This is a genomic window from Paenibacillus roseus, from assembly GCF_016424485.1.
GTDB lineage: Bacteria > Bacillota > Bacilli > Paenibacillales > Paenibacillaceae > Paenibacillus_D > Paenibacillus_D roseus.
Map to the genome: position 1 here is coordinate 1 of NZ_JAELUP010000014.1, position 55,998 is coordinate 55,998.

General features: G+C 49.2%; 65 protein-coding genes, 6 tRNA genes and 1 other RNA gene (1 of these 72 only partly in view). 65 read left to right on the forward strand and 7 right to left on the reverse strand.

Features of this window, described 5'->3' with window-relative positions; translation table 11 throughout:
• The first annotated feature begins 128 nt into the window (after positions 1-128).
• The 27 genes from JFN88_RS05540 to JFN88_RS05670 all read left to right on the forward strand — a co-directional run bounded on the left by JFN88_RS05540 (position 129) and on the right by JFN88_RS05670 (position 22,743).
• Positions 129-205, forward strand: a tRNA-Met gene (locus tag JFN88_RS05540).
• Positions 206-214: 9 nt separating this feature from the next.
• Positions 215-290 (forward strand) — tRNA-Val (locus JFN88_RS05545).
• Positions 291-327: 37 nt separating this feature from the next.
• Positions 328-404, forward strand: a tRNA-Asp gene (locus JFN88_RS05550).
• Between the two features lie 6 nt (positions 405-410).
• A tRNA-Phe gene (locus tag JFN88_RS05555) sits at positions 411-486 on the forward strand.
• 13 nt (positions 487-499) lie between these two features.
• Positions 500-575, forward strand: a tRNA-Lys gene (locus JFN88_RS05560).
• A 487-nt stretch (positions 576-1,062) separates the two neighbouring features.
• Positions 1,063-2,178, forward strand: a complete 1,116-nt coding sequence (locus tag JFN88_RS05565; RefSeq protein ID WP_199018339.1) for a PucR family transcriptional regulator — start codon at positions 1,063-1,065, stop codon at positions 2,176-2,178.
• A gap of 89 nt (positions 2,179-2,267) precedes the next feature.
• Positions 2,268-3,392: an ABC transporter ATP-binding protein gene (locus JFN88_RS05570; protein WP_199018340.1), complete on the forward strand. Its 1,125-nt coding sequence runs from the start codon at positions 2,268-2,270 to the stop codon at positions 3,390-3,392.
• 295 nt (positions 3,393-3,687) lie between these two features.
• A complete protein-coding gene (hprK, locus tag JFN88_RS05575) occupies positions 3,688-4,626 on the forward strand; it encodes an HPr(Ser) kinase/phosphatase (RefSeq protein ID WP_332908438.1) in 939 nt (312 codons plus the stop codon).
• A 25-nt stretch (positions 4,627-4,651) separates the two neighbouring features.
• Positions 4,652-5,716: a prolipoprotein diacylglyceryl transferase gene (gene lgt / locus JFN88_RS05580; protein ID WP_199018341.1), complete on the forward strand. Its 1,065-nt coding sequence runs from the start codon at positions 4,652-4,654 to the stop codon at positions 5,714-5,716.
• A 24-nt stretch (positions 5,717-5,740) separates the two neighbouring features.
• Entirely contained in the window at positions 5,741-6,412 is a 672-nt protein-coding gene (locus tag JFN88_RS05585; protein WP_199018342.1) for an HAD-IA family hydrolase, read from the forward strand.
• Positions 6,399-6,905: an acyltransferase gene (locus JFN88_RS05590; RefSeq protein WP_199018343.1), complete on the forward strand. Its 507-nt coding sequence runs from the start codon at positions 6,399-6,401 to the stop codon at positions 6,903-6,905. Before JFN88_RS05585 ends, JFN88_RS05590 begins: the two co-directional genes overlap by 14 nt.
• A gap of 348 nt (positions 6,906-7,253) precedes the next feature.
• Complete coding sequence (locus JFN88_RS05595; protein WP_199018344.1) at positions 7,254-8,477, forward strand: ATP phosphoribosyltransferase regulatory subunit; 1,224 nt, start codon at positions 7,254-7,256, stop codon at positions 8,475-8,477.
• Entirely contained in the window at positions 8,477-9,124 is a 648-nt protein-coding gene (gene hisG, locus JFN88_RS05600; RefSeq protein ID WP_199018345.1) for an ATP phosphoribosyltransferase, read from the forward strand. The genes JFN88_RS05595 and hisG overlap by 1 nt, the downstream gene beginning before the upstream one ends.
• Before the next feature lie 69 nt (positions 9,125-9,193).
• The gene (hisD, locus tag JFN88_RS05605) at positions 9,194-10,483 is read left to right on the forward strand and encodes a histidinol dehydrogenase (RefSeq protein WP_199018346.1); all 1,290 of its coding nucleotides are present in this window, start codon (positions 9,194-9,196) and stop codon (positions 10,481-10,483) included.
• 55 nt (positions 10,484-10,538) lie between these two features.
• Complete coding sequence (gene hisB / locus JFN88_RS05610) at positions 10,539-11,138, forward strand: imidazoleglycerol-phosphate dehydratase HisB (RefSeq protein WP_199018347.1); 600 nt, start codon at positions 10,539-10,541, stop codon at positions 11,136-11,138.
• Position 11,139: 1 nt separating this feature from the next.
• Positions 11,140-11,781 (forward strand): imidazole glycerol phosphate synthase subunit HisH, encoded by a 642-nt coding sequence (gene hisH, locus JFN88_RS05615; RefSeq protein ID WP_199018348.1) that lies wholly within the window; start codon positions 11,140-11,142, stop codon positions 11,779-11,781.
• A 22-nt stretch (positions 11,782-11,803) separates the two neighbouring features.
• Positions 11,804-12,562: an imidazole glycerol phosphate synthase subunit HisF gene (gene hisF / locus JFN88_RS05620; protein ID WP_199018349.1), complete on the forward strand. Its 759-nt coding sequence runs from the start codon at positions 11,804-11,806 to the stop codon at positions 12,560-12,562.
• The gene (gene hisIE, locus JFN88_RS05625) at positions 12,559-13,233 is read left to right on the forward strand and encodes a bifunctional phosphoribosyl-AMP cyclohydrolase/phosphoribosyl-ATP diphosphatase HisIE (protein ID WP_199018350.1); all 675 of its coding nucleotides are present in this window, start codon (positions 12,559-12,561) and stop codon (positions 13,231-13,233) included. The genes hisF and hisIE overlap by 4 nt, the downstream gene beginning before the upstream one ends.
• Before the next feature lie 12 nt (positions 13,234-13,245).
• On the forward strand, positions 13,246-14,052 hold the full coding sequence (hisJ, locus tag JFN88_RS05630) for a histidinol-phosphatase HisJ (protein ID WP_199018351.1): 807 nt from the start codon (positions 13,246-13,248) through the stop codon (positions 14,050-14,052).
• 198 nt (positions 14,053-14,250) lie between these two features.
• Entirely contained in the window at positions 14,251-15,201 is a 951-nt protein-coding gene (locus JFN88_RS05635) for a ribose-phosphate diphosphokinase (protein ID WP_199018352.1), read from the forward strand.
• A 158-nt stretch (positions 15,202-15,359) separates the two neighbouring features.
• A complete protein-coding gene (locus JFN88_RS05640) occupies positions 15,360-17,105 on the forward strand; it encodes a HEAT repeat domain-containing protein (RefSeq protein WP_199018353.1) in 1,746 nt (581 codons plus the stop codon).
• A gap of 45 nt (positions 17,106-17,150) precedes the next feature.
• Entirely contained in the window at positions 17,151-18,098 is a 948-nt protein-coding gene (trxB, locus tag JFN88_RS05645) for a thioredoxin-disulfide reductase (protein ID WP_199018354.1), read from the forward strand.
• Positions 18,099-18,416: 318 nt separating this feature from the next.
• Positions 18,417-19,367: an ROK family glucokinase gene (locus tag JFN88_RS05650; protein ID WP_199018355.1), complete on the forward strand. Its 951-nt coding sequence runs from the start codon at positions 18,417-18,419 to the stop codon at positions 19,365-19,367.
• A gap of 63 nt (positions 19,368-19,430) precedes the next feature.
• Entirely contained in the window at positions 19,431-20,321 is an 891-nt protein-coding gene (gene rapZ, locus JFN88_RS05655) for an RNase adapter RapZ (RefSeq protein WP_379166106.1), read from the forward strand.
• A 12-nt stretch (positions 20,322-20,333) separates the two neighbouring features.
• Positions 20,334-21,317, forward strand: a complete 984-nt coding sequence (gene mgfK, locus JFN88_RS05660; protein WP_199018357.1) for a gluconeogenesis morphogenetic factor MgfK — start codon at positions 20,334-20,336, stop codon at positions 21,315-21,317.
• 5 nt (positions 21,318-21,322) lie between these two features.
• On the forward strand, positions 21,323-22,252 hold the full coding sequence (gene whiA, locus JFN88_RS05665) for a DNA-binding protein WhiA (RefSeq protein ID WP_199018358.1): 930 nt from the start codon (positions 21,323-21,325) through the stop codon (positions 22,250-22,252).
• Between the two features lie 221 nt (positions 22,253-22,473).
• Complete coding sequence (locus JFN88_RS05670; RefSeq protein ID WP_028560934.1) at positions 22,474-22,743, forward strand: HPr family phosphocarrier protein; 270 nt, start codon at positions 22,474-22,476, stop codon at positions 22,741-22,743.
• Positions 22,744-22,979: 236 nt separating this feature from the next.
• On the opposite strand, the gene JFN88_RS05675 is transcribed toward JFN88_RS05670, so the two are convergent.
• The 3 genes from JFN88_RS05675 to JFN88_RS05685 all read right to left on the reverse strand — a co-directional run bounded on the left by JFN88_RS05675 (position 22,980) and on the right by JFN88_RS05685 (position 24,338).
• Positions 22,980-23,288 (reverse strand): sporulation histidine kinase inhibitor Sda, encoded by a 309-nt coding sequence (locus JFN88_RS05675; protein WP_199018359.1) that lies wholly within the window; start codon positions 23,286-23,288, stop codon positions 22,980-22,982.
• Positions 23,289-23,545: 257 nt separating this feature from the next.
• Complete coding sequence (clpP, locus tag JFN88_RS05680; RefSeq protein WP_199018479.1) at positions 23,546-24,127, reverse strand: ATP-dependent Clp endopeptidase proteolytic subunit ClpP; 582 nt, start codon at positions 24,125-24,127, stop codon at positions 23,546-23,548.
• Positions 24,128-24,263: 136 nt separating this feature from the next.
• Positions 24,264-24,338: transfer RNA gene (locus JFN88_RS05685), tRNA-Arg, on the reverse strand.
• Positions 24,339-24,896: 558 nt separating this feature from the next.
• On the opposite strand from JFN88_RS05685, the gene JFN88_RS05690 reads away from it, so the two are divergent.
• The 11 genes from JFN88_RS05690 (at position 24,897) to ssrA (ending at position 38,169) form a co-directional block, all read left to right on the forward strand.
• Positions 24,897-25,925: a sugar-binding transcriptional regulator gene (locus JFN88_RS05690; protein ID WP_199018360.1), complete on the forward strand. Its 1,029-nt coding sequence runs from the start codon at positions 24,897-24,899 to the stop codon at positions 25,923-25,925.
• 107 nt (positions 25,926-26,032) lie between these two features.
• Entirely contained in the window at positions 26,033-27,037 is a 1,005-nt protein-coding gene (gene gap / locus JFN88_RS05695; protein WP_199018361.1) for a type I glyceraldehyde-3-phosphate dehydrogenase, read from the forward strand.
• A 145-nt stretch (positions 27,038-27,182) separates the two neighbouring features.
• Positions 27,183-28,364 carry a phosphoglycerate kinase gene (locus JFN88_RS05700; protein ID WP_199018362.1) on the forward strand — a complete coding sequence of 394 codons (1,182 nt, stop codon included), beginning with the start codon at positions 27,183-27,185 and terminating at the stop codon, positions 28,362-28,364.
• Between the two features lie 194 nt (positions 28,365-28,558).
• The gene (gene tpiA, locus JFN88_RS05705; RefSeq protein WP_199018363.1) at positions 28,559-29,311 is read left to right on the forward strand and encodes a triose-phosphate isomerase; all 753 of its coding nucleotides are present in this window, start codon (positions 28,559-28,561) and stop codon (positions 29,309-29,311) included.
• Position 29,312: 1 nt separating this feature from the next.
• The gene (gpmI, locus tag JFN88_RS05710) at positions 29,313-30,851 is read left to right on the forward strand and encodes a 2,3-bisphosphoglycerate-independent phosphoglycerate mutase (RefSeq protein ID WP_199018364.1); all 1,539 of its coding nucleotides are present in this window, start codon (positions 29,313-29,315) and stop codon (positions 30,849-30,851) included.
• 42 nt (positions 30,852-30,893) lie between these two features.
• A complete protein-coding gene (gene eno / locus JFN88_RS05715) occupies positions 30,894-32,189 on the forward strand; it encodes a phosphopyruvate hydratase (RefSeq protein WP_199018365.1) in 1,296 nt (431 codons plus the stop codon).
• Between the two features lie 248 nt (positions 32,190-32,437).
• The gene (locus tag JFN88_RS05720; RefSeq protein WP_199018366.1) at positions 32,438-33,199 is read left to right on the forward strand and encodes a sugar phosphate isomerase/epimerase family protein; all 762 of its coding nucleotides are present in this window, start codon (positions 32,438-32,440) and stop codon (positions 33,197-33,199) included.
• A gap of 133 nt (positions 33,200-33,332) precedes the next feature.
• Complete coding sequence (gene secG, locus JFN88_RS05725) at positions 33,333-33,569, forward strand: preprotein translocase subunit SecG (RefSeq protein WP_332908439.1); 237 nt, start codon at positions 33,333-33,335, stop codon at positions 33,567-33,569.
• Between the two features lie 278 nt (positions 33,570-33,847).
• Positions 33,848-36,865, forward strand: coding sequence for a ribonuclease R (gene rnr / locus JFN88_RS05730; RefSeq protein WP_199018368.1), 3,018 nt, complete (start codon positions 33,848-33,850; stop codon positions 36,863-36,865).
• 178 nt (positions 36,866-37,043) lie between these two features.
• Positions 37,044-37,523 (forward strand): SsrA-binding protein SmpB, encoded by a 480-nt coding sequence (smpB, locus tag JFN88_RS05735; protein ID WP_199018369.1) that lies wholly within the window; start codon positions 37,044-37,046, stop codon positions 37,521-37,523.
• A gap of 282 nt (positions 37,524-37,805) precedes the next feature.
• Positions 37,806-38,169, forward strand: a transfer-messenger RNA (tmRNA) gene (gene ssrA, locus JFN88_RS05740).
• Positions 38,170-38,190: 21 nt separating this feature from the next.
• On the opposite strand, the gene JFN88_RS05745 is transcribed toward ssrA, so the two are convergent.
• From JFN88_RS05745 to JFN88_RS05760, 4 genes are all read right to left on the reverse strand, one after another.
• On the reverse strand, positions 38,191-39,090 hold the full coding sequence (locus JFN88_RS05745; protein ID WP_199018370.1) for a recombinase family protein: 900 nt from the start codon (positions 39,088-39,090) through the stop codon (positions 38,191-38,193).
• Positions 39,090-39,602, reverse strand: coding sequence for a recombinase family protein (locus JFN88_RS05750; RefSeq protein ID WP_199018371.1), 513 nt, complete (start codon positions 39,600-39,602; stop codon positions 39,090-39,092). The genes JFN88_RS05745 and JFN88_RS05750 overlap by 1 nt, the downstream gene beginning before the upstream one ends.
• An 86-nt stretch (positions 39,603-39,688) precedes the next feature.
• The gene (locus JFN88_RS05755; protein WP_199018372.1) at positions 39,689-40,150 is read right to left on the reverse strand and encodes an ImmA/IrrE family metallo-endopeptidase; all 462 of its coding nucleotides are present in this window, start codon (positions 40,148-40,150) and stop codon (positions 39,689-39,691) included.
• Positions 40,151-40,163: 13 nt separating this feature from the next.
• Positions 40,164-40,595 carry a helix-turn-helix domain-containing protein gene (locus JFN88_RS05760; RefSeq protein WP_199018373.1) on the reverse strand — a complete coding sequence of 144 codons (432 nt, stop codon included), beginning with the start codon at positions 40,593-40,595 and terminating at the stop codon, positions 40,164-40,166.
• 186 nt (positions 40,596-40,781) lie between these two features.
• Between JFN88_RS05760 and JFN88_RS05765 the strand changes: the two genes are divergently transcribed.
• The 27 genes from JFN88_RS05765 to JFN88_RS05885 all read left to right on the forward strand — a co-directional run.
• Positions 40,782-41,021: a helix-turn-helix domain-containing protein gene (locus tag JFN88_RS05765; protein WP_199018374.1), complete on the forward strand. Its 240-nt coding sequence runs from the start codon at positions 40,782-40,784 to the stop codon at positions 41,019-41,021.
• A 335-nt stretch (positions 41,022-41,356) separates the two neighbouring features.
• Positions 41,357-41,626 carry a hypothetical protein gene (locus JFN88_RS05770; protein ID WP_199018484.1) on the forward strand — a complete coding sequence of 90 codons (270 nt, stop codon included), beginning with the start codon at positions 41,357-41,359 and terminating at the stop codon, positions 41,624-41,626.
• Entirely contained in the window at positions 41,616-41,750 is a 135-nt protein-coding gene (locus JFN88_RS24790; protein ID WP_269846518.1) for a hypothetical protein, read from the forward strand. Before JFN88_RS05770 ends, JFN88_RS24790 begins: the two co-directional genes overlap by 11 nt.
• Entirely contained in the window at positions 41,726-41,938 is a 213-nt protein-coding gene (locus JFN88_RS05775; RefSeq protein WP_199018375.1) for a hypothetical protein, read from the forward strand. The genes JFN88_RS24790 and JFN88_RS05775 overlap by 25 nt, the downstream gene beginning before the upstream one ends.
• A 67-nt stretch (positions 41,939-42,005) precedes the next feature.
• A complete protein-coding gene (locus tag JFN88_RS05780) occupies positions 42,006-43,079 on the forward strand; it encodes a DUF932 domain-containing protein (RefSeq protein WP_199018376.1) in 1,074 nt (357 codons plus the stop codon).
• A complete protein-coding gene (locus tag JFN88_RS05785) occupies positions 43,079-43,330 on the forward strand; it encodes an AbrB/MazE/SpoVT family DNA-binding domain-containing protein (protein WP_199018377.1) in 252 nt (83 codons plus the stop codon). The genes JFN88_RS05780 and JFN88_RS05785 overlap by 1 nt, the downstream gene beginning before the upstream one ends.
• A gap of 305 nt (positions 43,331-43,635) precedes the next feature.
• Complete coding sequence (locus JFN88_RS05790) at positions 43,636-43,827, forward strand: hypothetical protein (protein WP_199018378.1); 192 nt, start codon at positions 43,636-43,638, stop codon at positions 43,825-43,827.
• 96 nt (positions 43,828-43,923) lie between these two features.
• On the forward strand, positions 43,924-44,253 hold the full coding sequence (locus tag JFN88_RS05795; RefSeq protein ID WP_199018379.1) for a hypothetical protein: 330 nt from the start codon (positions 43,924-43,926) through the stop codon (positions 44,251-44,253).
• Positions 44,250-46,262, forward strand: coding sequence for an AAA family ATPase (locus tag JFN88_RS05800; protein ID WP_199018380.1), 2,013 nt, complete (start codon positions 44,250-44,252; stop codon positions 46,260-46,262). The genes JFN88_RS05795 and JFN88_RS05800 overlap by 4 nt, the downstream gene beginning before the upstream one ends.
• On the forward strand, positions 46,259-46,516 hold the full coding sequence (locus JFN88_RS05805; RefSeq protein ID WP_199018381.1) for a hypothetical protein: 258 nt from the start codon (positions 46,259-46,261) through the stop codon (positions 46,514-46,516). The genes JFN88_RS05800 and JFN88_RS05805 overlap by 4 nt, the downstream gene beginning before the upstream one ends.
• Positions 46,517-46,562: 46 nt before the next feature.
• The gene (locus JFN88_RS05810; RefSeq protein ID WP_199018382.1) at positions 46,563-47,474 is read left to right on the forward strand and encodes a recombinase RecT; all 912 of its coding nucleotides are present in this window, start codon (positions 46,563-46,565) and stop codon (positions 47,472-47,474) included.
• Positions 47,474-48,181 (forward strand): MBL fold metallo-hydrolase, encoded by a 708-nt coding sequence (locus JFN88_RS05815; protein WP_199018383.1) that lies wholly within the window; start codon positions 47,474-47,476, stop codon positions 48,179-48,181. Before JFN88_RS05810 ends, JFN88_RS05815 begins: the two co-directional genes overlap by 1 nt.
• A complete protein-coding gene (locus tag JFN88_RS05820) occupies positions 48,178-48,390 on the forward strand; it encodes a hypothetical protein (protein ID WP_199018384.1) in 213 nt (70 codons plus the stop codon). The genes JFN88_RS05815 and JFN88_RS05820 overlap by 4 nt, the downstream gene beginning before the upstream one ends.
• A complete protein-coding gene (locus tag JFN88_RS05825) occupies positions 48,387-48,608 on the forward strand; it encodes a hypothetical protein (RefSeq protein WP_199018485.1) in 222 nt (73 codons plus the stop codon). The genes JFN88_RS05820 and JFN88_RS05825 overlap by 4 nt, the downstream gene beginning before the upstream one ends.
• Entirely contained in the window at positions 48,572-48,877 is a 306-nt protein-coding gene (locus JFN88_RS05830) for a hypothetical protein (RefSeq protein WP_199018385.1), read from the forward strand. The genes JFN88_RS05825 and JFN88_RS05830 overlap by 37 nt, the downstream gene beginning before the upstream one ends.
• On the forward strand, positions 48,874-49,026 hold the full coding sequence (locus JFN88_RS05835) for a DUF6906 family protein (RefSeq protein WP_199018386.1): 153 nt from the start codon (positions 48,874-48,876) through the stop codon (positions 49,024-49,026). The genes JFN88_RS05830 and JFN88_RS05835 overlap by 4 nt, the downstream gene beginning before the upstream one ends.
• 14 nt (positions 49,027-49,040) lie before the next feature.
• On the forward strand, positions 49,041-50,030 hold the full coding sequence (locus tag JFN88_RS05840; RefSeq protein ID WP_199018387.1) for a replication protein: 990 nt from the start codon (positions 49,041-49,043) through the stop codon (positions 50,028-50,030).
• The gene (locus tag JFN88_RS05845; RefSeq protein WP_199018388.1) at positions 50,017-50,361 is read left to right on the forward strand and encodes a replicative helicase loader/inhibitor; all 345 of its coding nucleotides are present in this window, start codon (positions 50,017-50,019) and stop codon (positions 50,359-50,361) included. Before JFN88_RS05840 ends, JFN88_RS05845 begins: the two co-directional genes overlap by 14 nt.
• Positions 50,358-51,788: a replicative DNA helicase gene (gene dnaB / locus JFN88_RS05850; protein WP_199018389.1), complete on the forward strand. Its 1,431-nt coding sequence runs from the start codon at positions 50,358-50,360 to the stop codon at positions 51,786-51,788. Before JFN88_RS05845 ends, dnaB begins: the two co-directional genes overlap by 4 nt.
• Positions 51,785-51,913, forward strand: a complete 129-nt coding sequence (locus JFN88_RS24795) for a hypothetical protein (protein ID WP_269846519.1) — start codon at positions 51,785-51,787, stop codon at positions 51,911-51,913. The genes dnaB and JFN88_RS24795 overlap by 4 nt, the downstream gene beginning before the upstream one ends.
• Complete coding sequence (locus JFN88_RS05855) at positions 51,910-52,329, forward strand: RusA family crossover junction endodeoxyribonuclease (protein ID WP_199018390.1); 420 nt, start codon at positions 51,910-51,912, stop codon at positions 52,327-52,329. Before JFN88_RS24795 ends, JFN88_RS05855 begins: the two co-directional genes overlap by 4 nt.
• Before the next feature lie 5 nt (positions 52,330-52,334).
• The gene (locus JFN88_RS05860; RefSeq protein ID WP_199018391.1) at positions 52,335-53,345 is read left to right on the forward strand and encodes a hypothetical protein; all 1,011 of its coding nucleotides are present in this window, start codon (positions 52,335-52,337) and stop codon (positions 53,343-53,345) included.
• 57 nt (positions 53,346-53,402) lie between these two features.
• Positions 53,403-54,617, forward strand: coding sequence for a hypothetical protein (locus JFN88_RS05865; RefSeq protein WP_199018392.1), 1,215 nt, complete (start codon positions 53,403-53,405; stop codon positions 54,615-54,617).
• Positions 54,617-54,838 carry a hypothetical protein gene (locus JFN88_RS05870; RefSeq protein WP_199018393.1) on the forward strand — a complete coding sequence of 74 codons (222 nt, stop codon included), beginning with the start codon at positions 54,617-54,619 and terminating at the stop codon, positions 54,836-54,838. The genes JFN88_RS05865 and JFN88_RS05870 overlap by 1 nt, the downstream gene beginning before the upstream one ends.
• Positions 54,835-55,386 (forward strand): HNH endonuclease signature motif containing protein, encoded by a 552-nt coding sequence (locus tag JFN88_RS05875; RefSeq protein ID WP_233167428.1) that lies wholly within the window; start codon positions 54,835-54,837, stop codon positions 55,384-55,386. Before JFN88_RS05870 ends, JFN88_RS05875 begins: the two co-directional genes overlap by 4 nt.
• Entirely contained in the window at positions 55,383-55,781 is a 399-nt protein-coding gene (locus tag JFN88_RS05880; protein ID WP_199018395.1) for a zinc-finger-containing protein, read from the forward strand. Before JFN88_RS05875 ends, JFN88_RS05880 begins: the two co-directional genes overlap by 4 nt.
• Before the next feature lie 127 nt (positions 55,782-55,908).
• Positions 55,909-55,998: the 5' portion of an ECF-type sigma factor gene (locus tag JFN88_RS05885; RefSeq protein WP_199018396.1), read on the forward strand. 465 nt of this gene lie beyond the right edge of the window; 90 of the gene's 555 nt are visible here — the first part of the coding sequence; it begins with the start codon at positions 55,909-55,911; the stop codon falls past the right edge of the window.

Sequence of the window (55,998 nt, forward strand, 5' to 3'; positions counted from 1 at the left end):
GACCAGTACTAATCGGTCGAGGGCTTATCCTATAGACTTTAGCTAAAGCAAATGATTCATACACTTTCGCATCCAGTTTTCAAGGTGTAAATTGCTTGGTTCCATTTTGATTGGACAAGCCTAAATGTGGCGGCATAGCTCAGCTGGCTAGAGCGTACGGTTCATACCCGTGAGGTCGGGGGTTCGATCCCCTCTGCCGCTACCAATTTCATAAGGACGCTTAGCTCAGCTGGGAGAGCATCTGCCTTACAAGCAGAGGGTCGGCGGTTCGATCCCGTCAGCGTCCACCATCTATATTTTTTTGTCTTTTTTGGGCAAAATCATTGCGGAGCTGTGGTGTAGAGGCCTAACATGCCTGCCTGTCACGCAGGAGACCGCGGGTTCGAATCCCGTCAGCTCCGCCATTTTAAGGCTCGGTAGCTCAGTTGGTAGAGCAGAGGACTGAAAATCCTCGTGTCGGCGGTTCGATTCCGTCCCGAGCCACCATGTCTTTCAGCAAGAGCCATTAGCTCAGTTGGTAGAGCACCTGACTTTTAATCAGGGTGTCGAAGGTTCGAGTCCTTCATGGCTCACCAGTTTACAATCAGAACCCGCGATTTTATCGTGGGTTTTTTTGTTGTTTAGGAAATTATGCAACACTAAAGCGTTATACCCCTCATACAATTGATAATACTCTTCTCCCAACAGTAGGAGGAGGAAACTATCTGTTCGTGTCTATTGCTAGAGGCTGGTGGGGCACCACAAGCCCTTGGAGTTAATTAAAGCTTTTAGCTATTTATTTTAAAGGTGTGTATTAAGTTGATTTTTTAGACTTGATACCCACCTTTTTCCTGCTAATGATTCGTTTTTCAACTTATGAAGACGTTAGTGGAAATCTTCTAATCAGAGCTCAATAATTTCAGTAAAGCCCTTGCGACCCATTAGTCTGCGGGGCGATTTTTTTGTTCTTGTCTTTGATTGAATACATAGATGTCTCGACGATGCCAGGAAAGTGTAAGCTGAGGCTCCATTATGTTACAATACATAAAAAGCTTTCAACATTCGGATAGGGGCTATGACGAAATGAGCAAAATGGAGTGGAAGGATCAGCTAGAGAAAATACTCGGCTGCACGACACGCTTGTTTCAGATCAAGACAAGCGAGTGGGAGGATCAGGTGGGTTCTTTGTCAGCTGATCCAGCTATATCACCAAGGCCGGGAAATTCGGCTGTAGTTAATAATAAACTGTGGATTGTAGTGTTTTCAGAGCGACGGAATCTGCAAGTGCTGGAAATTCCCCGTGAACAGATAACAGAAAGGGAAGAGGCACTGCTTGGTTGGACAATTGTACATTTGAAGCAGACCAGGCAGGAAGTTAACAAAGGCAATGAAGCGGGCGCACAGCTTGCCGAGTTGGGAGAATGGATTCAATTTGAATTCGATAGCGGTTCCAAAGGCGCTATTGTGCCGGATCATTTGACTATCGGGGGAAAGCTGTTCTCCGAAATGGTGCCGTTTCTCCTTGTGAGCGAGCATGTTCCGCCAAGCAACACATATTCAGAGCTTGAAAAGCTGTTAAATTCTTTTTTCGAAGAGGATGTGCTGCTGATTCCGCTCAAAACACAGGAATGGCTTATACTGGCGCCCGTATCTCTATTGAGTGAGGGGGATAATGAGGAGCGGGAAGGTGAAGAAGAGACAGTAGAGGAGATGTTGTTCTCCATCTGTTCCGGGCTTCATGGCATGCTGGCAAGCGAATGGATTGGTGAATGCCACCTTGCGGTCTCTCATCCTGTAATTCCCGCTACTTCTATTATAGAGACGTTATCTTTGCTGCAAGAAACGGTGTACTTAGGGCGAAAGTTCCATATCGGGGAAAATATTCATCTGTCGTGGCTGCTGCACTTGGAGAGACTGCTCAACAGCATCCCGGAAGCCCAGCGCGCATTGTATATGGAACAAATGCTGAACCGTTCCGACGTGATTATTGAACCGGAGATTCTGATGACGCTGGAGACCTTCTTTGGACTGGACTGCAATGTTAGCGAAACAGCCAAAAAGCTATATATCCACCGCAATACACTGTTGTACCGACTGGATAAGCTGAAGCAGGAAACAGGCCTGGATGTACGTGTATTCAGTGACGCTGTACTTGTAAAAATTATTTTACTATTGTACAAAGTGACGAAAAGGAGATAGTTTTTTTGTAAAGTATGTGCATAGTCATTCGCACAGGTCTGAGATAAGATAGGAATATAATAAAACCAATTGTTTAGGGGGAAATATAAATGGCAGGCGTACGTTTAGAACATGTCTACAAAAAATATCCCGGTTCCGATAAGGCTTCTGTTACTGATGTTAATTTGGACATTAAAGACAAGGAGTTTCTTGTTTTGGTTGGACCGTCCGGTTGCGGGAAATCGACTACACTTCGGATGATTGCAGGTCTGGAAGAAATCTCTGAAGGTAAACTGTTCATTGGCGAGCGTCTTGTTAACGATGTTGCTCCTAAAGATCGTGATATTGCAATGGTATTCCAATCCTATGCTTTGTACCCGCACATGAACGTGTACCAAAACATGGCGTTTGGTTTGAAATTGCGTAAATTCAAAAAAGCAGACATCGACAAGCGTGTTCGTGAAGCTGCTAAAATTTTGGACATCGAGCATTTGCTTGATCGTAAACCAAAGGCACTTTCCGGTGGTCAGCGTCAACGGGTTGCCTTGGGCCGTGCGATCGTTCGTGAGCCGCAAGTATTCTTGATGGATGAGCCGCTCTCTAACTTGGATGCCAAGCTGCGTGGACAGATGCGTGCTGAGATTACTAAACTCGCTAAGCGTCTTGAGACAACTGTTATCTACGTAACGCATGACCAGGTTGAGGCGATGACGATGGGTGACCGTATCGTTGTTATGAAAGACGGTTTCATTCAACAATCTGCTTCCCCTGAAGAGCTGTATAACCATCCGGTTAACATTTTCGTAGCTGGCTTTATCGGTTCCCCGTCCATGAACTTCATCAGAGGTACACTGACGGAAAAGGGTGGTTCCGTTAACTTTAAAACAACTGGAATCGACGTTGCGTTCCCAGAAGGCAGAGCAAAAATCATCCGTGAGAAAGGTTATGTGGGCAAAGAAGTAATCATTGGCATCCGTCCTGAAGACCTGCATGATGAGCCTGTATTTCTGGAAGCTTCTCCAGCAACAATCGTAACTGCTTTGGCAGAGGTTGTTGAGAACCTGGGTTACGAGAAAAACATTTACCTGAACGGTTTGGGCAATGACACTGTAATCGGCCGTGTTGATGGACGTTCTACAATTAAAGAAGGCTCCAACATCAAGCTTGCTATCGACATGAACAAAGTTCATCTGTTCGATACTGAGAATGAGTTGAGTATTCTCCTGCACAACTAATTTTTCTTGTGCAAGCAGGTTCTTTCATCAAGAGAGTCCTCAAACTAATAGAGTTTTTGTTCAATACAAACCCAGTACCGCATAGGTGCTGGGTTTGTCGCATACGAAGAGAAAAGGTAATCTGGTTGAGTTTTTATCGAGGCAGACGACTGAACTGCAATTTCAATAACAAAAAAGCGTTGCAAGAACGGCAGACATTGCTTTCAGCGCTTTTTTCCTTTACGATGGATACATTGGGAAAAGACGAAAATTGAGTCCCTGGCATCATTGCATGGGCGTGAGGGAGGCCATAATAGTGCCCAAAAAGGTGAAGGTATCTGAACTGGTACAACAGTTCCAATTGGAAATATTAGCGGGAGAGGATGGACTGAGGCGGGGAATTACGGTAGATGATCTGTATCGCCCGGGACTTGAGGTTGCTGGGTATTTCAACCATCATCCGATCGAGCGGGTTCAAATTTTGGGGAAGACTGAGCTAGCTTTTCTGGATACGCTGGATAGCGCCGAGCGCAGAGGGCGCATGGAAAAGCTTTGTGATGATGCAACCCCTTGTATCATTATTACCCGCGGCCAGGAAGTTCCGCAGGAGCTTCTGGATGAGTCGGACCGCAAGCAGCTGCCGCTGCTGCGCAGTCAAATCGCAACGACACATCTGATCAGCCGGATTACAAATTTTCTGGAGAATCGTCTTGCCCCTACTGCTACTATCCATGGTGTCCTGGTCGATATATATGGCATTGGAATGCTGATAACAGGCAGCAGCGGTATCGGTAAAAGTGAAACCGCTCTGGAACTGGTCAAACGCGGACATCGCCTTATAGCCGATGATGCGGTAGAGATCCGCCAGATGTCCGACGGGCAGCTTGTCGGTTCTGCTCCTGAGCTGATCCGGCATCTGCTTGAAATTCGCGGCCTTGGCATTATTAACGCCATGACGTTGTTTGGCGCCGGCGCAGTCCGAACAGCCAAACGAATCAGTGTAGTCATCAAGCTTGAGAATTGGCAGCAGGAAAAGCAATATGATCGTCTTGGACTTGATGAAGAGACTACGCGCATTATTGATACCGATGTACCGCTAGTCACTGTACCGGTACGTCCTGGACGAAATCTGGCCGTTATTATTGAGGTCGCCGCCATGAATTTCCGCTTGAAGCGTATGGGCTATAATGCAGCACTGCAATTTACGAATAAGCTGACGGAGACAATTGCTGAGGATATGGATGATTATGAGTAATTAATAGTAAAGGAGTCCGGTATTCATGAACTTGTTGAAACTTAATCCGGTTGCGTTTCATTTAGGGCCAATCGCCGTCAACTGGTATGGTATTATCCTTGGCTCGGCCGCGCTGATCGGCCTGTTGCTTGCAATTAGAGAGGGCAAGCGATTCGGGCTGTCTCCGGACTTCTTCATGGATTTACTGCTCCTTGGCGTGCCGTCGGCAATTATAGGGGCGAGAATTTATTATGTCGCTTTCAAATGGGACGAGTATAAAGGCAATTTTGCCGATGTCTTTAAAATATGGAATGGCGGTATTGCGATATATGGAGCTTTGATCGGAGCGTTTATATGCGGCTTTTTCTATTTTCGCTATAAAGGCTACAGTTTCTTGCGCCTGGCGGATATTTGTGCGCCGTCGCTAATAGCCGGTCAGATGGTTGGCCGCTGGGGCAACTTTGTGAATCAGGAGGCATATGGCGGGCCAGTCCAAGAGAGTTTTCTGAGAAACACGCTTCATTTACCCGACTGGATCGTTAATCAGATGGAGGTTGCCACAGGTGTATTCCATCATCCTGCGTTTTTATATGAATCGCTGTGGAGCTTGCTGGGATTGCTGTTAATGTTTATATTGCGTCGTCAATCATTTCTGCGTACGGGCGAACTGCTAATGTTCTATTTTATCTGGTATTCCGTCGGCAGATTCTATATTGAGGCGCTGCGTACCGACAGTCTGGCCTTCCAAGGTCCGGCCTGGTTGGAAAGCTTGGTAAACGGACTCTGGTCGCCGATGACGGCAGTGTTCGAGCAAGGATATCTCAATCCAGCTTACGGCAATGTTCGTATTTCACAAATTGTGGCCCTTATCCTCGTACTGCTGGGCATTGCGTTTATTGTGATTCGCAGGGCGACCGGAATGGCTATTGTACGCTACAATGATCCGATTCACTCCACCAAAACTGACAAATCGGAGGCGGCATCAGTAGCAGCTGCCCAGGCTAAGGATCGCGTTGTCAAATCTAAGGCTCAAGCCGATGCCGATACTGGTGCTAATGCTGACGCTGACGCGAATGCCGATGCCGATGCAAGTCCTCCAACTGACAAATAAGGATGGAGACAAGGAGAGCTAGAGTTGAAAACATCAATTAAGACCGTCCTTTTAGATCTGGACGGAACCATTTTAGATACCAATGAACTGATCATTCAATCGTTTCTGCACGCTCTAAAGGAAGTGGCTCCAACGGAGTTTGCCAGAGAACAACTGATTCAAAGTATGGGTTTGCCGCTTCAAGTACAGTTGCAGCGATTTTCCGGTTTGGAGGATGTCTCCCATTTGGAGGCAGCTTACCGAGTCCGCAATCGGGAGCTTCACGACGAACTGGTCTGTCTGTTCCCGAATGTGCTGGAGGTTATTGAGTCGCTTCATCAGGCAGGTATCCAGATTGGCGTAGTGACGACCAAGGTTAGGATGTCCACGGAGCGCAGTCTGAAATTTTTGCAGGTTCCGGATGTTTTTGGGGCCGTGATTACTGTAGAGGATGTTGTTCATCCAAAGCCGCACCCGGAGCCGGTTCTGAAAGCGCTGGAGCGGCTTGGAGGGGACCCAGGAAGTACATTAATGGTTGGAGACAGTCCGGTAGACATGATGTCCGCCGTCAGTGCCGGGGTCATCCCTGTAGGTGTTGCCTGGTCATTGAAAGAGGAGGCCTTGCTCTGGGAGGCAGGGGCGCGTTTCATGCTAAATGACATGCGTGATTTATACGAAATCATTGGATTGGAGCGGGAGCCGCTTGCGAAAAGTTGAGCGATATCCGGTAGAAGGCCCGAATGCATTGTGGCAAGTATATAGAACCGTCAGCCCTTGGAAGGCTGTGCGCAATTTTATTTTCATTCAGATAGCCCGTTATTGTCCGATTCTCCCGGTCAAGAATTGGATATATACAAAGGTGCTGGGGATGAAGGTGGGGAAGCATACGGCCTTTGCGCTCATGGTTATGGTCGACGTGTTCTTTCCGGAACGAATTGAAGTGGGCGAGAATACAATTATCGGCTACAACACGACAATTCTCACGCATGAGTATTTGATCAAGGAATATAGGCTCGGAAACGTGAAGATTGGACAAAATGTGATGATCGGGGCCAATACAACGATTCTCCCGGGTGTGACCATTGGCGACCATGCAGTCGTAGCTGCTGGGTCTGTTGTTCATAAGGACGTTGCCCCTTATAGCTTTGTAGGCGGAAATCCGTTTCGCGAGATTGGGAACAGCCGATCCGAGGAAGAACACAGGCCATAATCTAGTCAACTAATTTCAAAAACTGAAACTGGATTGCCTCGGCTCGCCATTGTGCCGCCACGGCAATCCTTTTTTTGAAATAGTAGCCTTATATGTGATCAGTGCTTGATTTCTAGCGAGGGGAACGCTGCGGGGCAGAGAATTGTTCCGGTTATAAATGACCTACTGTTTCTGCTTTTAAACGTCCTCTGTTTCTGTGCGAAACGAAGCTTCTTCTTGTTGCAGCAAGGCAAAGCCGTTAACGCTTGACGAAGCTTATTTTCCATGATAAAGTGAACTAAATCTTTATTTTGGCAGTATGGTAACTTGTTAATGCTTTAATAAATTAAAGTGATGTAGGTGAACAATGTGTCCAAACCAAAAGTATTTGAAAAGCCAATCGGGGTAAAGGATTATTTGCCGCATGCCGTTTCCAGGCTGCGCCATATTGAGGGCCGCGTCCTGGCTTGCATGAGCGCATGGGGTTACGAGCAAATTATGACGCCTACTATCGAGTATTATGATACGGTTGGGGTTGCCAGTTCAACATCTGACCAGAAGCTGTTCAAGCTGTTAAATAACCGTGGTACGACACTGGTGCTTCGTTCGGATATGACCTCCCCGATCGCTAGAGTAGCTAGTTCCCTTCTCAAAGATGCGGAATATCCGCTGCGTCTGTCTTACCATTCCAATATATTTAGAGCGATCGAAGAGGAAGCAGGGCGCGAAGCGGAGTTTTTCCAAACAGGAGTAGAGTTGATCGGGGATGCTTCCGCTGAAGCGGATGCTGAGGTCGTGGCGTTGTCGATTGCTTCGCTGCAAGCGGCCGGGGTAGAACGATTCAAGATTGCGGTTGGGCATGTGGGCTTTCTGAACGGACTGCTGGAGGAGACGCTAAGCGGTCAGTCTGAAGCGCAGGAACAGTTGAAGTCCTGCCTGCTGCGCCGTGATTATGTCGGCTACCGTGAGCAGCTTCGCCAGCTTCAACTGAGCACAGAATTGGAGCGTGGTCTGGAGGGCATTCTCCGGCTGCGGGGCGGTCAGGAAATTTGCGAGCAGGCGCTGGAGTTCAGTGCCAATGAGACAGCCAAAGCCTCAATTCGCCACTTGTGCGAAGTTTGGGATGTGCTGAAGGCTTACGGCGTGTGCGAGCATGTACTTATCGATCTGACGATGATCGGAGATTTCTCGTATTATACGGGCATGACATTCGAAGGCTATGCGGCGGATCTCGGATTTCCTGTCGCAAGCGGAGGACGCTATGACAATCTGCTGAGCCAGTTCGGCAGACCAGCGCCGGCGACTGGCTTTGCTTTGAAAACAACGCGCATTCTGGACCTGGTCCGTTCCGGGCATGGTGAGGAGAAGAAGCGGGTTCTGATCGGTTACGACACACATAGCCGTGAAGGGGCGTTGCTAGCGGCTGCACGCTATCGTGAGCAAGGGGACGTAGTTGTGACCGAGCGCGTCGAGGATTGGGATAGTTGGGCTCCTGGAGCGGCAGGCGTGGCGCTCCCACTGACGTACAAGGGCAAGAGCTACTCGGCGGTTGTGCCCTTCCAGAGCAGCCAGATCAAGGGAGGTACTGTCTGATGAGCCAGCCGAACATGAATACATTAAAAGTAGCGATGCCCAAGGGCAGAATTTACAAGCAGGCCTCCAAGCTGTTCCGTGAGGCGGGGCTGCCGATTCCGAGCGATTTTGATGATACGCGCAAGCTGGTCATTGAATTGCCGGAAATGGATATGGAGTTCATCATGGCGAAGCCGGTCGATGTGCCGACCTATGTGGAGTACGGCGTGGCGGATATCGGCATCGTCGGCAAGGATGTCCTGATGGAGGAAAACAAGGATGTATTCGAGCTGTTGGACCTTGGAATTGCCAAGTGCCGCATGTCTGTAATCGGGCTGCCGGACTGGGCGCCATCGATTCATCCGAGAGTGGCGACGAAATATCCGAATGTGGCTTCCCAATATTTTCGGGAGCAAGGGCAGCAAGTGGAGGTCATCAAGCTGAATGGCTCCATCGAGCTGGCTCCGCTGATCGGGCTGGCCGACCGGATTGTAGATATGGTAGAGACAGGACAGACGCTGCGTGAGAACGGTCTTGTGGAGATGGAGACGATATTTGGGATTACCAGCCGTCTGATTGCCAACCGGGTAAGCTACCGGATGAAGAACGCGAAAATACAAAACCTGTGCGACCTTCTGCATGCAGCGATCACCGTCCAGCGTGGGTAAAGAGCCGAGAAGCTTCCGGATCGCTGTAGACGGCCAGGGAAGCTGACAGAGAGAAAGGGGTACACAAACATGCGGATCATTCCTGCAGAGCAATTTAATTTAAGCCGCGAGGTGGAGTACGGAACGTCTGCCCAGAATGAAGCGGCAAGAGAGATCGTAGAGGCCGTGCGCAAGGAAGGCGATACGGCGCTGTTGCGATATACGGAGCAGCATGACCGGATCAAGCTTGATGCCGGCAAGCTGAGGGTGACGGAAGCGGAGATCCAGGCAGCCTACGCTCATGTCGACGCTGCGTTTTTGACAGCGATCCGCAAAGCGGCTGCCAATATACGCGCCTTCCATGAGAAGCAGAAGCGCAATTCCTGGATGGACTTGCAGCCTGACGGTACGCTTCTTGGCCAGATTATCCGTCCGCTGAGGCGTGTGGGTGTCTATGTCCCTGGCGGCAAAGCGGCTTATCCTTCCTCCGTGCTGATGAACGTCATTCCTGCGCAGGTAGCGGGGGTTCCGGAGATTGTGATGGTGACACCGCCATCTACGGGAGGACAGGAAGGGATTAATCCGTTCATTCTGGTGGCAGCGGCGGAAGCCGGTGTAAAAGAATTGTATCGTGTTGGAGGCGCTCAGGCGATTGCAGCGCTGGCTTACGGGACGGAGACGATTGAGCCGGTAGACAAAATTACAGGTCCGGGCAATATCTATGTTGCGCTCGCCAAACGACTGGTGTTCGGGGTAGTCAATATTGACAGCATTGCCGGACCGAGCGAAATTGCTGTCCTGGCAGACGATACGGCTAATCCGGTCTATGTGGCGGCAGATTTACTTTCACAAGCCGAGCATGACGAGATGGCGTCTTCCATTCTGGTGACGTCCTCCAAGGACCTCGCCGAGGCTGTATCTCAAGAGGTGGAACGCCAGCTTAAGGAGCTTCCGCGAGAGGAGATCGCCCGCAAGTCAATTGAGAGCTACGGGGCCATCCTGCTGACGTCATCGATTGATGAGGGGATTGAGGTCATTAACAAGCTGGCGCCTGAGCATCTGGAAATTATGACGAAGGATTCGATGGAACTGCTTGGCAGAATCGAAAACGCGGGAGCGATCTTCATTGGTGCTTACAGTTCGGAGCCGGTGGGGGATTATTTTGCTGGCCCGAATCATATCCTGCCGACGAATGGAACGGCACGTTTCTCCTCGCCGGTCAATGTGGACGATTATATTAAAAAATCGAGTCTGATTTATTACAGCAAGGAAGCGCTGCTGCAAAATGGCGAGCATATTATTGCGTTGGCGCGGCATGAAGGCCTGGAAGGCCATGCACGAGCAATCGAGGTGCGGTTGGAGCGGGAGCTAAATGCTTAAGGAATGACAGACAGAAAATGGATAGGCATTCATACAGAAAGAAGGGCGAAGGAAAATGACGGAAGCAAAGCAGCGCACAGCCGAAGTGGCGCGCAAAACGAATGAAACGGATATCAAGCTGTCCTTTGGCGTGGACGGTACGGGAACGGCGAATATTGAGACCGATGTTCCATTTCTCAATCATATGCTGGATTTGTTCGTCAAGCATGGCCAGTTTGATCTGACTGTGGACGCTCGGGGTGATGTTGATATCGACGATCACCATACCGTGGAGGATATCGGGATTTGTCTGGGCCACACGCTGCGCGAGGCGCTGGGGGACAAGAAGGGCATTAAGCGCTACGCCAGCGTATTTGTACCGATGGATGAGGCGCTGGCTCAGGTAGTAATTGATGTCAGTAATCGCCCTCACTTCGAATATAGGGCCGAGTACCCGTCAGAGCATATTGGCAGCTTCTCCACCGAACTGGTGCATGAATTTCTCTGGAAGCTGGCGCTCGAAGCCAGAATCACCCTGCATGTCATTGTTCATTACGGCCGCAATACCCATCATATGGTGGAGGCGGTGTTCAAAGCGCTAGGACGTGCGCTGGATGAAGCCACCGCGATTGATCCCCGCGTACAAGGAGTGCCGTCGACGAAGGGAGTGCTGTAAGATGATTGCAATCATTGATTACGGCATGGGAAATTTGTACAGCGTCAGCAAGGCGGTAGAAAGACTGGGCTACGAGGCGGTCGTGACCGCAGATCCGCAGATCATTCTTGATGCCGATGGGGCGATTTTGCCCGGTGTAGGGGCATTTGGCGATGCGATGCAAAATTTGCGCAATACAGGACTGGACGAGGTGACCCGCTTCTATGCGGAATCGGGCAAGCCGCTGCTTGGCATTTGTCTGGGCATGCAGCTGCTGTTTGCCCATGGCGAGGAGTATGGTGATAATGAAGGGCTGGGCCTTATGGCCGGCCGTGTTGTCCGGTTCCAGGGTGACTACAAGGTGCCGCATATGGGGTGGAACAAGCTCGAATTTCGCCAGAGCAGTCCGCTTTTTAACGGCCTTGAAGAAGGATATGTCTATTTCGTACACTCTTACCATGTAAAGCCGGAGCATGAGGACAACCTCCTGGCTACCACGGATTATTATCAGGACGTGACGGCGATCGTAGGCAAGGGGAATGTACTGGGCATGCAATTCCATCCGGAGAAAAGCGGGGACCTCGGTATGCAACTGCTCGGCAACTTTCTTGCGCTGGCTTCGGGGAAAAGCCGGATCGCAGGAAGTCAACTGCAGCAGAGCTAAGGCAGCAAAGGAGGAGGGTATCATGTTAGCCAAACGAATAGTACCTTGTCTGGATGTGAAAGACGGTCGAGTCGTTAAGGGAGTCAATTTCGTCAATCTCCGCGATGCCGGTGATCCGGTGGAGCTTGCCGCAACCTATGACCGTGAAGGGGCGGATGAGCTGGTTTTTCTCGATATTTCCGCTTCCCATGAAGGCCGGGCGACGATGGTCGATGTGGTGCGGAGGACGGCAGAGGAAGTTACAATTCCGTTCACGGTGGGCGGCGGCATCTCACATGTCGATGATATGAAGCGTCTGCTTCGGGCAGGTGCGGACAAGATTGGCATAAATACAGCTGCTGTAAAAAATCCCTCCCTTATTTCGGACGGCGCGCGCGTATTTGGCTCCCAATGCATCGTAGTTGCCATTGATGCCAAGTTCAACCCAGAATGGGGCGAATGGGAAGTCTATACGCACGGGGGGCGGAGCGCCACAGGTATCCGCGCACTGGAATGGGTGAAGGAAGCGGAGCGGCTGGGCGCAGGCGAGCTGCTCTTGACCAGCATGGATGCCGATGGAACGAAGGATGGCTTCGATGTAAAGCTGACACGAGCCGTATCGGACTTTGTTCGGATTCCTGTGATTGCCTCGGGCGGTGCAGGGAAGGTGGAGCATTTTCATGAAATATTCGAAAATGGCCATGCGGATGCGGGGCTGGCGGCCACGATTTTCCACTACAAGGAAATGACAATCGGAGATGTGAAACAGGATTTGCGGATGAGGGGAGTCGAGGTGCGATGACAGAACAGGCATTTAGCCTGGATGCGGTAAAATGGGACCGTGACGGACTGGTTCCGGCGATTGTTCAGGATGCGGTGAGCAAGGAAGTGTTAATGATGGCATATATGAGCCGGGAATCGCTGCAAAAATCAGTTGAGAGCGGGGAGACCTGGTTCTGGAGCCGTTCCAGACAGGAGTTATGGCATAAAGGCGCGACCTCGGGGCATATCCAGAAAATCCGCTCGATCAAATATGACTGTGACGGAGACACGCTGCTGGTCCGTGTTGAACAGCAGGGCGCGGCATGCCACACCGGACGCTATAGCTGCTTTTACAACGACATTCCGGTGGAAGGGGCTACGGATGATCCAAGAGAAGCCGGGGATCGTTTTGCCATGCTGAATCAGTTGGAAGCGACAATTGCAGAGCGGTATGCGGAGCGTCCGAGCGGAGCCTACACGACCTATTTATTTGAAAAAGGCGTGGACAAAATTTTGAAGAAGGTTGGCGAAGAGTCGGCGGAGGTTATTATCGCGTCGAAAAATCAGGACAATGACGAGTTGCGAAGCGAAGTCAGCGATCTGATTTTCCACTTGATGGTGCTGCTGCGGGAACGCGGGTTGCCGCTTGATGATGTGATGCGGGAATTGGGCGCGCGCCATAATAAGCCAACTACAAATAAAATGAGATAGAGAGGTTGCCGAATGCTGATTGATTATCACACGCATCATGCCCGCTGTGGTCATGCGGTCGGCAGCCTTGAGGATTACGTGAAGAGAGGGATTGAGATTGGGCTTGGCCAGATCGGCCTGTCTGATCACATCCCTCTTGTCCATGTGGATCCTGCTGCCTATTACCCGGAGATGGCGATGCCGATGGAGGAGCTTCCTCACTATGTGGAGGAATGCTACGCGCTTAAGGAAAAGTACAAGGGAGTCATTGATATCCGGGTTGGTCTGGAGGCCGACTACATTGAAGGTTGGGAGAAGGAACTGGAGCAGATCATTAACGCCTACGAGTGGGATTATGTGATTGGCTCTGTTCATTTCCTGGGCGAGTGGGATGTGACGGATTTCCGTCAGACGCATGGCTGGGAAGGCCGGAACCGGCTTGATGTATACCGAACTTATTATGATGCGGTACAGAAGGCGGCAGCTTCCGGGTTGTATGATTATATCGGACATATTGATGTCATCAAGCGATTCGGCTTCAAGCCCGAAGAAGATGTGACGGAATTGGAAAATGCTGCGCTTGAAGCGGTGAAGCGCCATGATTTGGCTATTGAGCTGAATGCATCGGGATTGCGGATGCCCGCGGAGGAAATGTTCCCGAGCCGCCGAATGCTCAAATACGCCCTGGAATTAGGCATCCCGATTACAATCGGATCAGATGCCCACCAGCCTGAGAGACTTGGGCAATATTTGGATCAGGCGCGCGAGCAGTTGAAAGAAGTCGGATTTTCTCAGCTTGCGACGTTTAATAAACGCAAACGAACCATGATAGGCTTTTGAAAAATACCAAAATGTATGTATAATGTTAATAGTTCAAGCGTAGGCGACTGCCCCGAAGATGTCATCCCAATATGCCCTTCGGCGAAAGGCCGCGCGAAAAAAAACTGTTGATATGCGAGAAGTGATTTAAATCTTGTATGTTGAACAAACTACGGCTGAATCATGAAGAATTTGTTTCCAAAAGCTCAGGAGGGTATCATGTTTAGCGACAAGTTGCGTATTTTTTCAGGTTCCTCAAACCCAAAATTGGCCGAACGTATTTGTGCGGAACTCGGACAGACACTCGGCAGTATTAAGGTATCCAGATTCAAAAGCGGCGAGATTTATGTTCACTATGAAGAGACAATTCGGAATTGCGATGTATTCCTAGTCCAGTCGTTCTCTCATCCGATCAATGAATTTTTTGTCGAGCTGCTGGTGATGATTGATGCGGCGAAGCGGGCATCCGCGCGGACGATCAACGTTATTGTTCCGTACTACGGTTATGCCCGCCAAGAGCGAAAAGCGGCTCCGCGTGAGCCGATCTCGGCAAAAATGCTGGCCGATGTACTGACAACAGTCGGCGCAAGTCGTGTTATCACCATTGACTTGCACGCGCCAGCTATTCAAGGCTTCTTCAATATTCCAGTGGACCACCTGACTGCGCTCGATCTGCTGAGTGACTATCTGAAATCCAAGAATATTGAAAATCCGGTTGTGGTATCTCCTGACGCAGGCCGGGCGTCGACAGCAGAGAAGCTGGCCAATCATCTCGATTCGCCATTTGCAATTATGATCAAAAAGAGACCGGCGCATAACGAGTCTGTCATTACCCACGTGATCGGGGATGTTCAAGGACAGACAGCTATTATTATCGAGGACCTGATTGATACGGGAACGACGATTGTCAATGTCGTGGAAAGTTTGAAGGAGCGCGGGGCAGGAGACATTTATGTCTGCGCGACGCATCCGCTATTCTCCGGTCCTGCGCTGCAGCGCCTGGACCATCCTTTTATTAAGGAAGTTGTAGTTACGGATTCAATTGCTCTTCCAGACAGCCACTCCGACCGTTTCAAGGTACTGTCGGTGGCGCCGATGCTGGCTGAAGCGACACGCATCATCATGCAGGGCGGTTCAATCAGCACGCTGTTCAAAAATGCAGGAATTTAATAGTTGAGCCAAGACAGGCAGCAGGCATGATGGACCCCTGCTGCCTGTTCTGCGAGATCGCGGGACACCTAAGAAAGGGAGATTCCCGCTTGTGTATTCCTTGGCCGACTGTGGTATAATCTTAAGCAAATTCGCCCGTAATAAGGAGGTGCCTTGCGTTGAAAGAAAAGAAGCATGCGGCTGTGAGCAAAACATCCAACGTCATTCCCATTCAACTGGATGCCACCTTTTTTTTCGAGCGTGCGGTCCGGTCGCTAGACCGACTCCATTATGACAAGGCACTCAAATATTTCCGCCGGGCCGTCGATTACGAACCGGACAATCCGGTCAATCATTGCAATATGGCGGGCATCTTGTCGGAAATGGGCAACTATGAGGAGTCAAACCGTATACTAGGCACGATTGTAAAGGAACTGGATCCGTCCATGACCGAGTGCCATTTCTATATGGCGAATAATTTTGCCAATATGGAGCAGTATGAGGCAGCGGAGGACTCACTTGTCCGCTATCTGGAAGAGGATGAAGAAGGACAATTTCTGGATGAAGCCGAGGAAATGATGGAGCTTTTGCAATATGAGCTGGAGCGGCCGCCTAAGCAGGCGGTCATCAAGTCGCGCGAAGGCTTGTATGAGCATGACCAGGCCAGGATATTGCTGGAAGAGGGGAAGTTTGTCGAGGCTGTTCGGGTTCTGGAGGGCATTGTCGAAAAATACAATGATTTTCTGGCGGCCCGGAATAACCTAGCGCTTGCCTATTATTATATGGGGCTTTTTGATAAGGCGATGGAGACGATTCAGGAAGTGTTAAAGCTTGAATCGGGGAATTTGCATGCTCTGTGCAATCTGGCGATTTTTTATCAGCATTCAGATCAGCAGGAGCAGCTTGCCCCCCTTATCGAACTATTGAAGAAAACCTATCCGTTCCATCATGAACATGTATTCAAGCTGGCGACGACAATGGGCATACTTGGTGAGCATGAAACGGCCCATCGCCATTTTGTCAGGTTGCTGAAGGACCTTTCTTTGCAGCAGGACCCGTGCCTCCACCATTATACCGCAATTGCGGCCAGTAATTTGGGCAGGTTGCAGGAAGCCGAGCGCTTGTGGAGACAGACAGCCAAGCTCGATCCGGGATCGGATATTCCTAAATATTATCTGGATCAGTTGGAACGGGTTCGCAGCGGTGAAGAGCCGCCGCCGAGCAGTTACCACTATCACTTGCCGTTTGAAGAGCAATTCAGGCTGTGGGAGAAATCCTCCAGCGGGCTGCCGGATCATCTGAAGCGCGACCCATTGGTGCGCTCTTCATTTTTCTGGGCGCTGCGCCATGGGGATAGGCAGACGAAGCTTCAAGTGATTCAGGCGTTAGGGATGATTGCGGATGATGAAGTCAAGGATGCGCTCCGTGAATTTGTGCTGGAGCCTGACGAGGATGACTACTTGAAGCGGATCGCCATTTTCGTTCTGAGATCAATCGGTGTCCACGATCCGTTAGACGCTGTACTCGAAGGCAAGCAGACGGTTGTAGAATCTAATCTGATCCCATCCAGACTTCCGGTCTGGGAGGAAAAATGGCAGGAAGTGCTTGAGGCTGCTTTGGCTCGGATGGGCAAGCAGTATGATCTGGTTCAACAGCATGATCTGCTGACGCTATGGGTGGAATATTTGACTCGCGTGTATCCCGCCACTCCCAAGATAAATAAGGTGGAGGGCTGGTCTGCTGCTTTGGAATACTTGACGGCAAAGATGCACAGGAGGGAAACTTCCTATCACGAAGTATCCATGCGCTATCAGGTATCCATATCAACGGTTAGCAAATATGCCAGAATGATTGACGAGGCCTGCGGCATCAAAGAAAAGATGAAGACGGTTTTTCCGCAATTCGGAGAATTTTCAAACGACTGAAAATAACAGATAACATTGCAAAGTGTGCAAGGGAGGTAATGAAGGATGTATAAATCTATTATTATCGGCACAGGACCGGCTGGTCTGACTGCGGCCATTTATTTGGCTCGGGCCAATCTGAACCCGCTCGTTATTGAGGGGCCGGAACCGGGCGGACAGCTTACGACGACTACAGAAGTAGAGAACTTCCCTGGTTTTCCCGACGGCATCATGGGACCTGAACTGATGGCGAATATGCGTAAACAAGCAGAGCGCTTCGGGGCCGAATTCAAAACCGGCTGGGTTAATTCCGTTGACACATCCCAACGCCCGTTCAAGCTTCAGGTGGAGGGACAGGGCGAACTGACAGCAGAGACGTTGATCATCTCTACCGGAGCATCGGCGAAATATTTGGGCATTCCAGGCGAAAAGGACAATATCGGACGCGGTGTCAGTACTTGCGCAACCTGTGACGGTTTCTTTTTCCGTGGTAAAAAGATTGTCGTTGTCGGCGGCGGCGATTCGGCAATGGAGGAGGCAAACTTCTTGACGCGTTTTGCAAGCGAAGTGGTGCTTGTACATCGCAGGGAGGAATTGCGTGCCTCCAAAATTATGCAGGACCGCGCCCAAGAGAATGAGAAAATCAAGTGGAGTCTGAACAAGACGCCTCTTGAAGTTATTGCAGGCGACAAGGGAGTTACAGGACTTAAAGTTACGGATAACGTGACCGGCGAGGAAGAGGTTATTGAGACAGACGGACTGTTTGTCGCAATCGGTCATACACCAAATACAAAATTCCTTGGCGGTCAAATCGATACAGATGAGACAGGATATATTCTGGTGAAGCCAGGAACGTCGGAGACGAATATCCCTGGCATCTTCGCTTGCGGAGATGTGCAAGATCAGAAATACCGCCAGGCCATTACGGCTGCGGGCAGCGGCTGTATGGCTGCGCTGGATTGCGAGAAATTCCTGGACGGTCATGTCGTTCATGACTGGAGCCAGTCGTTGTAAATTCATCATGAGAAGACAGGGCGTGTTTGCGAACGGGTGCAAGCACGCCTTTTTATGCAAGAGCAGCTCTCTTAAATTCCGAAAAAAGCTGTGAAAATGATGTTCCTTTGTGGATGGGATGTAATTTCGTCTATGGAACGGCAGCTCCGCAGTTGGGGCGAAAGAGCTTGAAATTCGTTTTGAAGAGGACAGGGAAAACGAGCATTCCTTTAATTGAACGAGAAAAAGCCGTAAAATGTGTTGTTCTTGACCAGAGGGGTATGTTGGCTTATAGTTGGTACAGAAGCAGTAAACTATTTTATTGAGGTGGCCATTGTCATGTCTGAAAAGATTTACGTAGGAGTAGATATCGGAGGAACCGCAATTAAAGTTGGCATTTGTAATCAGAGCGGCGAGTTGCTTCATACGTATGAGGGACCAACCGAAACGAGCAAGGGTACAGATGCAATTATTAACAACATTGCTGCATACTCACGTCATATTGTAGATGAATCTCCTTTTGCATGGGAGCAGGTGGAGGGTGTAGGAATTGGCATTGCCGGATTCCTGGATATTCCTAATGGAATCGTAGCCTTTTCTGGAAATTTATCGCTACGGAATGTTCCGCTGAAGTCGATTTTGGAAGAGAAGCTGGGGAAAACGGTTAAAATCAATAATGATGCCAATGTTGCAGCATTGGGCGAAGCGTGGGCCGGAGCCGGCAAGGGTGTAGGGCACTGTGTCATGTACACGCTCGGTACAGGAGTCGGCGGCGGTATTATTATTGACGGCAAGATTGTTGAGGGCTACGCAAGCAAAGCGGGAGAACTTGGACATATCCAAATCGTACCGGACCTGGAAGCTATTCAATGCGGCTGCGGCAAGATGGGATGTCTGGAAACCGTCTCCTCCGCAACTGGTATTATTCGCATGGCTAACGATGCGGTGGCGCGCGGGGACAGAACCACTCTCTCCTTGGTTGACAATATCATGGCCAAGGATGTTGTGGACGCGGCAAAAGCAGGAGATGAGGTGGCGATTCGTATTGTCAACCGCGCTGCTTACTACCTGGGGAAATCGTTGTCGGTCGTATCCGTTATCCTGAATCCGCAGCGGTTCATTATCGGGGGCGGCGTATCGAAGGCGGGAGAGTATCTGTTCGAACAAATTCGCGAGGCATTTGTTAAACTTACACCGGACCCATCGCAGGAGGGCGTGGAGATCGTACCTGCGACGCTTGGCAACAACGCTGGTATTGTCGGTGCTGCAGGCCTGATCATCCGCGGTTAATTTCAATACTTCTGGCGCCGTTTTGATTGGCCTTGGCGCTTTCCTCAGCAAGGAGGGATGAACATGACGACCAATACAGCAGCAATGGCGAAGCTAATCATTATTACCGGTATGTCAGGTGCAGGAAAAACGATTGCAGTGCAAAGTCTGGAGGACTTGGGTTTTTTCTGCGTTGACAATCTTCCCCCGGTGCTCATCCCAAAATTTGCGGAACTAATTGAACAATCCAAAGGGAAGATTGGGAAAGTAGCACTTGTCATCGATTTGCGGGGCCGGGAGTTTTTCACGGCTCTGTCCGAATCACTCAGCTATATTCAGGATCATTATACGATTCAGTGTGAAATTTTATTTTTGGATGCGACCGACAGCGTGCTTGTTCAGCGGTATAAGGAAACGAGACGGCGACATCCGCTTGCGCCGGATGGGATGCCGCTGGAAGGCATTGCACTAGAGCGACGGCTGTTGGAGGATTTGAAGGGCTGGGCTACTCAGGTCATTGATACCAGCAACATTAAGCCCGCTCAGTTGAAGGAACGGATTGTATCGCGTTTTTCCAATCTGGAGAAAAATACGATCTCCGTTAATGTGATCTCCTTCGGATTCAAATACGGTATGCCGATTGATGCGGATTTGATCTATGATGTGCGTTTTTTGCCGAATCCGCATTATGTGGAGCATCTGAGGCCAAATACCGGTCAACATCCAGAAGTATATGAATATGTAATGAAATGGCCGGAAACACAAGAATTTATGAGTAAGCTGCTGGATATGCTTAATTTTCTTATTCCTCTTTATAAAAAAGAGGGTAAAAGTCAGGTTGTAGTCGGCATCGGCTGCACAGGCGGCAAGCACCGTTCAGTAGCGACTGCGGAATACTTAGGACGAATGCTGGGGAGCAGCGAAACGGAAATCGTGCGTGTCAGCCATCGCGATGCCGAGCGTGACCGCCACTAGCGGGGTGAAGCATTGAATCAGCTTAAGAAAAAGAAACAGCCGCGTATTGTTGTCATCGGCGGCGGTACAGGACTATCGGTTATGCTGCGCGGCTTGAAAGAGAAGCCGCTGGACATAACAGCCATCGTGACGGTTGCCGATGACGGGGGCAGTTCAGGCATTTTACGCAATGAGCTTCACATGCCGCCACCTGGAGATATCCGGAACGTGCTGACAGCTCTTGCAGATGTAGAACCGCTGCTTGCGGATATGTTAAATTATCGGTTTAATCATGGCAATGGATTAGCGGGGCACAGTTTGGGCAACCTCATGTTGGCGGCGATGACGGATATTTCAGGAGACTTCGTAACGGGGATTCGTGAGCTTAGCCGTGTACTGGCCGTCAGAGGGCGCGTGCTTCCGGCGGCGGGGCAATCCATTGTACTGCGAGCAGAGATGGCAGACGGGACGATCGTTACAGGCGAATCCATGATTCCCAAAGCTCGGAATCAGATTAAACGGGTCATGATTGAACCCGAGCAGGTAGAGCCGCTGGATGAGGCGTTAGAAGCGCTACAGAACGCCGATGCAATCCTGATAGGTCCAGGGAGTTTGTATACGAGCATTATCCCCAATCTGCTCGTGCCGAAACTTGCACAGGCGATTATGGATTCTGACGCGGTTAAAATATTTGTATGCAATGTGATGACTCAGCCTGGGGAGACGGACAATTATTCGGTCAGCGACCATCTAGAGGCGATTCATGCTCATGTGGGGCATCATTTATTTGATTATGTTATCGTAAACGATGGGGAAATTCCTCCTCAGGTGCAGAGCAAATATGCCGAAGAGGGAGCTAAAGCTGTGCATCTCGACCTTGAGGAAGTCAAGCGGCGGGGGTATCAGGTCATTGCCGATAAGCTGGTGCTATTCCGCACCTATCTGAGACATGATGCGGCACGTCTGAGCCATCATATTTATCAGCTTGTAGAGAGCTGGATGTTACGAAAGAGGTGAGCCCTTTGTCTTTTGCGGCCCAAACTAAAAAGGAACTGACATTAATTGAAGCAGATTCCTGCTGCGAGAAGGCGGAGTTGGCGGCACTTATACGAATGAATGGTTCTGTCAATCTTTCGAACCGAAAAGTAATTCTTGATGTTTCTACAGAAAATGCGGCGATTGCCAGAAGAATATATTCTTTGACCAAGAAGCTGTTCTCCGTCCATACGGAGCTGCTTGTCCGCAAGAAAATGCGTTTGAAGAAGAATAATGTGTATATCGTCAGGATGCCCCTCAAGGCTCAGGAGGTCCTGTCCGAGCTTCGAATTGTATCTGAGGGCTTTATTTTCAATGATGGTATTGATTCGGAAATTATTCGTAAATCATGCTGCAAAAGATCATACCTGCGCGGGGCTTTCCTGGCAGCTGGTTCTGTCAATAACCCCGAAGGTTCATCGTATCATCTGGAGATTGCTTCAATGTACGAAGAGCAGTGCCATGCCATGGTGCAACTCGCCAATTCCTTTCATTTGAATGCAAGATGCATTGAACGGAAGAAGGGATTCATTTTTTACATCAAGGAAGGCGAGAAAATTATTGAATTTCTGAATATAATCGGTGCTCATCAGGCACTGTTTAAATTTGAGGATGTCCGAATTATGCGTGATATGCGTAATTCCGTGAATCGTATTGTCAACTGTGAGACAGCGAATCTGAACAAGACGATCGGCGCCGCAGTGCGGCAGATAGACAATATCAAGCTGATTCAAAAGGAATATGGTCTTGAGAATTTGCCGGAAAAGCTAAAGGAAGTGGCGGAAGTTCGTCTCCAGCATCCAGATATGAATCTTAAGGAAGTTGGCGATTTGCTTAAAGTTAAAGTTAGTAAGTCAGGTGTCAATCATCGGCTGCGGAAGCTGGATGAGCTCGCTGAGAAAATAAGGAACGGATAACTTTTCAACTTAGTGCTCTCAGTGGTATAATGTTATAATAATGCAAGCATCCGGGTGACTCGAGCTGTTCGCCAGAAGCAGTCGGATTGCGCCTGGAAATATAAGAATGTTCATGTCACAATCGTTTATCATTTCTTATATTTTAGAAGAGATCATGATTTTATTGATGATCTTTGCAAATAATAGTTAAACTGAAATATGGTATTGGGGGTATGGTTTCCATGACAAGGCATCCTGTGGTCGTTCGTTTGAAGACAGGTCTCCATGCAAGGCCGGCGGCACTTTTTGTACAAGAAGCGAATAAATTTTCTTCCGAAGTGTTCGTGGAGAAGGACGACAAAAAAGTGAATGCCAAATCCATTATGGGGATTATGAGCTTGGCAATCAGCTCGGGCACTGAAGTGCACATAAGTGCAGAAGGTTCGGACGCAGAACAAGCTGTAACCGCTTTAGTCAACCTTGTAAGCAAGGAAGAGCTTGAGAATCAGTAAGAGCGCTTCTGACATACGAAAAGTGGAGGGAAACCCTGTCTGTAAGGACGAGGGTTTTTCTGAATGTGCAGCTTTAAACGGATAAGCATGAGGCGATAGAAGCGTGGACATCGGTTGAATTGCAATAGGAATTGCAATAGACAAATGGTTGTCTTTTAAAGCTCTAGACGGCAAATGGCCGTGACGTATAGGATACGTCACGGCCATTTGCCGTCTAGAGTAGCGAAATGTTCAGCTTAGACATTGCCAACTTCGGTTAATGAAATTTTGCGCTGTTCGAGAGCATTTTCAATGAGGCGTATAAAATCATCAGATAAGCGCATCGCTTTAGCCTCGCGGTATACTTCCAGCAGATGCTCATCATTAAGTGGTTTTAGCAGAAGCGTCTTATCCTGATATTCTCCATAGAATGGCTCCGTAGCTGCATAAGCATGGGCATTGGAACTAATGGGTCTTTCAATCATAGAACGCTGTACATGTTTGCGATGAGTCTCATTGGATTTGATGAAATTACGCATTGATAAAAAGGGATTCGAAATTTTCATAAGACGCAACTCCATTATACAAGGTTTCAAAAACAATCCTAGAGATGTATGAATATGGGAAGTTCTTCGTTTTTTTCATCTTACCATGAAATGGGTAAAGCGTCTCCTTGTATTCAATGCATCGAATTTTTATTGACATTCATTTATAAATATGATAAAGGCCTGACTGCGCATCAGGCGTAGTCAGGCCTTTATGACGTAATTATGGAGATGGAGCTGCTGACAAGCGGCAGCTTTCTTTTCCGTTCGCGTTCGCTTTAAATTTTCTCGATAACTTTATCAACCAGACCATATTCTTGCGCTTCAGCGGCGCTCATGAAATAATCGCGGTCGGTATCCTTCTCGATTCGGCTCAGCGGCTGTCCGCTACGCTCTGCGAGAATGTGATTGAGCTTGTCGCGCATCTTCAGGATTCGTCTTGCGCGAATCTCGATATCGCTGGCCTGACCTTCAGCTCCGCCAAGCGGCTGATGGATCATAACTTCACTGTTAGGAAGCGCAAAGCGTTTGCCTTTAGCGCCTGCTGTAAGCAGGAAAGCTCCCATCGAAGCTGCCATACCTACACAAATTGTCGATACATCCGGCTTGATGAATTGCATCGTGTCATAGATTGCCATACCGGCTGTAATCGAGCCGCCCGGGCTGTTAATGTACAAGCTGATGTCTTTCTCAGGATCATCTGCTGCGAGAAAGAGCAGTTGGGCAATAATCGAGTTGGCTACTACGTCGTTCACGCCGCTTCCCAGAAATATAATCCGGTCTTTAAGAAGACGGGAGTAAATATCATAGGCGCGCTCTCCGCGGTTGCTTTGTTCAATGACCATTGGTACAAAATTCATATCCATCTGGACACGCCTCCATTCAAAAATTAAAGGATGTAGAAACATCATAACGGATTCCAAAACAAAAGTCAAAGATAGTCAAACATTAGAAATAAAAAAACCTGACCATCAAGTCAGGATCATGTATTCATAATGGCGCGCCCGCGAGGAATCGAACCTCGATCTCAGGCTCCGGAGGCCTACGTCATATCCATTGGACCACGGGCGCATAAATTAAGTGCAACGAGAGTTATTATACGGGAATTTTGGGGAAAAGGCAAGGGAATGAGGGAAAATAGTTCAGGGCGGGTTGTTCCTCCGTGAAAGGTTGGGCCTCCGATCGCTGTTGATCCCTGATTTTCCGAATGAATTTGAGTAAGCGATAAAATCAGGGAATCAAAGGCGAACGCTCCGCTTCTCCGGCTCCAACCTTTCACTGCGGAACAAAAACCGCCTCCTATTTTCGGGGGAAACAAGGGAAGGACAGTTGCTTGCCCAGGAACCTGTCAAGCTTGCGGTGGGGTGATAGGGAAGATTGGACAAAGGGCAATGTTGCAGAGATTTTCAGCGGAGCCGAAAAGGGGTAATGGGACTAATACTGGGGTGAACGGACCTCTAATGCCAAGTTCATGCAGGATGAAAAGCATGGTTGCACTTTGCGCTAAAATTCGATACAATAGCAGCGGGACTTAAAAGTGCAATGCCGGGACGTAAATTGTCCAGGTGTTGTTAAAAAACTGTCATAGCAGTCTGTCCGTTAAACCGGACTACAGGAGTGAACTGCCTAATGCGCAACAGTATTGAACTGCAGAAACGGCTCATGCCTGACGTCATGGAGATTATGAAGAAACGCTACACCATTCTCCAGCAGGTCAGACACTCGAACCTGATTGGACGCAGGGCGCTGGCTGCTTCACTGTCAATGTCGGAACGGGTGCTCAGAGCTGAGACGGATTTTTTGAAATCACAGGGTCTGCTTGAAATTCATACTTCCGGTATGCAAATCAGCGAAGCTGGCATTCGGCTGCTGGAGGAGCTTGAACCTGAGCTGAAGGGACTGTTCGACTTATCCGAATTGGAGGATAAGCTGCGACGGTACTTCAACCTGAAGCAGGTGTGGGTAGTAGCAGGAGATTCTGAGACTTCGCTGCATACGAAGAAGGAGCTCGGGAGAGTCGCTTCCGAGGCGCTCAAGAAGGCCATGTCCGGGAATGATATTATCGCGGTCACTGGCGGTACGACGCTGGCGCTAGCGGCAGATCAGCTTCATTCCCAGGTTCCGCTTAGGGGTGTGAAATTCGTACCCGCACGAGGCGGCTTGGGCGAGAGTGTGGATTATCAGGCGAATACCATTGTTTCGACCATGGCCAAGCGGGTCGGCGCGCAATACCGATTGCTGCATGTGCCTGATCATCTGGGTGAAGAAGCCTATCAGTCCTTGATGCAGGAACCGAACATTCGCGAGATTGTTGAGGTCATCCGCAGCGCACGCATAGTGTTTCACGGAATCGGTGATGCCATGGTAATGGCACGTCGCCGCAAGGTGAGAGAGGAAATGATCACCGCTATGAAAGAGGAAGGCGCGCTTGCAGAGGCATTTGGATTTTATTTTAACAAGGAAGGTTCGGTTGTACACCGGACGCAGACAGCAGGATTGCGGCTTGAAGACATTCAGGATGCAGAAGTTGTAATCGGCGTTGCCGGAGGCCGCAGCAAAGGTGAAGCGATTGGCGCAGTGATGAGCTTTGGACATAACGATATTCTCGTTACAGACGAAGCGGCTGCGAAAGAGATGATCGCCAATTACCAGTTATAATTCGTAAGATTTAAAATGCAATCATCACACCAGCGGTACAGGAAGCGTTGGCACCGCCTGTGTTGAGATAAATGATTTTCAAAACCCAATTCTAGGAGGAAAACACAATGGTTAAAGTGGGTATTAATGGTTTTGGTCGTATCGGGCGTAACGTATTTCGCGCAGCGCTGAACAATCCGAATGTTGAAATTGTTGCAGTAAACGATCTGACAGACACAAACACACTGGCACACCTGTTGAAATATGACACCACTCATGGCGTTCTGGATGCCACTGTTGAAGCTAAAGAAGGCGCATTGGTTGTTAACGGCGTAGAAATTAAAGTATTCGCTGAGCGCGATCCTGGAAACCTCCCTTGGGCTTCCGTTGGCGCAGAAATCGTTGTTGAATCCACTGGTATCTTCACAGCTAAAGAAAAAGCTGAGCTTCACTTGAAAGGCGGAGCTAAAAAAGTTATCATCTCCGCTCCTGCTACTAACGAAGATATCACTGTTGTTATCGGTGTTAACGAGGACAAATACGATCCTGCTGCACACACGATCATCTCCAATGCTTCCTGTACAACAAACTGTCTGGCGCCATTCGCTAAAGTGTTGAACGACAGCTTCGGAATCGTTAAAGGTATGATGACAACTGTTCACTCTTACACGAACGACCAATCCGTGCTTGACGTTCCTCACAAAGACCTGCGTCGTGCTCGCGCAGCTGCTGAGAATATCATTCCTTCTTCCACTGGCGCAGCTAAAGCAGTATCCCTGGTTCTGCCAGAGCTGAAAGGTAAACTGAACGGTATGGCTATGCGTGTTCCTACACCTAACGTATCCGTAACTGACCTGGTTGCTGAGCTGAAAGTAGACGTTACTGTTGATCAAGTTAACGCTGCTCTGAAAGCTGCTGCTGAAGGTCCTTTGAAAGGCATCCTGAACTACTCCGAAGAGCCGCTTGTATCCAGCGACTACAACGGCGATCCAGCTTCCTCCACTGTTGACGCTCTGTCCACAATGGTAGTTGAAGGCAACATGGTTAAAGTTGTTTCCTGGTACGACAACGAGTGGGGCTACTCCAACCGTGTAGTTGACCTTGCTGCTTACATCGCTTCCAAAGGTCTGTAAGAACTTATATATGTGACGCATCTGTCTTAGCTGAAGCGGGCGGGTGATCACCTACTTGTCCCGGATTTGTCAGCAAATCCGGGACACTGTCATGATTTAAGCTAGTCAGCCTTCTACACCCCATAACTCAAGGAGGTTTTTGCAAATGAACAAGAAAAGTGTAAGAGACGTTGAAGTTAGCGGAAAACGCGTATTTGTACGCGTAGACTTCAATGTACCGGTTGAAAATGGCGCGATTACAGATGACACGCGGATTCGTGAAACACTGCCAACGATTCAATATTTGATCGAAAACGGTGCAAAGGTCATCCTTGCGAGCCACATGGGACGCCCTAAAGGCGAGGTTGTGGAAGAGCTGCGCTTGACTGCTGCGGCTGCTCGCCTGTCCGAGTTGCTCGGCAAATCGGTTGCAAAAGCTGATGAAGCTGTAGGAGAAGCAGTTAAAGCACAAGTAGCTGCATTGAACAACGGCGATGTGCTGCTGCTTGAGAACGTTCGTTTCTATGCGGGCGAAGAGAAAAATGACCCAGAGCTGGCAAAACAATTTGCGGAACTGGCGGACCTGTTCGTGAATGATGCATTCGGCGCTGCTCACCGTGCACATGCTTCCACTGAAGGTATCGCTCACCATCTGCCGGCTGTATCCGGTCTGCTGGTGGAGAAAGAGCTGGCTGTTCTGGGTAAAGCGCTGAGCAATCCTGACCGTCCGTTCACTGCAATTGTAGGCGGCTCCAAGGTTAAAGATAAAATTGACGTTATCAACAAAATGCTTGAAATTGCAGATAATGTCCTGATCGGCGGCGGCTTGTCCTACACCTTCTTCAAAGCGCAAGGCCACGAAATCGGAAAATCTCTTGTGGACAACGAGAAGCTGGACCTGGCTCTTGGCTTTATTCAAAAAGCAAAAGACCTGGGCAAAAACTTCCTCCTCCCAGTTGATATCATCGTAACGGATGATTTCAGCCCGACTGCAAATACTCGCGAAGTAGGCATCGACTCCATTCCTGCTGATTGGGAAGGCATCGACATCGGACCGAAAACTCGCGAGCTGTATGCGGACGTAATCAAAAACTCCAAGCTGGTTGTTTGGAACGGACCTATGGGCGTATTCGAGATCGAGCCATTCTCCCATGGTACGCGTACTGTAGCTCAAGCTTGTGCGGATACTTCCGCTTATACGGTTATTGGCGGCGGTGACTCTGCTGCTGCTGCTGAGAAGTTCCATCTGGCTGATAAAATGGACCATATCTCCACAGGCGGCGGCGCTTCCTTGGAGTTCATGGAAGGCAAGAAACTGCCGGGCGTAGAAGCTCTTAACGATAAATAACATCTGTCAGATTTGAATGATCAGGCTGACACATGGCCTCTTGGTCAAAAGCAGCCTTTTCGTTCGAATAAATGAGCGACGCATTTTCTTTTATGAAAATGACGTCGTTTCATCGCGAAAAATAGGCTATGATAGAACATGGAGTCATTTTTTGCGAGCTTACCCTTCTCAAAACGGAAAGGACGTGTACGTAAGTGAGAAAACCGATTATTGCGGGCAACTGGAAAATGTTCAAAACAGTTTCGGAGGCAGAGGCCTTCCTGGCTGAAGTAAAGGGCAAGGCTGAAGTAGAGGGCGTTGACAGTGTCATTTGCGCACCTTACATTGCGCTGCCTGCTTTGACAAAAGCGGCTCAGGGCACTAAGATTGGCATCGGCGCACAAAATCTGCATTTTGAAGACAATGGTGCATATACCGGTGAGATTAGTGGCATTATGCTGAAGGATTTGAATGTTTCGTATGTGATTATCGGTCACTCCGAACGTCGCGCTTATTTTGCGGAAACCGATGAAATTGTAAATAAAAAAGTTCATGCAGCGTTCAAGCATGGTTTGACCCCAATCGTTTGTGTCGGCGAAAAGCTGGAAGAGCGCGAAGCGGATCAAACGAAGAATGTTTGCAACGTGCAAACAACAGCTGCTTTCCAAGGTCTGTCTGCCGAGCAGGCGGCACAAGTTGTAATTGCGTATGAGCCAATCTGGGCGATTGGCACAGGCAAATCCTCTACTGCTGCTGATGCTGAGGATGTTATTGCTTATATCCGTGATGTTGTTGTCGGCTTGTATAATCAAGAAACAGCTGATGCAGTTCGCATTCAATACGGCGGCAGCGTGAAGCCGAACAACATCAAGGAATATTTGGCACAACCGAACATTGACGGTGCATTGGTAGGCGGCGCGAGCCTGGAGCCTGCTTCTTACATTGAGCTTGTTCAGGGGGCAAAGTAAGATGACAGCGCCAAAACCAGTAGCATTAATTATTATGGATGGCTTCGGCCTTCGTGATAATGTGCACGGCAATGCTGTGGCACAAGCGAACAAGCCGAACTACGACCGTTATCTGGCTAACTTCCCACATACGACGCTGACGGCTTGCGGGGAAGCGGTGGGCTTGCCAGAAGGACAAATGGGCAACTCCGAAGTTGGACATCTCAATATCGGGGCAGGACGTATCGTGTATCAGGATCTGACCCGGATTACGAAGTCGATTCGTGAAGGGGATTTCTACGAAAACGAGACCATCCTCGGCGCAATCCATTATGCAAAGGCGAACAACAAAAAGCTGCATCTGTACGGCTTGCTCTCTGACGGAGGCGTACACAGCCACATTGCGCATTTGTTCGCTTTGCTTGAGCTTGCGAAAAAACAGGATTTCCATGATGTGTACATTCATGCATTTATGGATGGACGCGATGTCGCATTCGATAGCGGAAAGGGCTTCCTGGAGTCCCTGCAAGCGAAGATTGAAGAGACAGGCGTAGGCAAAATTGCGACCGTGCATGGCCGCTACTATGCAATGGACCGTGACAAGCGTTGGGATCGTGTGGAAAAATCCTACCGTGCAATGGTATATGGGGAAGGACCTGCATTTGTCGATCCCATTCAAGCTATTGTACAATCGTATGAGAGCAAGGTATATGACGAATTCATCGTCCCATCTGTCATCGTAGGTGAAGACGGCAAGCCGGTCACAACGGTTGAATCCGAAGATGCCGTCATCTTCTTCAACTTCCGGCCTGACCGTGCAATTCAGCTCTCGCAAGTTTTCACGAACAATGATTTCCCTGGTTTCGATCGTGGCGAGAAATGTCCGAAAAACTTGTACTTTGTATGTTTGACACTGTTCAGCGAGACTGTTGGGGGTCTTGTCGCTTACAAGCCCAAAAATCTCGACAACACGCTCGGTGAAGTTCTCGTTCAACAAGGTAAGAAGCAGCTGCGTATTGCCGAAACCGAAAAGTATCCTCATGTGACGTTCTTCTTTAGCGGCGGACGTGATGTTGAGCTTCCTGGAGAGACTCGTATTCTCATTAATTCGCCTAAGGTTGCAACGTATGACTTGAAGCCTGAGATGAGCGCGTATGAGGTTGCTGAGGCGGCTGTGAAGGAAATCGAAGCAGACAAGCATGATGCGATCATTCTGAACTTCGCGAACCCTGACATGGTAGGTCACTCCGGCATGCTGGAGCCGACGATCAAAGCGGTTGAAGCGACAGATGAATGCATGGGCAAGGTGGTTGAAGCTGTTTTGGCCAAGGGCGGTGTGTGCATCATTACTGCTGACCATGGCAATGCGGATCTGGTACTGGATGATAACGAGCGTCCATTCACGGCGCACACAACAAATCCGGTTCCGTTGATCGTCACCTCCAAGGATGCCACGCTGCGAGATGGCGGGATTCTGGCGGATATCGCACCTACCATTCTGGATCTGATGCAGCTTCCGCAGCCCGTAGAAATGACCGGCAAGTCCTTGATCTCCAAGTAACTTACTAAATCAATTAAACTTAATAAAAGGAGTGTTTTTTTCATGTCTATCATTGCTGATGTGTATGCACGCGAAGTGCTTGACTCCCGTGGTAACCCGACTGTAGAAGTAGAAGTTACGCTTGAATCCGGCGGCAAAGGCCGTGCAATCGTGCCATCCGGCGCGTCCACTGGCGCATACGAGGCTGTTGAGCTTCGTGATGGCGACAAAGGCCGTTACCTGGGTAAAGGCGTTCTGAAAGCTGTTGAGAACGTAAATGTATCCATTGCTCCTGAAATCATCGGTCTGGATGCACTGGATCAAGTGGCAATCGACCGCAAAATGATCGAAATCGACGGTACACACAACAAAGGCAAACTGGGTGCTAACGCAATTCTGGCTGTTTCTATGGCAGTTGCTCGTGCTGCTGCTGATGCTCTGGATGTGCCTCTATACACGTACTTGGGCGGCTTCAACTCCAAAACTTTGCCAGTACCAATGATGAACATCGTAAACGGCGGCGAGCATGCTGACAACAACATTGATGTTCAAGAGTTCATGGTTCTGCCTGTAGGTGCTGAAAGCTTCAAAGAAGCGCTGCGTATCGGCGCAGAAATTTTCCACAGCCTGAAAGCAGTTCTGAAAGACAAAGGCCTGAACACTGCAGTAGGTGACGAGGGCGGATTCGCTCCTAACCTGAGCTCCAACGAAGAAGCAATCACGACAATCATCGCTGCTATCGAAAAAGCTGGCTACAAGCCAGGCGTTGATGTATTCCTGGGTATGGATGTTGCATCCACTGAGTTCTTCAAAGACGGCAAATACCATCTGGAAGGCGAAGGCCGTTCCTTCACTTCGGCTGAGTTCGTAGACTACCTGGCTTCCCTGGTAGACAAATACCCAATCATTTCGATCGAAGACGGTTGTTCCGAAGACGACTGGGAAGGTTGGAAATTGCTCACTGAGAAACTGGGCGACAAAGTTCAACTCGTTGGTGACGACCTGTTCGTTACAAACACTGAGCGCCTGTCCAGCGGTATCGAGCAGGGCGTAGGTAACTCCATTCTGGTTAAAGTAAACCAAATCGGTACTTTGACTGAAACATTTGATGCCATCGAAATGGCAAAACGCGCTGGCTACACAGCTGTTATCTCCCACCGTTCCGGTGAGAGCGAAGACAGCACAATCGCTGATATCGCGGTTGCAACTAACGCTGGCCAAATTAAAACAGGTGCTCCTTCCCGTACAGACCGTGTTGCAAAATACAACCAATTGCTTCGCATCGAAGATCAATTGGGCTCCACTGCAATCTACGGCGGAAAAGCAGCATTCTACAACCTGAAAAACTTTAAAAAATAAGTCTGACTAACAGACTGGCAAGTATCCCTGCGCCCACTAGGCGCGGGGATTTTTTTTACGGTGCGCCCGGCATGGGCGTCATCTCTAGGGTGAAAGTCCCGAACAGGGGCTGGCGAACGCCTACCGTTAGCCAAGAGCAAGGGTGTCTGCCGTGAGGTGGCAAAGTCGTTTGCGCTTTGCCTGAATGGACCTTCTCCCTTTGTCCTATACTAATGCCAAGCAAAATATCGATCAGGGGGCATGTTGTGATGGCAAAGGTAGCGCTGCATCTTGCCATGCTGCGTGATTATGCGCAAAAGGACATTTTGGGAACGATAAAAAGGGCGGGAGAAATGGGCTATCCGGCTGTAGAGTTTACAGGGTATTTCGGTGCTAAAGTTAGTGAAATCCAAAAGGTGTTGACTGAATGCGGACTGGAGGCAATCGCAAGCCATTACAGCATCAATTGGCAGGACCTCAAAAACATGGGTAAGGAATTGGCCAGGGAAATTGATTATGCTCAGCAACTGGGTATTCCGCGGATAATAACGCCTTGGGCGCCGCTGCAGGAAAATCCCGATATAGACGATGTGAACCATCTGATTTCCATCATTGAAAAAGCTGCGCTGCAAGTGAATGCGGCCGGCCTGCAATTCGGATATCATAACCATGTGAGTGATTTGATCCTGGTTAACGGTCGAACAGTGCTGGACTATTTGATGCAAAGAATCCCGCGGGAGCTGCTCTTTCTGGAGTTGGATCTGGGATGGGTATATATGGCAGGAAAAAGCCCAGACGAACTCATTCGGACATATTCGGGACGAGTGCCGTTAATTCATTTCCGGGATTTGGGCCGGCAACGCAAAGATACGGAAATCGGAAACGGAATTGTAGGTTTTGATCGGGCATTCAAGGAAGCGGCTTCAGCTGGAGTCGAGTATTATATTGTGACACAGGAGCAATTTGGGGCTTCTCCGATAGAAAGCGCTGAGCTTAGTCTGTTATATTTCAAAAATCGAGGGCTGGCTTAGAAAAAATAACACGAAGCTGATATGAACCGAATTTTGGAATTGCCATTAGGCTCATATCTATGATAAACTACCAATAGTATGTTTTGATATGGCTTGGGTTAGCTTTATAGCTCCTGAAGCAGGAGGTGGAACTGTGGTTGCATTGAAGATTATACTGGTTATTTTTTCGCTGGGACTGATTGCGGCTGTTCTTTTGCAAAAAGGGAAAAGCGCCGGGTTGTCCGGAGCAATCTCAGGCGGAGCAGAGCATTTGTTCGGAAAACAAAAAGCTCGCGGTCTGGATCTGTTTTTGCAGCGTTTAACCGTTGTGCTGGCTGTCGGTTTTTTCCTATTGTCGTTGACTGTAGCGTATTTGGTCAAGAGTTCTTAACGTACAGAATAACAAGCGAAAAGCGGGGAATCCCCCGCTTTTTTTGTTTCAAAGTTGAGCGATGGCGTGAAATAGGAGGAAAGGCGGTTTGCAGTGCTCAATGTTGAAACCGCTTATTTGATATGCAGGCGTAAAGGACTACCTGAGCAGCACCCGTTGTTGAGAACGGATGACAGGCCAGGTTTTTGTATATACTTACGGATAGATGCAACAAACATATAGCTGTAATTGGTATGCAATGACTTAATATACAGGGCAGGCTGGTGAGATGAGAAATTATGGTGACAGAACAGGAATTGCTTGACTTTATGCGGGAAACTGCTTATAAGCCGATGACCTATCAGGAGCTTGAGCAGCATTGGGGAACGGAGAATGCCGAGGAGTTCAAGGCTTTTTTGAAGCTGCTAAATCAGCTTGAGGAATCTGGCCAAATATTGCGTACCCGCAATGACCGTTATGGCGTGCCGGAGCGTATGAATTTGGTGCGGGGACGGATTCAGGCTCATGCGAAGGGCTTTGCTTTTCTAATTCCGGATGATAAGACGCAGCCGGATGTATATATTCATGCAAATGATTTGAAGAGCGCAATGAACGGTGATACAGTGCTTGTGCGAATTACTGCCCAAAGCCAGAATGGGGGGCGGATGGAAGGCGAAGTCGTACGGGTTGTTACTCGTGCGGTGACCCAGGTTGTAGGCACCTTTGACAGCCATGAAACGTACGGTTTTGTACTTGCGGATGATAAACGGATTAATCGGGATATCTTCATCCCGAAAGAGGGGTTCCAGGGCGCCGTAAGCGGTCAGAAGGTAGTCGTGCGCATAGTCTCCTACCCTGAGGGCAGATCGGCGGCAGAGGGCGAAATTATCGAAGTGCTGGGTCACAAAGATGATCCGGGCATTGATATTCTTTCAATTATCCGCAAGCATCAGTTGCCGGAAGGGTTTCCGGATGAGGTCATAGCGGAGTCCGAAGCAGCTCCGGATTCGATTACAGAAGAGGAAATTATTCAGCAGGGACGCCGCGATCTTCGGGATAAAGTGATTGTCACGATTGATGGTGAGGATGCAAAAGACCTTGACGATGCGGTCAACGTAGAGCTTTTGGAGAACGGAAATTATTTGCTCGGAGTACATATTGCCGATGTCAGTTATTATGTGCGGGAGAAATCTGCGCTGGACCAGGAAGCATTCCGCCGCGGGTGCAGCGTTTATCTGGTTGATCGGGTCATACCGATGCTGCCGCACAGGCTGTCCAACGGAATCTGCTCACTTAATCCGAAGGTGGACCGTCTGACAATGTCCTGTGAAATGGAGTTCGATGCGAAAACATTGAAGCGTGTCCGCCATGATGTATTCACGAGCGTAATCCGCACGAAGGAACGGATGACGTACACGAATGTGCGCAAAATTTTGCTTGATGAAGATGAGGAAGTCAAAGAGCGCTACGCTGATCTGGCGGATACGTTTAAGCTGATGGAACAGCTTGCGATGCGTCTTCGCTCACAACGAATGAAGCGCGGCGCGATCGATTTTGATTTTCAGGAATCCAAGGTGCTTGTCGATGCGGATGGCAAGCCGACGGATATCGTAAAGCGGGAGCGCTCGGTTGCCGAACAGATCATTGAGGAGTTCATGCTGGCGGCCAACGAAACGGTTGCGGAGCATTTTCACTGGCTGCGTGTGCCTTTCCTGTACCGGATTCATGAGGAGCCGAATTCCGAGAAGCTGATGAACTTTGTGCAGTTTGCTTCCAATCTCGGCTATACCGTCAGGGGCAAAGCCAATACGGTTCATCCGCGAGCGCTGCAGACGCTGCTGGAGGAGATTCGCGGAGTCAAGGAAGAGACAGTCATCTCGACGATGATGCTGCGCTCGATGAAGCAGGCGAAATATGATGCGCAAAGCTTGGGACATTTCGGTCTTGCTGCAGAATTCTATTCGCACTTTACGTCACCTATTCGGCGCTACCCGGATTTGGTTATCCACCGCGTTATCCGCGAGGTGCTGGAGAATGGCGGCAGCCTGCCTGCAGCGCGTCAGGAGGGGCTGGAAGCCCGGATGCCGGATATCGCCCAACATTCTTCCGAGCGGGAGCGGGTGGCAGTCGATGCGGAACGGGATACGGAACAGCTCAAGAAATGTGAATTTATGGTGGACAAGGTCGGCGAGGAATTCGAAGGCATCATCAGCAGCGTGACAAGCTTTGGTATTTTCGTCGAATTGGATAATACGGTGGAGGGCCTGATCAGGCTGAGCGATCTCCATGACGATTATTATCATTTCCATGAGCTGCATATGGCTTTGGTCGGAGAGAGAACTTCCAAGGTTTACCGGATTGGCGATGAAGTGAAAATCCGGGTGTCCCGGGTGAACATGAACGAGCATACGATTGATTTTGAGTTGGTCAATGCGAAGTCCCGCAGCGGCGGAGAGTTCTTGAACGGCAGGGGCGGTAAAGGAAAGCTTGGACCGAAGGGCGGCAAGGAGCAGGGAGGCCGTCAAGGCAAAGGAAAGCCTGGCAAAGGGGCTAAAGAACGCTCAAATGGCGGACCTGGCAATGCTGGTGAATCAGGCGGCAAGCGTGGCGGCCATGTGAAGGAGGCCGGCTGGTCGAGTAACGGCGTAAGGGGCAAGAAAGGCCGTCAAGACAATGGCGCACCGTGGCCTGCTTCGAATGGGTCGGCAGCCGAAGCGAATGGCGAGGAAGCGCAAGGGGCAGCCGGAGGGCAGCGTAAAAGAGGCAAGCGTGGCGCTGGTGGAGCCGAAGGCGCTCAGGCGCAGGCGAATTGGGCGAGCCCTGAGGTGGAGCAGCAGTGGACGGCTGCGCAGCCGCCGCGCAAGCGTGGCCGCGCAGAAGCGGAGCAGGGCGGCGATTGGATTGATGCGGCAGCCGAGACTTTGCGCGAGAGCGGCAAGGCTGTGCCGACGCGCCGCAACAGCGGCGGGCGCGGAGGCGACCGGGCCGGCGGCGGCCGAAATGGCAGGCCGGCAGGGCCGGAACGGCAGAGCGACCGCATAGCCGAAGGCGGGGCGCGAGGCGGTTATAGTGGCCACGGCGAAGCTGGCCGCAAGCGGGCGTCCGGCCGTTCAGGCGGGCGCAAGGATATGTGGGGCTTGCCGATAAGCGGGCAAGCCCAGCGCGGCGGCGAAGACGCCGCTGGCGACGCTCCGCGCAGCAGAAGGAGCGGTGCGGGAGAAGGGCAGAGCCAGGGTGCTGCGAAGCCAAAGCACAAGAAGAAGGGCAGCGGCACCAGTATGGCAGCCTTCGTCCGCAAAAAAAGCAAGCGGCAGTAGATTGCTGCAAGGGAGCAGGAAAATCCCGGCAGCAGAGCTTGATTTCCAATTATAAACTTGTTACAATGGACTCCTGATACCATTAGGAGTCCGTTGTTTCCTTGTCTTTTGAAGGGATTCACCTTTAGAAGTTGGGATTGCGATCATGCTGACTTCATAAGAAAAGGAGTGAATCTTCATGGGTAAGAATAAGAGCAATGATCGTCCGCTCGCCCAGAATAAGAAGGCTTCCCATGATTACTTCATTGAAGAAACTTATGAAGCAGGGATTGTCTTAACGGGAACAGAGATTAAATCATTGCGTCAAGGCAGGGCTAACATTAGCGATGCATTTGCAACGATTCGCAATGGCGAGATTTTCATCCACAACATGCATATCAGCCCATTCGAGCAGGGTAATCGGCATAATCCAGACCCGTCCAGAGCGCGCAAGCTGCTGCTGCACAAGGTGCAGATTCATAAGCTGCTTGGGCAGTCGAAGCAGGAAGGGTATGCGATTGTTCCGCTGAAGATTTACACGCGAAATGGTTACGCGAAGCTGCTGATTGGCCTTGGCAAAGGGAAAAAGCAGTATGACAAGCGTGATACCGCGGCCAAGCGTGATGCACAGCGCGATATCCAGCGTGCGCTGCGCGAGAAACAGAAGATCGCCAGATAAAAATGGCGGATTTTTGTTGCAAACCATGAGAATAGCAATGTTTCCAGTAGTCGCTACCGATACCAGCAATACTTCAGGTATGAAGACAGGAAACGTGTTATACTATATATACGACGGTGATATATATCATGTATGAATGTACGTCATGCATGTATGAATGTACGTCATGCATGTATGAATGCCGTTTGGCACCTGCTCGGTATAGCAAGCTGTTTGTGCAGAAAAAGGATTGAAATTCTGCATGGCAGACTGCCCCGATCCGCCGGAGCGTCTTATTAACTCGGGGGCGTTTTTTGGATTCGACGGGGATAGTACGAGCAAGGGTTGCGGGTAGTGGGGACGCGTCCGCTTCATCAACGCTAAAGCCTATTAAATGGCAACCAACGTACAACTTTAGCAGCAGCTTAATAACCTGTATGCTAAGCTCCTACCTAGCATCGCCCATGTGTTAGAATAGGGGCTCACTCTTAGTGGGATACGCCGTTTGGTCTCCGCCTGGGGTCAAACGGAAGAAGACAATCAGGCTGACCTTGGACGAAGCCGGTTACGGGGCGTCGGCCTTGGGACATCAAAACTGTGACTACACCCGTAGAAGCCTTTGTGGCGTGATCTTCGGACAGGGGTTCGACTCCCCTCGCCTCCATTTAAGTACGGAAAAAAGAGAGGATCAGACGGTTAGCATATCGACGATATGCCAATCGTCTGATTTTTTTATAGTGATTTTTTTAAAGAGGGATTGAATGATTTGTTTTTGTGTGGAAGCATTAAGTATACTCCAGTTGCTCTTTAAATTAACAAAAGCTTTGCGAATTTCATCAATTGGAATAGTTTGTTCAGGCTCTGGCTCAGCTTCCTTCTTGATTTTCGCAATCCTTGAGTCCTCTCCATCTATCAGCGTTGCGTAGTCATCTCCTGAAAGTTTCCCATCCCCCAATGCCATCATCCAATTATGGCGCCTCTTCTGGCTGATAGCCAATTCTTTATCCAGACTAACCTTGCGGCGAGGTTTATGTTTCGGCTCCTGATATCCGTCCTCCACTAATTGGATATGCTTTAGTACTAGTTGGTTTAAAATTCGTTCAGAAATACTTGGAGCATCACAAGTTCCTTTTGCATACTGACTTAGGCAGCGGTAACTTAAATATTTTTTTGTGCCATGTACTGAGGCGTTTCCAGCATAAGTAGCTCCGCAGATACCACATTTAATTAATCCTGCGTAAGGATATTCAAAAGACCTTCTCGACATATGCCCCTCTTTGCGACGATCACGGATACTAAATATTTCAAATAGTTCTTCTTCGGTAATGATACCCTGATGAGAACCGGCCACCATAATTCTTTGTTCTTCTGGCCATTCCTCTGCCTTGAAATGGTTAAATCCAGCGTTTGTTGGATTGAAAAGAACATTTTTCACTGCTTTATTGTCCCACTTCCCGCCTTCCTTTGTGGTTGAGTGATTATTCATATGTTTGGCTATTTTTGTTGTTCCCCACAATTCAACCCTGTAAAGATGACATATTTCCCTTACTAAAACAGCTTCTTCTTCCACTATTACAAGTTCTCTCATTATTCGGTAACCTCTAAAAATGTATAGCCTATTGGTGGCCGAGACATGTGCCGACCTCCATTTTTCACTTTTGTGGCAATCCCTTTTATCGTCTCTTCACGGAGGTTGTTAATGTACAATTCTGCCCAGATCCCGTTAAGCTGAATGAAAGCTTTTCCCATGGGGGACCGGGTATCAATTTCATCTTGACCCTGTGCAGCGATGATAAGGCGTATATCGAGTTTATTTACTGTTTCGATGAACGAAATAATGTCTCCCATATTTCGGCTTAAACGGTCCAGTTTATGAATCAGTAGTGCTTCGAAGCGTTTAGATTTCATGTCTCTAATCATTTCCTGTACGCCTTTCCTTTTAAAGGTCTTGCCGCTGACACCAGGATCGGAATAAATACGGTACAATTGTAGCCCTTTACGTTCGATGGTTTGCATTAATACATCCTCTTGTGCTTCTAAACTAAATCCTTCCTCTGCCTGTGCTGTGGTACTTACGCGTGTATAAATGGCAGCTCGCATTTAATTTCCTCCTACTAAACAGAATATATGTTCGGTTTTTTGGGTATGATAAACAGCCTTGCGGCTGGGAAGCGCAAAGATATTAATTATAAAACTTCAATAACACGTAATGGATCGAAATGAATAGTATATCTCTCATCGACTTTTAGAAACAATCCATACTTGCTTGTATAACGATCAATAGAAGCTTGTAAGAATTCTTCTGTCACCTCGAGAAAATCAGCTAAGTCATACCTTCCTGATATTCCTAGTTTATGGGCTTTTATAATGTGATCAAGTGGCACTAAGCATTGGTATGCCCACTGCCTTGCAAGGAGCTCCTGCTTACGATTATTAATTATGGTTTGATCTAGGATGTTCCCAACCGTCAGAATAAAGTGGGCAACCTCTTCGGCAAGAATACACGCTTTTTGTACAGTCAGCATGTCTTTATTAATGCCAATTTTATTGCCCTTGCAGAACCCCTGCGCATTGGACTTAAAGCGCTTTTCTACTACGACCACACCTAAGGAGTTCGTGAAGTCAAGAAGTTGATCATAGTGCACCATAGCAACACCTCGGCTACAATTCGTCTATATCTTGCTGCATTAGTTTTAGTTGCTCATCAGATTGATCGTCGTTATGAGCTGCGACTACATCAAACTGCGTTCTACGAACTCTACTGTATTCCATCTCTAGTATTGTTTTAACTGTATGTTTTCCTTTTTCATCAAGGGATTTGAATTTTCGTAAAAATTCAATCTCCGCCTGTGAAAATTTAGACTTTGTACTGGCTGGGATTTCTGGTTCATCTGTCCAACCCATTAAATAAGCTGGAGAGCATTTAAAAAGCTCTGCCAGGCTAACTACTGTTTCATGCTTAATATTTTTTATATCGCCGCTCTCATAACGTTGAGCTGTGGCTTCCTTCACATTTAAATGGTCTGCCACATCAGCAAGAATCATATCAAGCGCCAATCTTCTTTCTTTAATACGATCGTTTAATATTGACATTGAGCAACCACCCTTCCAACTTAATTATCCGTTTTCCTAATAATGTTATAATATCATCTACTTACGCAATATGCAATAAATTTTATGCATCAGGCGAAAAAACTTACGCAATATGTATTGACGGATTAGCATGTCGAATGCTAATATCAACTTACGCGACACGTAAGTCAAAGGAGGTATTGCAAAATGCAAATAAAATACAAAACTGATACTGTGGCGCTGAAAAAAATCATGATTGAGCAGGGTATCTCTACGTATCGAGAGTTATCGAATAGAACAAACATCAATAGAAATACGATATCCCAGATTATGAAGGGTTCCATTCAGCCATCTGCAGAAGCAATGCGGCAACTTGTGTCAGTACTTAAAATTCCACCCGCAGAAGCTGGAATTATTTTTTTTAGTCCAGACTTACGTACTGCGTAAGTTAAAAAAGAAGGAGATGAGGCGAGTGGCAGCAATTCTACGATCAAGTCAAATCAGCTATGAGCTTCTGGAGCGCATAGCGTTACAGATACGTGCTGCAAACCAGGAAAAGAGCTTGATAAAAGCAAGTGACGCATCTTGAAGTTGATTTAAAAAAGGTTATTTTGAGGGGGCGAACTGGTTGGAGATTAACATCTCTGATGCTAGCAAAGTGCACACGACCTCTGATTCGAATGAGGTCAACGAAATGCTGGACGATGGTTGGGTTCTGGCAGATGTAACACGGGGCAATCTTAAATACCTATTTTTACTTATTAAAACTTAGGGGGATGGGCATGGACCAACAATTGGCACAGTTAATCGATAAAGTTTTGATATTTCCGCGGGACCTGGCTTATCACGTATCGATGCATATTAGTCCAAGTGATGCGGATTTTGTGATTTTTAAAAAGGCTCCAGAGGAGGGGCCCCATGAATTCGTTTATATCGAAGGTTTTCGCAATGTGGACACTAATGCAGACAATCTGGCTGCCGCACTGGAAGCTGTCGAAAGTATTCTGCGGGGTGAATATGATCGGGAGGGAGGTGAGGCAGTTGCCGGATGATCTGCTGGACAAGCTGGGCGAGTATTTCGTTTATCATTCCATTCTGGATCGGTACGGTGTGACGTTCGAACAATTTCTTGGGAAGGTGAGGGCGGGGATATGGGAGGCGTACTTGGCAGCGTAGGGTATGACTTTCAAGCAGCAAGGAGCCGGATCATGGAGCTGACGGGTTTGTATCGGCACGCGGTGCGGCTTGGAGATGAGCTGGCTCAGCAAGAATTGAAAGCGTTGGTGGATGATCTGGAGCAAGAGGTTACGGCTGCACATGCAGTTGCGGGCAGCAAAAAAGCCGTCGGCGAGGACGGCCTTTAGCAAAACAAATAAAAAGGATGCTCCTATATTACCGCATGTGGCGGGGGAGCGCAAGGGAGCACTGAAAATGAAGACAGGAAAGACCTTACAGCAAATGGCAGCGGAATTGGAGCGCCAGAACAATGTTAAGCGTGATTTTGTACTGGAAACAAGCGGTATCCAAATGGCAATTGACGAAGGTAATCCTAATCTTGATATTATTCGAACTGCTGGAGAGCACAAAAATATTGATCGGTTTTCATTGAACGACATCGCTCACAGGCAAGTTGGAACGCACTTGAACATACCGGCAAAATATTATGACCGGATGCGAACGGAGTATCCCGACTTACTTGCTGCCAATGTCAACGCTTGGTTCCAGCGACAACCATCCCGCCGGATGGTAAGGACTTTAGACGGGAGTGCACGGGCGTTCCTCTCGGACCGGTATCGTCGCATCGATAATTATGAGATTGCTATGGCTGTTCTGCCTGTTATCGGGGAAATGAAGGATGCGCGGGTGGAAAGCTGCGAGTTGACCGAAAGCCGGATGTATCTCAAGGTCGTTAATCCAAAGCTTGAAGCTGAGGTGAAGAAGGGCGACATCGTGCAGGCAGGAATTCTGATTAGCAATAGTGAGGTTGGCCATGGCGCAGTGAGTGTACAGCCACTTATTTATCGTTTGGTCTGCAGCAATGGAATGGTGGTAAACGATTTGGGACAGCGCCGGTACCATGTCGGCCGGGCCAATCAGTCTGAGGACCTGGAGTTGTTCCGTGACGAGACACTTCAAGCTGATGACCGGGCGTTCATGATGAAAATTCAGGATACAGTAAGAGCAGCAGTTGACGAGGCCAAATTCAGCCATGTTGTTGATAAGATGCGCGAAGCTACTGAAGCAGAAATTACTGGTCGCCTTCAAGATGTAGTTGAGATGTCAGCTAATAAATGGAACTTAAATCAAGGTGAATCCGATAACGTTCTTCAGCACTTAATTAAAGGCGGCGACCTCTCTTTGTTTGGATTAAGTAGTGCTGTCACTCGAGCGGCACAGGATGTTGAAAGCTATGACCGGTCAACTGAGATGGAGGCTTTAGGCTGGAACATTCTGAATATCGGCAGAAATGAATGGAGCGATCTGAACAAAGGGGGACAAGCCTAATGAAAACAACTGGAATTGTACGTAATCTTGATTCACTTGGCCGTGTAGTTATTCCAATGGAGTTGCGCCGCACGTTAAACATTGAGTCTGGCGATCCGATTGAAGTTTTTGTAAATGGGGATCAGATAGTGCTTCGTAAATATTCTCCTGGTTGTGCAGTCACCGGCAGCACAGAAGATTTGATTGAATTTAATGGCAAGCAATATAGTCGTGAAGCGATAAGGCAACTCGCCAAACAGGCAGAAATTTAATTTTGGACAAGGCTCAGCCTTGTCTCAGGATATCGAACTCACACCCCCGGTTCGGTGTCCTGAGATGTGGCTGACACATCTGAGTGGTGGCGGAAAAAGGAACGCAACGCCTGTGAGCCTAGAAGTAGGGTGAAATTCCCGGCGTTTAAGTTGTCGGCAGTAGCCGGCTGTAAAATCCAATGCGGCTTTGCGGTGAAGTCTGGTCCTTGCATTGTGCTAACCGGCGACCAACGAGAAACTAAGTGCAAACCGTAGCAAGGTGCAAATCCTTGCCCACTCAACTACATAGGAAAGGAGGAACTCGCGTGAATCCATCTATCGGAAGAATTGTTCATTATCATGATGACAAAGGCAAAGCGCTTGCTGCCGTTATAGTTGCGGTAGTAGACGATGTCGTGAATCTGGCTGTATGGAACGAATTTGGTCATCAATTCCACGTTCTGAATGTAAAGCATGGAGAAGAGCCGGGGGAGTGGAACTGGCCCCCGAGAGTTTAATTTCTAAACAATAAAAATAGCCCGCTGCAACGGGCTACACCAATCAATGGATGCCCCCATTCTACCATGTGTAAATGGGGGCGACAAGGAGGATTTATGACAAAACAAGAGCTTATCAATCGTTTGCTGGCACTGCCGGCGGTTATCAATAGTGCAGAAGAAGCTGTACTGGACGCCCATTCCGAAGTAATTGCGGCTAAAGATGAGCTACAGCTTAAGGAAGACGCGCTAATCTTAGGAAATGCCGTTGAAGGGAAAAACGCTGAAACCCGGGCTGCTCACATGCGTTCCATGACAGTGTTAGAACGACAGGCATTAGCAGAGGCGGAACTAGGGCTGAAACAATCTGCTGCACGCTTAGAGCGATTCAAGGTGGAATTCAAGGCGCTGCGCGCCGTCGCGCTGCTCCTGCAGGTGAACGTATGAACACGATCACCCTGCAACGCCTGACACTTCGCAATTTTAAAGGATTCCGCGAGTTTCAGCTTGTGGCCAATGGCCAACCGATCAATGTGTTCGGCGATAACGGGACAGGCAAGACAACTCTATTCGATGCTTTCACGTGGTTGCTGTTCGGCAAGGACAGCGCGAACCGGACTGATTTTGAAATCAAGGAGCTCGATTCCGCCGGCAAGGTTCGGCAGCACAAGCTGGAGCATGAGGTTGAGGGCGTTCTGGGTATCAACGGGAAGAACAAGATGTTCCGGCGTGTCTTCGTTGAGAAATGGACGAAGAAGCGCGGATCGCTGACAGCAGCGTTCGAGGGTCATGAAACTTCCTATTTTGTTGACGGTGTTCCAGTCGCTAAAAAGGAATACGACGCAGCGGTCACGGCTCTGCTGCCGGAGGAACTGTTCAAGCTCCTTACCAGCCCGACATTCTTTAACGAACAGCTCAAATGGCAAGATCGGCGAAAGCTGCTCCTGGAGGTCTGCGGGGATGTAACGGACGCCGAGGTCATTCATTCCCGCACTGAGTTAGCTCCATTGGAGGCTATACTACGTGATCGGAACATTGACGACCATAAAAAGGTCGTTGCGGCATCGATGAAGCGCATTAATCAGGAGATTGATGACATCCCGGTAAGGATCAGCGAAGCGCAACGGAGCATGCCGAATGTATCCGAAATCAGCGAGGACATGCTCAAAGAGGATATTGTTACCCTTCGCGAGCGGTTAACCGGTAAGGAGCAGGAGCTTGTCCGGGTGCAATCAGGTGGCCAAGCTGCTGAACTGCAGCATCGTCTTCGAGAAATTGAGGGCGAGCAGCTCCAGATTAAGAATGTATTACAAACGGCAGCGCTTGATTCAGTGGCGCAGCAACGAGCGCATGTAGATGCCCTCCACCGTGATCTGGATAAAGTTCGCCGGTCGATCGATGATCGGCAGTACAAGATTCAGAGCAATGAGCAGCGGATCACTGGACTTGACCAAGAGAGGGCGCAACTCCGAGCGGAGTTCAGCGCTGCAAGCACAGATGGATTTGCACATTCTGCTGACGATAACTGCCCGGCGTGTGGACAACTGCTTCCGGATGAGCGTCGGCAGGAAGCTCATGATGTGGCATTGGCCGACTTCAACCGCCGGAAGGCGGAACGTCTGGAAAGCATCCAGCGCCGGGGACGTTCTGCAAGGGATGAATCTGAACGCCTGGCCGATGAAATCACCCGCATGCGAGAGGAGTTTCGGCAGTTGGCTGAGCAGCAGGAGCAGTTGCAAGCTCGAATTGATATGGCCAACGCTGAGCTGGACCGCCTTCGTCAAGGTGTTCAGAACCCGGATGACGATCTGAAATATCGGAATTTGGGCGACGAGGCAGCGCTGTTACGCCAGCAAATCACTTTACTACAAACGGATTCAGCGCAAGAGCAGCAGCGGGTTCAACAGGAGATTCAAAGTTTGCGTGCAGAGATCAGCGTCCTGGATGCTGATCTGGCCAAATTCGAGCATGTACGCCGGCAGCAAGCCCGCATTACGGAGCTGGAGCAGCAGGAGAACAAGTTGGCTGGGGAATATGAGCAGTTGCAGCATGAGCTGTTTCTTACAGAGGAATTCACCCGAGCCAAGGTCAATCTGCTGCAATCTCGCATCGATTCCAAGTTCAAGTATGCACGCTTCCGCCTGTTTGATGAACAGATCAACGGTGGTTTGCGCGAGGTCTGTGACACACTCTACAACGGCGTGCCGTACGACAAGGGTCTTAATAATGCTGCGCGGTATCACGTAGGGATCGACATCATTAATACATTATCCCAGCATTACGAAGTGTGGGCTCCGATCTGGCATGACAACGCTGAGGCCGTTACAAGTCCGGCTGAGACTGACGCCCAGGTGATCCGCCTGATCGTGTCGGAGCAGGACAAGCGGTTGCGGGTACAGTCGTCAAAGGATTCGGATGATGGGCTTCTGATTGTGGACAATGAGGTGGTTTCATGAGCGACGTTGTTGAGGTCAAGGTTGTGACCGGTAAAGCTCGTTATGTGGATGCCCGAACAGAAACGCTGTACATCGATGGACAGAAATGGATGTCTGCCGCCCCGCTCTGTGAATGTCCGGAGGATGCAATTCTGGAGCGTGATCTGCTAGGACCTTCTGATTTTGCCAGTCTGCTGAAAAGCTTTTTGAAGGAACACCGAGGGAAGAAAGTCAGGTTTTTATATGAAGATGAGCCTGATGAGGAAGAAGAATGAGCGACTTCGTATCGAATCGCCTGACAAATTTAGGGAGGGTTATTAAATGAGTAAGCAAACACAAGTCTCAATTATTCAAAAGGATATTACAGATGACGTAAATAGGAGCCTTACACGGCTTAAGGATGATGGACTGATCTTGCCTCCCAATTACAATGCAAGTAATGCCCTGAAAAGTGCATTTTTCAAACTTCAAGAGGTACAGGACAAGAGCGGCAAACCAGCCTTGGATGTTTGCACAAGGGAATCAATCGCTAATGCGTTACTGGATATGGTTGTACAGGGCTTAAGCCCCGCCAAGACACAATGCTATTTCATTGTATATGGGTCTAAATTGCAGTTAAATCGTTCTTACTTTGGTACACAGGCTGTTGTTAAACGCTTGTCCAATGTCAAAGACATCTGGGCTAATGTGATCTACCAAGGCGATGTATTTGATTACGAGGTTACTGGCGGAAGAGAACATTTTGTTAAGCACGAAACAAAATTTGAAAATCGTGATAATGAAATTCTTGGAGCTTATGCAGTTGTGCAGACGGAAGACGAAAAAGTTCTTACCGTCATGACCAAAAAGGAAATCGAGGCGTCCTGGAGTCAATCCAAAACAAGTCAATCCGTTCACAAGAAGTTTCCACAAGAGATGGCCAAACGTACAGTGATAAATCGTGCAGCAAAGGCTTACATCAACACAAGTGATGACAGCGACCTGTTAATTGATGCAATTAATAGATCGACAGAAAATGAGTACGATGAGCGCATTGATGTGACTCCGGAAGAAGGCGTTAGGGCGGAGTTAACCGAGAATGCCAATCGGAAACCGATCGATGTCACCCCACCGCACGAATCGGATTCAGCTTCAGAGGGAGATGCGACGCCATCCCCTAGGCAGGAGGCACCAGCACGCGAACGTAAAGCGGCACCGCACGAAACTAACGCTGATCCGGAGATGGATTTCTGATGATCGACATCTATCCTATTGCCAGCAGCAGCGCGGGCAATGCCTACCGGGTGACTGATGGGCAGACGATGCTGTTGCTGGAGGCCGGGCTGGCATATAAGGAGATTCAACGGGCGTTGGATTTCAAGGTGACACAGCTCGCTGGCTGCCTGATTACTCATGAGCATGGCGACCATAGTAAGTCCGCCAAGGAGCTCATGCGTGCGGGTGTGATGGTTTATACCAGTGCCGGCACAGCGGACGCATTGGGTCTGACAGGGCATCGCTTGCAGATCGTTAAGCCGGGTGAGCGGGTGCAAGTCGGTTCATGGATTATTCTGCCCTTTGAGATTGAGCATGACGCAGCGGAGCCCCTGGGCTTCATCCTTGCAAATGCGGCCAAAGATAAGCTCGTTTTTTTGACGGACACCTACTATAGCCGGTACACGTTTCCCGGTATGACACACCTCATGGTCGAGTGCAATTATGCGCTCGACATTGTCAATAGACTGGTGGAGGCAGGGACGCTGCACCCGGCGCAGAAACGCCGGCTGCTCCGATCCCACTTTGGCCTGGACAATGTAAAAGATATGCTGCGCGCCAATGATCTGAGCAAGCTGCGGGAGGTATGGCTGTTGCATCTGTCCGACAGTAATAGCGACGCCGATCGGTTTAAGCGAGAGATACAGGAGATCACCGGGACGGTCGTCAAGGTTGCCCGGCGATGATCGAGCCACTTTATGATGAATACGGCGTGCCGCTCTGTCGGTCCGGCGTAGGAGAGCGCATATGGGCGTTCTATCATTCTGATCCTGAAAGATTTAAAGCGGAATCTCGAGCATACTTTGCCCTCGGCATGCCTGGCTGGACAGTTGTTAAGGCAAACTATCAGCACCGCATTATATGGTTGAGAGATGATCGGAGGCGGACCGTGTGATCGAGCAACTTGATTTATTTGATCTTGAACCCAAGGAGCAGCCAGCAGTTATTTTTAAATCCTATTCCGTACCGGCACTCAACGGCTTTTACTATGAAACCAAGACTCGTAAATTCGTTTCATTCGCTCTTGGCCAGCGATATTACGAGATTCCGGCCAGCCGTTGCCGTTTGGCGAAAGAATGGCAGCAGAAAATTATGAGGGAGCGATCGATTTGAAAAATTGTCATAACGAGATAAATAAATGGTTCGATGAAGCTTTGCAGGAAGAGCATTCGAAAGAAGTTGCTGTCAAATTGCTTCAGGTTGCAGCACGGACACTAGGAGCTCAAATCGCTCGAGTGGTTGAACCGGATGAAGTGCCTCATTTGTTAAAAGAAACTATTGACAGCTTAGGTCAAGGGCTTCAGGCGGGTATGCTGCTGCATTATGGCCAATCAGGGACATTTGAAGTTCAGATGTTCGGTGTCAGTAAGAGCAGATCATGAAGAACGGCAAGCGCCCGACACGGCGCCAGCAACAATTGATTAAAGCAGCAGGGTGGAATCCGGATAACTGGTTTGTGGTAAAGCATCTCCCGACAGAGATGCTTCTGGTTCATCGGTACACAGGCAGTAAAAAGGTAATTTGGGTATAGGAAGGTGAATGCCGATGGACTCCAGCGTCAATCCTCAACCAACTGATGGCCACATCCGAATATCTCATGAAATCCACCGAGAGCTGATCAGGCGGAAATTCACTCAGCGACAGAAGAATATTATTGATTTTGTGCTGACGCTGAGTTGGGGATGTAAGAAGCCATCGGCAATCATCCCCCAATTGAAGCAATTTGAGCAATGTGGGATTAGAAAGAATCATATTCGACAAGAGCTTGGTGTTCTTGTCGAAAAAAAAGTATTGCTTTGGGATGAAACACTATGCGTTTTTCAAATCAACAAGCATTATGACCAGTGGATTGTCGACCTGGTTGAGTCGTTTGATATAAAAACCATGAACGAATTGATCCGGATAAATTTAGAGAACGAGTCTCCCAATCTATCCAAATCGGTTCCCAAAAAGGGAACTGAGTTCCCGAAAAGGGAACCGAAAACCGGTTCCCAAAAAGGTGACAAAGTTCCCAAAAAGGGAACTGAGTTCCCGAAAAGGGAACTGAGCGGTTCCCAAAAAGGGAACTCGACGGTTCCCAAAAAGGGAACTGTGATTCGTGAATATCCCAGTCATATCAAGAAGTTTCAGCTCTCTAAAACAATTATTAAAGCAATTATTAAAAAAAGAACTACAACAACTACGCCAGGGGCATCTTCCAAGAAGGATTATTCCTTCGGAAATGTATTCAAAGCCTATGAAAAAAATTTCATAGCCGGGGGTAAGCTCACGGAATTCGATATTGAGGAATTTTCAGCTTTGTTTGATGACTACGGCGGGGAGTGGCTGCTGCAAGCTATGCGGGAGGCATACCGTCAAGGAACAGAAAAAAGGAACCTTGCTTACGTTCACGGAGTTCTTAAGGGATATCGAGGACGGGGAGGGCCTTTAAAGCAAAGTAGAGATTCGCCACGTCATGGACGCACAGCCAGACAACAACAGTTTGACGAACTGGACAAGCTCATTGAGGAGGAGATGGAGCGTGAAGCTCAGTGAAGTTGCCAAGCTTTACAAACACATTAAGAAGCATTTCCCTTTTTTTGATGCTTCGGTGGATCGGGCTAAGGATGACCACACTCGTTATCTCAAGGACTTTCCAGCCGATACAGCTTGGGAAAATATTGATCAGCACATTTTGACCGAGACGGTCACCCCTCAGATTGCTCACATCCGGGGGAGATTAGGGGACCAGATCGACAGCAAGCGCAGCAAAGATCAGGCCGCTGAATACGTGGCTCAGCTCCAGGAATGGGCTGCCAGTGACAGTCCGCCCCCTCCTGGATACTGGGAGGATGTACGACGCAAATTGCGAGGTGAGAGTCAGTGAGTAGTCTGGATGAGTTTTTGGGCATTGAGACGCCGGCTGACTTGCAGGCGGAACAAGCTGTTCTTGGAGCCGCATTAAAAGACAAGACCGCTTTTGAGACGGTCAGCGACCTGCTACAGGGCGGGGAATTTTACGAAAAAAATCACGCCCGAATCTACCGTGCCATGTCGCATATTGCGGATTCAGAGCAGCCGATTGACCTAGTTTCGGTTACCTCTAGGCTACAGGATACAGAGGAACTGGAACAGATCGGCGGCGTGAGTTATCTAGCTAGCTTGGTTGGTGGTGTCATTACCACACAAAATGTTAGTTCTTACGCTGAGCGAGTGCAGGAGATGTTCCTGAGACGCCAGGCAATCAAAACAGCGCTTGAACTGCTAAAAAATGCAGCTCAAGAGCAGGACGTTAAGGGCTTCGTGGCCATGGCTGAGGCTGCGGTCGGGAAACTCTCAGATCAGACGGTCCCGGTTAAAGAATTTGCCAGCATTAAGTCTGTGCTGATGCAAGTTTGGGAAGAGTCAGAGCAGCGGTATAACGTCAGAGAGACCAACCGGGGTGTTACCGGTATTGAGTCGGGGTATCCAGACCTTGACCGGATGACGGCGGGGTTCCAAAAGAACGACTTGATTATTGTGGCTGCTCGTCCGTCGGTGGGAAAGACGGCCTTTGCCCTGAACATCGCTCAGAACGTCGCTGTGCGGGCGAAAGAGATCGTTGCCATTTTCAGTTTAGAGATGTCGGCGGCTCAGCTCGTACAGCGGATGATTTGCGCGGAAGCTCAGATCGATGCCAGCCGCATGCGGACCGGGTTTTTCGAGGGCGATGATTGGGAGCGGATGGCCAATGCGGTCGGTATACTCTCGGAATCAAATATTCACATCGACGACACGCCAGGCATTACGGTCAACGAGATTCGGGCCAAATGCCGGAGGTTGAAGAAGGAAGCGGGGCTTGGCATGATTCTGATCGACTACCTACAGCTCATTCAGGGTAGTGGGCGACGCGGAGCCAATCGCCAAGAAGAAGTATCGCAAATCTCGCGTACGCTCAAGCAGATCGCTAGGGAACTGGAAGTTCCGGTCATTGCATTGTCTCAGCTCAGCCGGGGTGTTGAACAACGGCAGGACAAACGTCCAATGATGTCCGACCTTCGGGAATCCGGAGCGATTGAGCAGGATGCCGACATTGTATCTTTCCTCTATCGCGACGATTACTACGACAAGGAATCCGACAAGAAGAACATTATCGAGATCATTATCGCCAAGCAGCGGAACGGCCCAGTGGGCACGGTCGAGCTGGTGTTCTTGAAGCAATTTAATAAATTCGTTTCACTGGAGCGGACATATAGCACTTCTCCGGAGCCACCGGAACCTGAATCAAAAGGTAACCGAGTTCCTGACATGTATCGGAAGGGGAATACAGCATGAAGAAGCAGCGATTTGACCCGCTTTTTCGTCAACGGCCATTTCAAATCATTAAGGATCAGGGGCGTATCCTTGGGGTGGTCATCACGTTACCAGACCGTCGTAAGAAGGAGAAAAAGCTGAAATGATTCAATTCACAGTTTATGGGGAGCCAGTTGCCCAAGGCCGTCCCCGTGCTTCGACCCAGGGTGGATTCGTCAGGATGTATGACCCGGCGAAATCGAGGGACTACAAGGATTATGTTCGGATTGCCGCTTCGGAGCATGCGCCGGCCAAACTGCTGGATGGGCCGCTGGCCATGATGGTGATTGCCTATCGGCCCATTCCAAAATCCTTTAGCAAGAAGAAGGCGGCGGACGCAGAAGCTGGCCAGATTTATCCGGTATCCAAGCCGGACGCAGATAATTACCTCAAAGGCATCAAGGATGCGCTCAAGGGCATCATGTGGGTGGACGATAGTCAGGTGGTCGATGCTTATGTCCGCAAGAGATATAGCTTTAAGCCTCGTATCGAGGTAACAATCAGACAAATTAAGGGAGCGTGACAAGTATGAGTCACACAGAATTCAAGGCATTGCTTAAAAAAATTAACCTTAAGCCGAAAGGTGTTCAGGAAATCGTGCTGGAGATATCGGACGGAGCGCTAGCCGGCAAGATTGATGTTCTTTCTGCGTTGATTGACGGCCGAGTGGCGATTGCTGTCGACTCCGAGATCGTGCGTTATAACGTGCAGATCAATGCTCGTACCGAGCAGCCTATGAAGTCCTACAAGGTGGACGAGCGTGGTGTTGTATCCGAGGTTAAACCCCAGGGTGTTCAAGTCGAAATGGATCTGGATATCCCAATGGCTAAGGATCAAATTAAAGATGTGCCCGAGGAGATTAGCCGGGAGGTCGTGGATGAGTTTATTCTTTCTGGCCTTGCCCCGAGACCCGAAGGGCTGTGGTATCCGATTCAAGAATGGATTGAGCGTTTGGCTGAAGGAGAAACGTATCTGCGTTTGGCCAATGAGGCAAAAATCAGCAGCGGTAAGATTGTCGATATCATTGATGAGTACCGGCAGTCGGTTGCCCCGCTGGCGGCCAAATGGGACGAGTGGCGGCAGAATGGCAAGCCAGTTTCAGAGGATGATGAGGACGTCGATAGCGAGGATCGGGACGATCAGGACGAAGAAGACGACACAGATTCGGATACTCTTCCGTCAGATTCGGATTCCCCGGAAGAGCAGCAGCCGGATGAAATGGATATGGAAGATGACGGGGCAAGTACCAGCGGGTCGATTGACACGGTCGATGATTGGGAGCAGGAGCTTAAGGGAGAGAGTGCAGACAGCGCTGGCGGGCAGCCCGATGAAGCGGAGGACCTGGACACCTACATCCTTCGTGAGCGCCCGGTATTCGAGGATATTCCCTACGATTTTCCCGCGTTGTTGCAGCGTCGCAAGGGTGGAGAGACTTGGATGATCATTGCAGGATCATTGGGTATTAGCTCCGGCAAGTTATCTACTGCATGGAGACAGTACAAACAGCGTGTAGCCGACTCTATTGGTGGAGTTGCTTAAATATCATTTGCAGGAGCACGGCCTTTGGGTCGTGCCTCTGCACTGGAGGTGTGACTATTGTCGCAACGAGAGAATGGTTATAGTCCGGTTAAGACATTTTTCATGACACCGGATCAACTTACAGAATACAACAAGAGTGTCAAAGCAAAAGTTGATGGCCCTCAAATTACAAAGTGGAAGCGGACCATGACCAGGGAGCAGTATCTTGCTGCTCGCCTTGTTGACACTAGCCACGATGATATTATGTTGAGCTATTTTAATAACGATCCCCTGGAGCTGCGCAAGCAACTGCTGGAATGGGGCCTTGATAAAAAAACGGAGAAAAAGGAGCTGGAGCAGATGGCGCAAGCCAAAGTGGAACTGACGATTACCAAAGGGGAGTACCTACAGCGCCGTCTCAACGGCGAGAAGCGGAGTGGAATTCTTCGCTCACTGGGGGTATCCCCACCGAAATTTTACGAGTTACTGGACAAGTGGGGTATTCGTGAGATGGATGCGGAGGGGCGGGCTCTTGAGCTCATGGCTCCAACTGCACCAGCTCCAGAAGCACAAGAGCCGGTTCCGGTACCCAGCGAAGTCGAACAACGACTTGCTGAGCAACTGGAACATAAGGCAGAGGCGCGTGGGCTGCTTGCTCTCAATGCTCAGAACAACGCTGCTCAGCAAGAGGCCGGCGCCGAAATCCTTCAACGTATGCAGGAGAGGGCAGCAGTAGCAGCGCAGGCGCGGGAGAACTCCGAGCTGCATGCAGAGGTTCAAAAGTGGAAGGGAGTAGCAGAGGATTGGAAAGAGACTGTGGCCCAAGTATCCAATACTAATATGGAGTTGGAGCAGCAGATTGAAACTCAGCGTCAGGAGTTGCATGACCGTAACAGTAAAATTGCTGATCTTCAGGCGGCGGCCGATCGTGTAACAGTTCTTGAAGCGGAGCGGGACATGCTGATGCAAACAATTGAGCTGGCCGCAATCCAGGAGACTGGCATGATATCTTTCAATATTCCAATCCAGTCGGCTACGGTAGCCAATGCGGAACGAACCCGTATCTACACTGCTATTGAGGCGCTCGATACCGATATGGAGGCGGTCGACATCGACCGAGGACGCGTCATGCGGGAATTGTTCGATCTGCTCCAGAGCGTGGTCAATTTTGTAACAGCGGATTTAGAGGAATTGCATCCGGGGCAGGCAGCGGAAAGTTTTATTCATCAGTTCTTCGCATTTCATAACGAGCGCCATTTGGATACCCTTGCGGTTCAGCAGGAGGTGGTCTGATGCGGAATACCTTAGGAGATTTGAATAATCATTTGTTCGCGCAGTTGGAAAGGCTCGGCGATGAGGAACTGACAGGGGAAAAGCTTGAGGCCGAAATTAACCGTGCCCGTGCTGTCATGGGGGTTGCGTCTAAAATTATTGATACCGGTGCTTTGGTTATGAAGGATTGTTCACAAAGAAACAAAAAGATTTTATCGAAAAAAATGTTGAAGGCCGCTTGAATCAAGAACTCGCCGAACTTGTCAATGAAAAGTTCGGCCTGCAGATCACGGCTAAGCAAATGAATACGTATAAAAAAAATCATGGCTTGGTCGGCGAAGTAGATTGTCGATTCCAGAAAGGGAGCACTCCGGCAAACAAGGGGACAAAGGGATTGTACAATGTCGGCGGTAATCGGACTTCATTTAAACCGGGTCAACGCGCTTTAAATTACAAGCCTGTGGGCAGTGAGCGGATCGATGAAGATGGTTACATCTTAATTAAAGTATCCGATGATGGACCTTGGCATAAACGGTGGAGACATAAGCACAAAGTGGTCTGGGAATCCGAGTATGGTCCATTACCGAAAGGTCATGCAATTATCTTTGCAGACCAAAACAAGTGCAATATGAATCTGGATAATTTGATATTGGTATCCCGTAGTCAACTCGGAATTATGAATAGGAATGGTCTGATTCGAAATGATGCCGATCTAACGAAGACCGGTATAATTATGGCCGACATTTATCGGAAAATCGGTGAAAGGAAGCGAGGGAGCAAGAAAAAATGATCGATAATTATCCTATTCCAACAAGCTGCTCCTACTGCAGCAACGAGGTTATTTATACCAGCAACGCGGTCATCTACGGCCGCGAATATGGGAACGGCCGTTGCTACAAATGTACGGGTTGTGATGCTTACGTCGGAGTGCATACAGGCACAAACATTCCGCTGGGCCGTCTGGCCAACCGGGAATTGAGGGAACTGAAGAAGGATTGTCATGCTTTATTCGATCCGGTTTGGAAGCAGAACAAGAACATCAAACGGGAGCATGCGTACGGACGCCTGGCTAATGTGCTGGGCATTCCTCATGGCGAATGCCACTTTGGTTGGTTTGATAGAGATATGCTTCACCAGGCGTTGACCATCCTTCGTCAACCAGACTGGTACAAGGGGGTGAGTTAGCGGTGACCAAGAAGGAAGCCTCCCATCCCTGACCCTTCGTGCCTTTTCTGCCGGGGTACCGGGTACTTCGGCAGCAGAGAAGTTTATGAGTGCTATTGCATAGCAGAGGCAGGGAAGGAGGCATAGTGTGTCGATAGATCGCCTGAAAGAATACAAGTACAAGGCAGCCCGTATTAAAGTCCTATCGAATTATTATAATGGCAACGGGGTCGTTTCC

Excerpts from the sequence above, each read along its gene's own strand:
- rnr (WP_199018368.1), top strand. The coding sequence starts at position 33,848 with ATGGTGACAGAACAGGAATTGCTTGACTTTATGCGGGAAACTGCTTAT.
- JFN88_RS05780 (WP_199018376.1), top strand. The coding sequence starts at position 42,006 with ATGAAGACAGGAAAGACCTTACAGCAAATGGCAGCGGAATTGGAGCGC.
- eno (WP_199018365.1), top strand. The coding sequence starts at position 30,894 with ATGTCTATCATTGCTGATGTGTATGCACGCGAAGTGCTTGACTCCCGT.
- JFN88_RS05840 (WP_199018387.1), top strand. The coding sequence starts at position 49,041 with ATGGACTCCAGCGTCAATCCTCAACCAACTGATGGCCACATCCGAATA.
- JFN88_RS05650 (WP_199018355.1), top strand. The coding sequence starts at position 18,417 with ATGTCTGAAAAGATTTACGTAGGAGTAGATATCGGAGGAACCGCAATT.
- smpB (WP_199018369.1), top strand. The coding sequence starts at position 37,044 with ATGGGTAAGAATAAGAGCAATGATCGTCCGCTCGCCCAGAATAAGAAG.
- JFN88_RS05675 (WP_199018359.1), bottom strand. The coding sequence starts at position 23,288 with ATGAAAATTTCGAATCCCTTTTTATCAATGCGTAATTTCATCAAATCC.
- JFN88_RS05755 (WP_199018372.1), bottom strand. The coding sequence starts at position 40,150 with ATGGTGCACTATGATCAACTTCTTGACTTCACGAACTCCTTAGGTGTG.
- trxB (WP_199018354.1), top strand. The coding sequence starts at position 17,151 with ATGTATAAATCTATTATTATCGGCACAGGACCGGCTGGTCTGACTGCG.
- JFN88_RS05635 (WP_199018352.1), top strand. The coding sequence starts at position 14,251 with ATGTTTAGCGACAAGTTGCGTATTTTTTCAGGTTCCTCAAACCCAAAA.
- JFN88_RS05770 (WP_199018484.1), top strand. The coding sequence starts at position 41,357 with ATGGACCAACAATTGGCACAGTTAATCGATAAAGTTTTGATATTTCCG.
- JFN88_RS05820 (WP_199018384.1), top strand. The coding sequence starts at position 48,178 with ATGATCGAGCCACTTTATGATGAATACGGCGTGCCGCTCTGTCGGTCC.
- hisIE (WP_199018350.1), top strand. The coding sequence starts at position 12,559 with ATGACAGAACAGGCATTTAGCCTGGATGCGGTAAAATGGGACCGTGAC.
- JFN88_RS05690 (WP_199018360.1), top strand. The coding sequence starts at position 24,897 with ATGCGCAACAGTATTGAACTGCAGAAACGGCTCATGCCTGACGTCATG.
- hisF (WP_199018349.1), top strand. The coding sequence starts at position 11,804 with ATGTTAGCCAAACGAATAGTACCTTGTCTGGATGTGAAAGACGGTCGA.
- gpmI (WP_199018364.1), top strand. The coding sequence starts at position 29,313 with ATGACAGCGCCAAAACCAGTAGCATTAATTATTATGGATGGCTTCGGC.
- hisD (WP_199018346.1), top strand. The coding sequence starts at position 9,194 with ATGCGGATCATTCCTGCAGAGCAATTTAATTTAAGCCGCGAGGTGGAG.
- JFN88_RS05800 (WP_199018380.1), top strand. The coding sequence starts at position 44,250 with ATGAACACGATCACCCTGCAACGCCTGACACTTCGCAATTTTAAAGGA.
- rapZ (WP_379166106.1), top strand. The coding sequence starts at position 19,431 with ATGACGACCAATACAGCAGCAATGGCGAAGCTAATCATTATTACCGGT.
- JFN88_RS05570 (WP_199018340.1), top strand. The coding sequence starts at position 2,268 with ATGGCAGGCGTACGTTTAGAACATGTCTACAAAAAATATCCCGGTTCC.
- JFN88_RS05745 (WP_199018370.1), bottom strand. The coding sequence starts at position 39,090 with ATGAGAGAACTTGTAATAGTGGAAGAAGAAGCTGTTTTAGTAAGGGAA.
- hisH (WP_199018348.1), top strand. The coding sequence starts at position 11,140 with ATGATTGCAATCATTGATTACGGCATGGGAAATTTGTACAGCGTCAGC.
- JFN88_RS05565 (WP_199018339.1), top strand. The coding sequence starts at position 1,063 with ATGAGCAAAATGGAGTGGAAGGATCAGCTAGAGAAAATACTCGGCTGC.
- JFN88_RS05880 (WP_199018395.1), top strand. The coding sequence starts at position 55,383 with ATGATCGATAATTATCCTATTCCAACAAGCTGCTCCTACTGCAGCAAC.
- lgt (WP_199018341.1), top strand. The coding sequence starts at position 4,652 with ATGAACTTGTTGAAACTTAATCCGGTTGCGTTTCATTTAGGGCCAATC.
- JFN88_RS05855 (WP_199018390.1), top strand. The coding sequence starts at position 51,910 with ATGATTCAATTCACAGTTTATGGGGAGCCAGTTGCCCAAGGCCGTCCC.
- clpP (WP_199018479.1), bottom strand. The coding sequence starts at position 24,127 with ATGAATTTTGTACCAATGGTCATTGAACAAAGCAACCGCGGAGAGCGC.
- hisG (WP_199018345.1), top strand. The coding sequence starts at position 8,477 with ATGAGCCAGCCGAACATGAATACATTAAAAGTAGCGATGCCCAAGGGC.
- JFN88_RS05835 (WP_199018386.1), top strand. The coding sequence starts at position 48,874 with ATGAAGAACGGCAAGCGCCCGACACGGCGCCAGCAACAATTGATTAAA.
- hisJ (WP_199018351.1), top strand. The coding sequence starts at position 13,246 with ATGCTGATTGATTATCACACGCATCATGCCCGCTGTGGTCATGCGGTC.
- JFN88_RS05870 (WP_199018393.1), top strand. The coding sequence starts at position 54,617 with ATGCGGAATACCTTAGGAGATTTGAATAATCATTTGTTCGCGCAGTTG.
- gap (WP_199018361.1), top strand. The coding sequence starts at position 26,033 with ATGGTTAAAGTGGGTATTAATGGTTTTGGTCGTATCGGGCGTAACGTA.
- JFN88_RS05860 (WP_199018391.1), top strand. The coding sequence starts at position 52,335 with ATGAGTCACACAGAATTCAAGGCATTGCTTAAAAAAATTAACCTTAAG.
- JFN88_RS05700 (WP_199018362.1), top strand. The coding sequence starts at position 27,183 with ATGAACAAGAAAAGTGTAAGAGACGTTGAAGTTAGCGGAAAACGCGTA.
- JFN88_RS05815 (WP_199018383.1), top strand. The coding sequence starts at position 47,474 with ATGATCGACATCTATCCTATTGCCAGCAGCAGCGCGGGCAATGCCTAC.
- JFN88_RS05720 (WP_199018366.1), top strand. The coding sequence starts at position 32,438 with ATGGCAAAGGTAGCGCTGCATCTTGCCATGCTGCGTGATTATGCGCAA.
- JFN88_RS05750 (WP_199018371.1), bottom strand. The coding sequence starts at position 39,602 with ATGCGAGCTGCCATTTATACACGCGTAAGTACCACAGCACAGGCAGAG.
- JFN88_RS24795 (WP_269846519.1), top strand. The coding sequence starts at position 51,785 with ATGAAGAAGCAGCGATTTGACCCGCTTTTTCGTCAACGGCCATTTCAA.
- JFN88_RS05760 (WP_199018373.1), bottom strand. The coding sequence starts at position 40,595 with ATGTCAATATTAAACGATCGTATTAAAGAAAGAAGATTGGCGCTTGAT.
- JFN88_RS05670 (WP_028560934.1), top strand. The coding sequence starts at position 22,474 with ATGACAAGGCATCCTGTGGTCGTTCGTTTGAAGACAGGTCTCCATGCA.
- hisB (WP_199018347.1), top strand. The coding sequence starts at position 10,539 with ATGACGGAAGCAAAGCAGCGCACAGCCGAAGTGGCGCGCAAAACGAAT.
- JFN88_RS05785 (WP_199018377.1), top strand. The coding sequence starts at position 43,079 with ATGAAAACAACTGGAATTGTACGTAATCTTGATTCACTTGGCCGTGTA.
- JFN88_RS05765 (WP_199018374.1), top strand. The coding sequence starts at position 40,782 with ATGCAAATAAAATACAAAACTGATACTGTGGCGCTGAAAAAAATCATG.
- JFN88_RS05830 (WP_199018385.1), top strand. The coding sequence starts at position 48,572 with ATGGCAGCAGAAAATTATGAGGGAGCGATCGATTTGAAAAATTGTCAT.
- JFN88_RS05795 (WP_199018379.1), top strand. The coding sequence starts at position 43,924 with ATGACAAAACAAGAGCTTATCAATCGTTTGCTGGCACTGCCGGCGGTT.
- JFN88_RS05810 (WP_199018382.1), top strand. The coding sequence starts at position 46,563 with ATGAGTAAGCAAACACAAGTCTCAATTATTCAAAAGGATATTACAGAT.
- JFN88_RS05775 (WP_199018375.1), top strand. The coding sequence starts at position 41,726 with ATGGGAGGCGTACTTGGCAGCGTAGGGTATGACTTTCAAGCAGCAAGG.
- JFN88_RS05805 (WP_199018381.1), top strand. The coding sequence starts at position 46,259 with ATGAGCGACGTTGTTGAGGTCAAGGTTGTGACCGGTAAAGCTCGTTAT.